Source organism: Sorangiineae bacterium MSr11954, assembly GCA_037157815.1.
Taxonomy (GTDB): domain Bacteria; phylum Myxococcota_A; class Polyangia; order Polyangiales; family Polyangiaceae; genus Pendulispora; species Pendulispora albinea.
On the sequence record CP089984.1, the window covers coordinates 10193916 to 10251204 of the forward strand.

General features: G+C 66.3%; 50 protein-coding genes (2 of these 50 only partly in view). 19 read left to right on the plus strand and 31 right to left on the minus strand.

From position 1 onward, the window contains the following. Window positions 1–1240, plus strand: partial view of a cobyric acid synthase gene (locus tag LZC94_39820; GenBank protein WXB13965.1) — the 3' portion only. It extends 209 nt beyond the left edge of the window; only the last 1240 of its 1449 coding nucleotides appear in the window; its start codon lies beyond the left edge, outside the window; the stop codon is at window positions 1238–1240. Window positions 1241–1391: 151 nt separating this feature from the next. Next, a complete protein-coding gene (locus tag LZC94_39825) occupies window positions 1392–2444 on the plus strand; it encodes a hypothetical protein (GenBank protein WXB13966.1) in 1053 nt (350 codons plus the stop codon). A gap of 16 nt (window positions 2445–2460) precedes the next feature. Here the strand turns inward: LZC94_39825 and LZC94_39830 are convergent, their stop codons facing one another. Further along, window positions 2461–3480: an adenosine deaminase gene (locus LZC94_39830; GenBank protein WXB13967.1), complete on the minus strand. Its 1020-nt coding sequence runs from the start codon at window positions 3478–3480 to the stop codon at window positions 2461–2463. A gap of 219 nt (window positions 3481–3699) precedes the next feature. Here LZC94_39830 and LZC94_39835 point away from each other — a divergent pair, with 219 nt between their 5' ends. Then, window positions 3700–4155, plus strand: a complete 456-nt coding sequence (locus tag LZC94_39835; protein WXB13968.1) for a hypothetical protein — start codon at window positions 3700–3702, stop codon at window positions 4153–4155. A 36-nt stretch (window positions 4156–4191) separates the two neighbouring features. Here LZC94_39835 and LZC94_39840 read toward each other — a convergent pair whose 3' ends face one another. From LZC94_39840 to LZC94_39865, 6 genes are all read right to left on the minus strand, one after another. Further along, window positions 4192–6069, minus strand: coding sequence for an L-histidine N(alpha)-methyltransferase (locus LZC94_39840; protein WXB13969.1), 1878 nt, complete (start codon window positions 6067–6069; stop codon window positions 4192–4194). Then, the gene (locus tag LZC94_39845; protein WXB13970.1) at window positions 6070–6429 is read right to left on the minus strand and encodes a hypothetical protein; all 360 of its coding nucleotides are present in this window, start codon (window positions 6427–6429) and stop codon (window positions 6070–6072) included. A 152-nt stretch (window positions 6430–6581) separates the two neighbouring features. Beyond that, window positions 6582–7352 carry a DUF1223 domain-containing protein gene (locus tag LZC94_39850; GenBank protein ID WXB13971.1) on the minus strand — a complete coding sequence of 257 codons (771 nt, stop codon included), beginning with the start codon at window positions 7350–7352 and terminating at the stop codon, window positions 6582–6584. Between the two features lie 109 nt (window positions 7353–7461). Next, the gene (gene mukB / locus LZC94_39855; protein WXB13972.1) at window positions 7462–11958 is read right to left on the minus strand and encodes a chromosome partition protein MukB; all 4497 of its coding nucleotides are present in this window, start codon (window positions 11956–11958) and stop codon (window positions 7462–7464) included. Then, window positions 11955–12986, minus strand: a complete 1032-nt coding sequence (locus LZC94_39860) for a chromosome partition protein MukE (GenBank protein WXB13973.1) — start codon at window positions 12984–12986, stop codon at window positions 11955–11957. Before LZC94_39860 ends, mukB begins: the two co-directional genes overlap by 4 nt. Continuing rightward, window positions 12983–14329, minus strand: coding sequence for a condensin subunit MukF (locus LZC94_39865; GenBank protein WXB13974.1), 1347 nt, complete (start codon window positions 14327–14329; stop codon window positions 12983–12985). The genes LZC94_39860 and LZC94_39865 overlap by 4 nt, the downstream gene beginning before the upstream one ends. 292 nt (window positions 14330–14621) lie before the next feature. Here LZC94_39865 and LZC94_39870 point away from each other — a divergent pair, with 292 nt between their 5' ends. Continuing rightward, window positions 14622–15215, plus strand: a complete 594-nt coding sequence (locus LZC94_39870) for a putative glycolipid-binding domain-containing protein (GenBank protein ID WXB13975.1) — start codon at window positions 14622–14624, stop codon at window positions 15213–15215. Between the two features lie 25 nt (window positions 15216–15240). Here the strand turns inward: LZC94_39870 and LZC94_39875 are convergent, their stop codons facing one another. The 3 genes from LZC94_39875 to LZC94_39885 form a co-directional block, all read right to left on the minus strand. Beyond that, on the minus strand, window positions 15241–16692 hold the full coding sequence (locus LZC94_39875; GenBank protein WXB13976.1) for a GMC family oxidoreductase: 1452 nt from the start codon (window positions 16690–16692) through the stop codon (window positions 15241–15243). Between the two features lie 97 nt (window positions 16693–16789). Further along, window positions 16790–17782: a hypothetical protein gene (locus tag LZC94_39880; protein ID WXB13977.1), complete on the minus strand. Its 993-nt coding sequence runs from the start codon at window positions 17780–17782 to the stop codon at window positions 16790–16792. A 95-nt stretch (window positions 17783–17877) separates the two neighbouring features. After that, entirely contained in the window at window positions 17878–18546 is a 669-nt protein-coding gene (locus LZC94_39885) for a pyridoxamine 5'-phosphate oxidase family protein (GenBank protein ID WXB13978.1), read from the minus strand. 71 nt (window positions 18547–18617) lie between these two features. On the opposite strand from LZC94_39885, the gene LZC94_39890 reads away from it, so the two are divergent. Next, window positions 18618–20090 carry a PLP-dependent aminotransferase family protein gene (locus LZC94_39890; protein WXB13979.1) on the plus strand — a complete coding sequence of 491 codons (1473 nt, stop codon included), beginning with the start codon at window positions 18618–18620 and terminating at the stop codon, window positions 20088–20090. A 49-nt stretch (window positions 20091–20139) separates the two neighbouring features. Here the strand turns inward: LZC94_39890 and LZC94_39895 are convergent, their stop codons facing one another. The 6 genes from LZC94_39895 to LZC94_39920 form a co-directional block, all read right to left on the minus strand. Next, window positions 20140–21870 (minus strand): VCBS repeat-containing protein, encoded by a 1731-nt coding sequence (locus LZC94_39895; protein ID WXB13980.1) that lies wholly within the window; start codon window positions 21868–21870, stop codon window positions 20140–20142. A gap of 323 nt (window positions 21871–22193) precedes the next feature. Further along, window positions 22194–24053 (minus strand): DUF885 family protein, encoded by a 1860-nt coding sequence (locus tag LZC94_39900; GenBank protein WXB13981.1) that lies wholly within the window; start codon window positions 24051–24053, stop codon window positions 22194–22196. 97 nt (window positions 24054–24150) lie between these two features. Further along, window positions 24151–24765 carry a LysE family translocator gene (locus tag LZC94_39905; GenBank protein ID WXB13982.1) on the minus strand — a complete coding sequence of 205 codons (615 nt, stop codon included), beginning with the start codon at window positions 24763–24765 and terminating at the stop codon, window positions 24151–24153. Between the two features lie 377 nt (window positions 24766–25142). Further along, the gene (locus LZC94_39910; protein WXB13983.1) at window positions 25143–25664 is read right to left on the minus strand and encodes a gluconokinase; all 522 of its coding nucleotides are present in this window, start codon (window positions 25662–25664) and stop codon (window positions 25143–25145) included. Then, complete coding sequence (gene sthA / locus LZC94_39915; protein ID WXB13984.1) at window positions 25661–27082, minus strand: Si-specific NAD(P)(+) transhydrogenase; 1422 nt, start codon at window positions 27080–27082, stop codon at window positions 25661–25663. The genes LZC94_39910 and sthA overlap by 4 nt, the downstream gene beginning before the upstream one ends. Before the next feature lie 72 nt (window positions 27083–27154). Beyond that, on the minus strand, window positions 27155–27589 hold the full coding sequence (locus LZC94_39920; protein ID WXB13985.1) for a GatB/YqeY domain-containing protein: 435 nt from the start codon (window positions 27587–27589) through the stop codon (window positions 27155–27157). 166 nt (window positions 27590–27755) lie between these two features. On the opposite strand from LZC94_39920, the gene LZC94_39925 reads away from it, so the two are divergent. Continuing rightward, entirely contained in the window at window positions 27756–27947 is a 192-nt protein-coding gene (locus tag LZC94_39925; GenBank protein ID WXB13986.1) for a hypothetical protein, read from the plus strand. 125 nt (window positions 27948–28072) lie between these two features. Here the strand turns inward: LZC94_39925 and LZC94_39930 are convergent, their stop codons facing one another. Together LZC94_39930 and LZC94_39935 are read right to left on the minus strand one after the other, a co-directional pair. Next, complete coding sequence (locus LZC94_39930) at window positions 28073–30058, minus strand: glycoside hydrolase family 97 protein (protein ID WXB13987.1); 1986 nt, start codon at window positions 30056–30058, stop codon at window positions 28073–28075. A gap of 51 nt (window positions 30059–30109) precedes the next feature. Beyond that, entirely contained in the window at window positions 30110–31324 is a 1215-nt protein-coding gene (locus LZC94_39935; GenBank protein ID WXB13988.1) for an NADH:flavin oxidoreductase, read from the minus strand. 99 nt (window positions 31325–31423) lie between these two features. On the opposite strand from LZC94_39935, the gene LZC94_39940 reads away from it, so the two are divergent. The 4 genes from LZC94_39940 to LZC94_39955 all read left to right on the plus strand — a co-directional run bounded on the left by LZC94_39940 (window position 31424) and on the right by LZC94_39955 (window position 35245). Then, entirely contained in the window at window positions 31424–32320 is an 897-nt protein-coding gene (locus tag LZC94_39940) for a LysR family transcriptional regulator (GenBank protein ID WXB13989.1), read from the plus strand. Window positions 32321–32354: 34 nt separating this feature from the next. Next, window positions 32355–33104, plus strand: coding sequence for a metallophosphatase family protein (locus tag LZC94_39945; protein ID WXB13990.1), 750 nt, complete (start codon window positions 32355–32357; stop codon window positions 33102–33104). Window positions 33105–33139: 35 nt separating this feature from the next. Then, window positions 33140–34378: a saccharopine dehydrogenase NADP-binding domain-containing protein gene (locus tag LZC94_39950; protein ID WXB13991.1), complete on the plus strand. Its 1239-nt coding sequence runs from the start codon at window positions 33140–33142 to the stop codon at window positions 34376–34378. A 114-nt stretch (window positions 34379–34492) separates the two neighbouring features. After that, complete coding sequence (locus tag LZC94_39955) at window positions 34493–35245, plus strand: antibiotic biosynthesis monooxygenase (GenBank protein WXB13992.1); 753 nt, start codon at window positions 34493–34495, stop codon at window positions 35243–35245. A gap of 333 nt (window positions 35246–35578) precedes the next feature. Here LZC94_39955 and LZC94_39960 read toward each other — a convergent pair whose 3' ends face one another. Beyond that, entirely contained in the window at window positions 35579–36370 is a 792-nt protein-coding gene (locus tag LZC94_39960) for a GNAT family N-acetyltransferase (GenBank protein WXB13993.1), read from the minus strand. Between the two features lie 24 nt (window positions 36371–36394). Between LZC94_39960 and LZC94_39965 the strand changes: the two genes are divergently transcribed. Beyond that, entirely contained in the window at window positions 36395–37375 is a 981-nt protein-coding gene (locus LZC94_39965; protein ID WXB13994.1) for an alpha/beta fold hydrolase, read from the plus strand. Window positions 37376–37484: 109 nt separating this feature from the next. Further along, window positions 37485–38300, plus strand: coding sequence for a PhnD/SsuA/transferrin family substrate-binding protein (locus LZC94_39970; GenBank protein WXB13995.1), 816 nt, complete (start codon window positions 37485–37487; stop codon window positions 38298–38300). A gap of 6 nt (window positions 38301–38306) precedes the next feature. Here LZC94_39970 and LZC94_39975 read toward each other — a convergent pair whose 3' ends face one another. The 6 genes from LZC94_39975 to LZC94_40000 all read right to left on the minus strand — a co-directional run bounded on the left by LZC94_39975 (window position 38307) and on the right by LZC94_40000 (window position 43456). Further along, window positions 38307–39440 carry an STAS domain-containing protein gene (locus LZC94_39975; GenBank protein ID WXB13996.1) on the minus strand — a complete coding sequence of 378 codons (1134 nt, stop codon included), beginning with the start codon at window positions 39438–39440 and terminating at the stop codon, window positions 38307–38309. Continuing rightward, a complete protein-coding gene (locus LZC94_39980) occupies window positions 39437–39958 on the minus strand; it encodes an STAS domain-containing protein (GenBank protein ID WXB13997.1) in 522 nt (173 codons plus the stop codon). Before LZC94_39980 ends, LZC94_39975 begins: the two co-directional genes overlap by 4 nt. Continuing rightward, on the minus strand, window positions 39958–40533 hold the full coding sequence (locus LZC94_39985) for a serine/threonine-protein phosphatase (protein ID WXB13998.1): 576 nt from the start codon (window positions 40531–40533) through the stop codon (window positions 39958–39960). Before LZC94_39985 ends, LZC94_39980 begins: the two co-directional genes overlap by 1 nt. Then, window positions 40530–41102 carry an ATP-binding protein gene (locus LZC94_39990; GenBank protein ID WXB13999.1) on the minus strand — a complete coding sequence of 191 codons (573 nt, stop codon included), beginning with the start codon at window positions 41100–41102 and terminating at the stop codon, window positions 40530–40532. Before LZC94_39990 ends, LZC94_39985 begins: the two co-directional genes overlap by 4 nt. Before the next feature lie 469 nt (window positions 41103–41571). Continuing rightward, window positions 41572–41931: a hypothetical protein gene (locus tag LZC94_39995; protein WXB14000.1), complete on the minus strand. Its 360-nt coding sequence runs from the start codon at window positions 41929–41931 to the stop codon at window positions 41572–41574. 229 nt (window positions 41932–42160) lie between these two features. After that, window positions 42161–43456, minus strand: a complete 1296-nt coding sequence (locus LZC94_40000; protein ID WXB14001.1) for a hypothetical protein — start codon at window positions 43454–43456, stop codon at window positions 42161–42163. A gap of 7 nt (window positions 43457–43463) precedes the next feature. Between LZC94_40000 and LZC94_40005 the strand changes: the two genes are divergently transcribed. Beyond that, complete coding sequence (locus LZC94_40005) at window positions 43464–43709, plus strand: hypothetical protein (GenBank protein WXB14002.1); 246 nt, start codon at window positions 43464–43466, stop codon at window positions 43707–43709. A gap of 109 nt (window positions 43710–43818) precedes the next feature. Here the strand turns inward: LZC94_40005 and LZC94_40010 are convergent, their stop codons facing one another. From LZC94_40010 to LZC94_40020, 3 genes are all read right to left on the minus strand, one after another. Further along, complete coding sequence (locus LZC94_40010; protein ID WXB14003.1) at window positions 43819–44961, minus strand: DUF5050 domain-containing protein; 1143 nt, start codon at window positions 44959–44961, stop codon at window positions 43819–43821. Window positions 44962–45005: 44 nt separating this feature from the next. Then, window positions 45006–45485 carry a MarR family transcriptional regulator gene (locus LZC94_40015; protein WXB14004.1) on the minus strand — a complete coding sequence of 160 codons (480 nt, stop codon included), beginning with the start codon at window positions 45483–45485 and terminating at the stop codon, window positions 45006–45008. Between the two features lie 117 nt (window positions 45486–45602). Continuing rightward, window positions 45603–46397, minus strand: a complete 795-nt coding sequence (locus LZC94_40020) for a chlorite dismutase family protein (protein ID WXB14005.1) — start codon at window positions 46395–46397, stop codon at window positions 45603–45605. A gap of 104 nt (window positions 46398–46501) precedes the next feature. Here LZC94_40020 and LZC94_40025 point away from each other — a divergent pair, with 104 nt between their 5' ends. From LZC94_40025 to LZC94_40040, 4 genes are all read left to right on the plus strand, one after another. Continuing rightward, window positions 46502–46825 (plus strand): DUF962 domain-containing protein, encoded by a 324-nt coding sequence (locus LZC94_40025; GenBank protein ID WXB14006.1) that lies wholly within the window; start codon window positions 46502–46504, stop codon window positions 46823–46825. Window positions 46826–46942: 117 nt separating this feature from the next. Then, complete coding sequence (locus LZC94_40030; protein ID WXB14007.1) at window positions 46943–47800, plus strand: SPFH domain-containing protein; 858 nt, start codon at window positions 46943–46945, stop codon at window positions 47798–47800. A gap of 28 nt (window positions 47801–47828) precedes the next feature. Beyond that, window positions 47829–48455, plus strand: coding sequence for a hypothetical protein (locus LZC94_40035; protein WXB14008.1), 627 nt, complete (start codon window positions 47829–47831; stop codon window positions 48453–48455). A gap of 331 nt (window positions 48456–48786) precedes the next feature. Next, window positions 48787–49596 carry a hypothetical protein gene (locus LZC94_40040; protein ID WXB14009.1) on the plus strand — a complete coding sequence of 270 codons (810 nt, stop codon included), beginning with the start codon at window positions 48787–48789 and terminating at the stop codon, window positions 49594–49596. Window positions 49597–49858: 262 nt separating this feature from the next. Here the strand turns inward: LZC94_40040 and LZC94_40045 are convergent, their stop codons facing one another. Both LZC94_40045 and LZC94_40050 read right to left on the minus strand, forming a co-directional pair. Beyond that, a complete protein-coding gene (locus LZC94_40045) occupies window positions 49859–50335 on the minus strand; it encodes a type II toxin-antitoxin system HicB family antitoxin (protein ID WXB14010.1) in 477 nt (158 codons plus the stop codon). Between the two features lie 540 nt (window positions 50336–50875). Beyond that, a complete protein-coding gene (locus LZC94_40050) occupies window positions 50876–54154 on the minus strand; it encodes an acetoacetate--CoA ligase (protein WXB14011.1) in 3279 nt (1092 codons plus the stop codon). Between the two features lie 105 nt (window positions 54155–54259). On the opposite strand from LZC94_40050, the gene LZC94_40055 reads away from it, so the two are divergent. Further along, window positions 54260–55213, plus strand: a complete 954-nt coding sequence (locus LZC94_40055) for an SDR family oxidoreductase (protein ID WXB14012.1) — start codon at window positions 54260–54262, stop codon at window positions 55211–55213. Window positions 55214–55339: 126 nt separating this feature from the next. Beyond that, a complete protein-coding gene (locus LZC94_40060) occupies window positions 55340–56215 on the plus strand; it encodes a GNAT family N-acetyltransferase (GenBank protein ID WXB14013.1) in 876 nt (291 codons plus the stop codon). A gap of 14 nt (window positions 56216–56229) precedes the next feature. On the opposite strand, the gene LZC94_40065 is transcribed toward LZC94_40060, so the two are convergent. Beyond that, window positions 56230–57289, minus strand: the 3' portion of a protein-coding gene (locus tag LZC94_40065; GenBank protein WXB14014.1) for a hypothetical protein. 1355 nt of this gene lie beyond the right edge of the window; 1060 of the gene's 2415 nt are visible here — the last part of the coding sequence; the start codon falls outside the window, past its right edge; it ends in the stop codon at window positions 56230–56232.

Consider the following 57289-nt stretch of genomic DNA (forward strand, 5'->3'; position numbering starts at 1 on the left):
CCCTCTCCTCCTCAAGCCCAAGTCGGACGATGTGGCTCAGCTCATCGTGCATGGCAAGGCGCGCATGGATGTGAGCGCGCGAGACTATTTCCTCGAGGATGGATTGCAGGGATTGAAGATTGGAGCCATCGAAGAATCCATTGCCCATCTGAAATCGCGCTTCGATCTCATCGTGGCCGAGGGCGCGGGGAGCTGCGCGGAGCCCAACCTTCGCCGGCTCGATGTCGTCAACATGGGCCTGGCGCGGATGCTCGAGGCCAGGGTCTTCGTGGTCGTGGACATCGATAAAGGAGGAGCGTTCGCGGATATCCTCGGAACGCTCGAGGTGATGCGGCTCACGGAGCCGAAGGACCTGGAGCTCATCGAAGGATTCATTCTCAACAAATTCCGTGGTGACCGGACCGTGTTGCAGCCGGCCATCGATTTTTCATTCGCGCATACGAAAATTCCCATCGTGGGCGTGCTCCCGTATCTCCACGATTTGAGGCTGGAAGAAGAAGATCGGGTCCGCGAGCGACCGTGCAACGACCCGGAGGTCGACATTGCGGTGATTCTCCTACCGCACATTTCGAACGCGACCGACTTCGAGTTTCTCGACGAGGAGCCGGGTGTTCAGGTTCGGTATGTCAAATCGGCCGAGAGCTTGGGCCTGCCCGACGCCATCATCCTCCCCGGTACCAAGAACACCACGTGGGACCTCGATTACATCCGGCGGACCGGTTTGGAGCAAGCGATCGTCGCGCTCGCGGGACGCACCCCGCTCATCGGTGTCTGCGGAGGCTTTCAAATGTTGGGCCGCACCTTGTGCGATCCCCATCGCTTCGAGTCCTCGCTCGGCACCATTCCCGGAATGGGCCTCCTCGCAATCGATGTCGAGTTCTCATCGACCAAAACCGTTACGCGGCGCGACTACGCGCCATCGGCGGACAATCCATTTCGCGATGCGGGCGATGTGCGCGGATACGAGATTCACGCGGGGCATGTTCACTATGGAAGCTCGCGCCCCGCTTATGCGTATGCAGGAGGCCGCGACGGGGCCGTCGACCCGGAGCGGCGCATCTTCGGCACGTTCATCCACGATTTGTTTCGAAATCCTGCGGTTGCGCGCTCCTTCGTCAACGCGCTGCGCCGCTCCAAAGGGCTCCCCGAGCTCACCACCCAGCTCCCCCAGGTGCACGATCGCATCGATGCGAGCTACCAGCGCCTGGCGTCTCTGCTGGAAGAACATTGCGGATTCTGAGTCGCAAACGTCAAAACAACATCGCGCGCAAATAAAAATGTCCGGTGCGCGCGCATTTGACAATTGAATTTAACGTGCGAAATGTGGAATCGCTGAAGTCGTGCACGCACATGCACGATTGACTAGACCCATCGAGCTGGGGGTGATTTCAATGAGCCGATCGTTCCTCCGCGGCAGCGTCCGGGGCTGCCTGCACATCGTTCTATTGATGGCCATCGTCTGCGGCGTGCTGATCGAGCCCTCCGTCGCCTCGGCGTCGCACGATCTCGATCTGGATCCCGGTGCCCATCGGCTACGAATCGCGGCCCGGCGCGCGCTCGCGTACTTGTCATCGCAGTTGCTTCCGGATGGATCGCTCGATCATCGCGCCTCCGAGACGGAGGACTTCATTCTCGCGACGGTGGCGGCGGGCCGAGATCCGAACGATCTCGTGGCGCCGTCGGGCAAGTCGGTATTCGACTTTCTCGCGGCCAACATCGCCGACGCGACCTCCGACGTGAACCGCACGGGGAAGCTGGTGCAGGCGGTGGTGGCGGCGGGTCGAAACCCCAGGAATTTCGCGGGGCAGAACCTTTTGGCCAAGATCGAAGGGCCCCACGCCACCGCGGGCGGCTTTTACGATCCGGTGACGGGTGCGTTCAACAACGGGATCAACGCGACGTTCCATCAATCGAACGCGATTTTGGGGCTGGTGGCCGCCGACGACGACCGCTTCCCCGTCACCGCCAAAGCCGTGAGCTTCCTCAAGAGCCTTCAGGTCACCAGCGGGCCGGGGGCCGGGGGCTGGCCGGCCGACACCACCGCCAATACCAACTCCACCGCCATGGCGCTCATGGCGCTGGCCGCTCGGCGCGATCATAGCGCCGACCCGGCCGCGCTGGCGTTTTTGCATACGCAACAGGACCCTGCAACGGGCGGATTCGCCTTTACCACCTTGGGCCCATGGGGTTCGACCGATAGCGATCCCGACTCGGACGCGTTGGTCGTTCAAGGCCTGGTGGCCGCACGCCAGAACCCCCGAGGCCGCGTCTGGACGAATGCCCATGGAAATGCGCTGACGGATGTTCTGCGATTTCAAGATCCGGCAACGGGAGGTTTCTTCTTTTTGCCGGGCTCTCCCCCGGACGCTTTTACGACCAGCTTTATCCCGGCCGGGCTTTTGAGGAGCCCCTTCCCCATTTTGCCGGACGATCGCGACGACTGAAGGATCCGGGCGTGAATCAGCCGAGCGCGGTCGCGGTATATGCGTCGATCTCGGCACACAGCGCGGCCTTGGCGCTCGAATCCGTGAAGGATGCTCGAACGGCGTTCTTGGCCAGGGCCGCGATTCCGGCAGGGTCGAGGTTCAGGAGCCGCGCGGCGATGGCATATTCGGTATTCAAATCCGTACCGAACATGGGCGGGTCGTCGCTGTTGATGGTGACCCACACGCCTTGCGCGACCATCTCCTTGATGGGGTGCTCGTCGAGGGACTTCACGGAGCGGGTGGCGACGTTCGAGGTGGGGCAGACCTCCAGCGGAATGCTGTGCTCGACCAGGTGCCGCACCAAGGCCGGATCGCGGGTGCAGCTGGTGCCATGGCCAATGCGTTCGGCGCGTAGATGAAGGAGTGAGTCCCATATCGTCTCGGGGCCGGTGCTCTCGCCGGCGTGCGGGACGCTGTGGAGCCCGACCGCGATGGCGCGCTGGAAATACGGCGCAAATTGCGGGCGCGGAACGCCGATTTCGGGGCCGCCGAGGCCAAAGGAGACGAGCCCGTTGGGGTGCAGATCGAGCGCGACGTCGAGGGTGACCTGCGCCGCCTCCAATCCGGCCTCACCCGGAATATCGAAGCACCATTGCAATGCCACGCCGAGCTCCGAGCTCGCAGCTTTGCGCGCGTCCTCGATGGCCTCGATGAACGCGCCCGCGGAGATGCCGCGCCGGATGGAGCTGTAAGGCGTGATGGTCAGCTCGGCGTAACGAATGTTCTGCCGGGCCATGTCGCGGGCGATCTCGTAGGTGAGCAGCCGCACGTCCTCCGCGTCGCGAACGAGGTCGACGACGGAGAGGTAGATTTCCACGAAGTGCGCGAAATCGCGAAAGGTGAAATAGCTCGCGAGCGCGTCCGGATCGGCCGGAACTTTGGAGTCCGGATGCCGGGCAGCAAGCTGAGAGACGATGCGCGGTGATGCCGAGCCGATGTGGTGGACGTGGAGCTCCGCCTTCGGCAATCCCTCGATGAACGCCTTAATATTCATACATGCGTATTCTTGCATGAAATAACGGACGCGGCGAGGCGATTCGCCCAAGGCGGTGCGATTTGCCACACTTGCCCACCTTGGCGGACGGGCAAAACTATAGCAATTTCAATTATTTACTGACTTCGCCGTGCGCACCGAAGCGGGTCCGTTCGATGCAGCATCGAAGGCCCCCGGCTCGTTCGTGGTTTGCGAGCGCGTCGTTTCGTGAGGTGACTCATGATCCGCAGCAGAACCCCCATCATTGTGGTTGGCGTCCTGGCAGCCTCGGCGATCTTGTTCGCCGGCGGGTGTAAACAGAAGGAGCGCACCGACGCAACATCGACCACGTACATCACGTCCGAGACAATCGTGCGCGGCGACGTAAGCGGCGCCGCGACCGATCCACGAAATGAGTACGTCCGCATCGCGCGCAGCGACTTGGACAACCTCGATCACCGGATTGCGATGCTCGAGTCGCGCGTACCGCAGGCCTACCCGGCGGAGCGCGCGAGGCTCGCAGCCGATCTTCGCGACGCGCGCTCCAAGCTTCACAATCTGCGCTTGCGCGTCGACGCCGTCCCCGCGATGCGCTTGGTCGCCTGGACGGAGGAGCAGCCGCACCTGCAGGTCGATTGGGATGCGCTGGTCGAGCGGGTCGACACCATCGGCGCGCGCTTGTCGGATAAGCCGTAGCCGGCTCGCGGTGCGCCGGACGACCCCGTAGCCGGCTCAGAGATCGCGCGCGAGCAGAAACGCGACGGTCTGCACCTCGTTCGGTGCGAGCGACGCAGGGACGCGCGCGACGACGTGAAGGTCCATCGTGTGCGCGAGCCACGAGACGAAGTTGGTATCGCGGTACACGTTGGACCAAGAGAGCGCGAGCGATTCGACCTCGCGCTCGCGCTTGAGGCCGACCCCCGAGGGGCTCAAGGTGTGCTGCCAGCTCGGGTCGAGCGCGAGCTCGGTGACGATGGCGTGGGTGCCTCGCACGACGGAGAAAGGCCGGCTCCGGTCGTGCACGCGCACGGCGGTGCGGGAGTCGCCACGGTGCCCGAACTTGGAGAGCGGCCCGAGCGCGAACTCCACGTTCCGTTTGTGTTTGAACTGCGGCATGAGGAGCTCGGCCTGCTCCTCCGTCAAGGTGGGGCCGCCGTAGCATCGGGCGTCGAGCAACAGGAGATCCTCCGCCCGCATGGCCTCCGCGATGGGCGCGAGGACGCGCTCCTCGTTTCGAAAGTTGCCGATCGTGCAGCCCAGGAGCGAATAGATTTCCACGTTGGGGCTGGAGCGCCACATGCGCACCACGTTCCCGAGGTTCTGCAGCTCGGCCACGATGGGGAGGATCGCGACCTGTTGGAGATCACCGCTGTCGGCCACCTCGCGCGCGGCCATCTGCAGCAGGGGCATCGAGAGATCGACCGGAAAATAGGCGAGCCCTTGGGAGACGTTCACCGCTTCGCATAGGATCTGGAGGAGCTCGCGGTCGACCTGACCATCGCCGCACCCGAGGCCCACCAGCGAGACGGGGGAGGGCTTTCGCTGGTTCAAACGCTCGCATACGAAACGCTGCAACGCTTGGAGCGACGGCTGGGCGGTGCGCACGTACGCGGGGCTGGAGACGAGGTCGAGCCAGCGCCGGGCGCCTTGTTCGCCCAGGTAATGGTATTTCAGATCTTCGAAGCTGCCTTTCTCCAATTCGGAGTTCATACGCTCGGAGAGCTTCAAGTAATTGAGCTCGCGATCGATGGCCGACACGAAGAGGGTGCGCTGGAGGGTGCGGGCGTGATCGGCGACCGTGCGGGGGGTCGACGGCGGGGATGCGCGAGAGACGGCGCGCGCGGCGTTGCGGACGAAGGGCATCTCCTTTTCGCCGCCGCTGCTCGAGATGCGCGGGCGCGGGGCATTCCCGGGGAGCCCACCGCGCACGGCGATGCCGGCGACCCGATCGCGCGCGGCGATGAAAATGTCGTAAACCGTGAGCTCGGCGTCACCCTCCGGGACGCCGTGCTCGAGGCTTTCGACCAGCGCTTGGGTGAACACCGTCATATGGAGGCCGCGCATCGCGGGCTGATACTCGCCCGCCGCCGCCATGATGGTCGTACGCTTCTCCGTCACCTCGCCGACCGCAGCCGCGAGGATGCTGCTCGTGTCCGAGAGCACGTGGGTTATCGCCTGCCCAGCGTAACAGCAGTCGAGGATGAGGATACGCGTAAGGGCAGACGTGCTCGGAGAAACGACCGACCTCATATCCGTGAATCGGAGGCTGGTGTGCTCCTTGAGCTCTTCTGTGGTATCGGTCACCGTGAGCAACAGGCCGAGTCCATCGTCGGGGATGACGCCATGACCGCAGTAATATACGAGCAGCGTGTCGTCTTGTTTCGCATGCGCGGCCGCGCGGCGGAGCTCACGAAGCAATGTGCTTCGGTCGCGGTCGATCAAAACATGAATGTTCTCGGAGGGCACCCCCAGAACCTCTTCACGCATGAGCGCCTGCTTCAAGCGCACGAGGTTCGTGTACACCTCCGGGATCGGCGCGAGCCCCGGGTTATGCGGAAAAACCCCGGTCCCTACGAGGATGGCGGTAACGCGCTTTCCGTCGACCGGCATTTACTTCTTCGCGCGCTCGAGCAGTTTCTTCCCCAACTGGGCGAGCGTTTCTTCGCCGACATTGGATACTTCGAATTCGAGGCCATCGATCTTGACCTTGAGCGCTCTTCGCTTCTGTTCGTTGAGACCTTCGACCCACACCCGAAGAACCTTCACGAGCTCCAGGACCGCAGGCGCCGCGAGGACCGCCGTCACCACCGTAGGATCGATGCCCGAGAGATGGTCTTTCGAGGGCGGCGACTGCGACGCCCCGCTCTCGGCGAGCCTTGCACCCGGGATTGCCGCCACCAGGCGGCGCAGGGGTCCTAGGGCGGGAATGGCGATATGGGGCTCGCCCAGGACCTGGATGCTGACGTCCATCGATGTCTCCTTCGTGCGTGGCTCGCGCAGAAATCTGGGGCTCTACTTAATCACAATAGCGGGCCCTTGCACGTGCCGTCGAAAGAATGGTCGACGAACGGAGAAATGGCTGTGCTGGTGTCGTTTTGCACGTATTGCCCAATGTGGGTCAATCACGGTGCCGGCGTGCGCGCTGCCGCGGTGATGGGCACTCCGCGACCCTCCGTGCGCGGCGCGGATTGTACATAGCCAATCACCTCGGCGCGGCGCCGATCGACGGAGCTGGGGACGGGGAGGACGGCCGTGCCCTCGGCGGCGTGGATGGGGACGGTCACGAAGGAGCGGACGACATTTTCGTGCGCCAAGGTTCTTCCGGCATTTTCGCCGCGCGGGACGCGGGTGACCAGGCCGCGCTCCACCAGCGCGAGGCGCAGCACGCCATCCTTCGGCGCGGGGTCGAACCGGTAGTGCACGCGCAGGCTCTGGGCATCGGCGCGCTCGGCGGTCACCGTGAGGCGGGTGCTGGGCGCTCGCGCGAGCGCGCGGGTGATGGCGTCGCGCGCGTGCGAGGCGTCGGAGCCGACGAAGGCCTCGGTGCCATCGACGATCATCTGCGGGGTGAATACGGAGGACGTGCCGAAGGACGCCGCATACTCGCGTTGTCGGGCCGTGGCCTGGGCGCTCGCGAAGGGATCGGCCCACCCGAGGTCGTCCCAATAGTCGACGTGGAACGCCAATGGGAATACGCGGCCGTCGCCCTTTCGAACCAAATCCGACAGGACCTCGTCGGCCGGCGGGCAGCTGCTGCACCCTTCCGACGAAAAGAGCTCGACCACGGCCACCCCCGGGCCCGACGCGGGCGGGGACGAGGGGAGCGCCTCGGCGGTCTTGCACGACGCAACGAGGGGTAGAACCGACGCGAAAAGCAGTGAGAGATAGCGCATGTCGCTCGGGATTACGGGCCGAGGGTGCTTTGGTTTCGAGGTACGCCGGCGCGCCTTCGATTTCGGGCGCGCGCGGCGCGAAGAACCTTGGTTTCGCGTCGGCCGCGACTCAGTTCGCGGGCGCTTCGGGGCTCGCCTCGGCCTTGACCCGGCGGCCGCTGACGACGACCTCTTCGCGACCGGCATCGTCGATGCGGCGGACGAGACGGTAGGTGGTGTTGCCCTCGGCGCGGGCTACCTCGGGGGCGGCGATGAGGAGCTGTAGGTCGAGGTTCTGACAGAGATCGAAGAGGACGCCGAGGTTGTCTTGCGACAAGCGGTTGGCTTCGTCGAGGAAGAGAAAGCGAAGGGAGCCCGTCTCGCGCTTTTGGTGGAGGAGGTTGGCGTCGCGCTCCCACTCGGTGAGGATCACCATCATCAGGGCCGCGCCCACGCCGATGGCCTCGCCCGTCGAGAGGCGGGTCGGGGAGGCGGGCTCCCAGTTGCCGGGGGCGCCGTCGGCCCCGCCGCTCTTTCGTTGGATTTCGACCATCAGCTCGATGTACTCGCGGTAGTCGAGGATGCGCTGCCCGCCGGTGCGGCCGCCGCCGCCGTAGCGGCGAAAGATTTCGTCCAAGGCTTCTTCGATGGGCAGGGTGGTTTGAAAGAGCAGCTCTTGCACCTCGCCTTCGCGCAGCGCCCGAAGGATTTGCTCCATCTTGTCGATGCGCTTCATCTCCACGCGGATGCCCACGACATTCCCGAAATGGATGCCGTCCAGGCTCTGATTGAGCCTCCGCACTTGGCTCTTCGCGCGGCGAAGGCGCACGTCGATCCCGCGCGCCACGTCCTCCGACGCGCCGCGGAGATCGGTCTCTTGCCGCACCAGGCGATCCTCCAAGAGCGAGAGATGGTCGCGCAGACGCTGCAGCGCCTCGAGCGGATCCTCGACGTCCGCCACCTGCGCGGGGAGGCAGCGCTTGAGGACGTCCCGAACCGCCAGCCATGCCTCGAGGTAGACGTGGCCCGAGCGCTCGGAGCCCTCGGGGCCCTTGGAGCCCGTCAGGGTGGCCTGGATGTGCGCGGCGCTCTCCGCGTTGCCGCGGGAGGTGCGAAGGCGGTCGACCAGCAGCTCGCCCTTGCTGCGCGCTTCGGCCCATAGGTCGATGCTCCCGCGACCGCGGTAGGCGACGGCTGCGCGCGAGGTGAGCGCGTGCTGCAGGAGGCCGGAGCTTTGCGCGTCGCGCTCCAGGCGGCTCCAGTCCTCGCGCGCCGGCGAGGCTTCGCGCTCCACGCTCGCGAGGTGGGCGCGGGCGGCGGTGACCGCGCGGTTCGATTGGATGCGGCGCTCCTCGAGCAGCGCGATTTCCGTGGAGAGCCTGCGCTCCTCGCGTTCGAAGGCTTTGCGCTCGGCGCCTTGCTCGACGATGCGGCGGTTGGCCTCGAGGACCGCCTCCTCCGAGACGTCGGCGATCCCTTCGGCCAGAAGCTCGCCGGTGGCGCGCTCGTGGTGTGCACGAACGGCCATGGCCTCGGCGTCGGCTCTTTGCTGCGCGCTCGCGGCGAGCTCCCACGCCTCGTCGGCGCCTCGGAGCGCGCGCTCTTCGGCCTCCCACGCCGTGCGGGCGTTGGCGCGCTGCTCTTCGAGGGCGGGGACGATGGTTCGCTGCTCGGCGAGGGCGCGCTCCGCGTCGGAGAAGCGGAGCGCGTGGCGGTTGTCGACCACCTCCGTGAGCGCCGATACGGCGGCGAAGTGCCGATCGCGCTCCACGTCCAGCTCGCGCCGGCGCGCCTCGAGGGCCGTGCGCTCCTCGCCGCGCACGGGTGGGTTGCGGAGCGCGTCGAGCAGCTCCGCCAGCACGCGCCGGTCGCCCTCGGTGCGGCGAAGCTCGTCGCGGCTTCGCTCGAGGCTCTCGCGGGCGGCCGCGAGCTCGGCGGCGCGCGCGGCGTAGTCGGGTGGGCCGAGGAGGTACGCGTCGCCCAAAAGAGCGCGAAGCGACGCGATGCGGGCGCGCAGGGTGTCGGCGCGCTCGCGGGCGCTCCGCGCGCGGGCGCGGCTCGTGTGCTCGATCTCGCCCTGCTCGATCGCCTCGCGCTCGGCGCGTTCCAGCTCCGCGCGCGGATCGCCGGCCTCGATGATCGCCCACTCGAGCGCGAGATCGTCGGCGTCGCGCTTGGATTCGTCCAGCGCGCGCACGCGCCCCAGCGCCGCCTCGCACTCCGCCTCGAGGCGCGCGGCCTCCTCGCGGAGCTCTTGGGCGCGGCGCTCGCGGGCGCGGCGGCCGAGCGAGGGGTGCGCGGGGACGCGCGTGACCCGGATGCCGAACGGCTCCTCGACGAAGACGTCGTCGCCCTGGCGCACGGGCTTCTTCTCGTCGAGCCCCAACGCGACGTGGGCGCCGACCAAGAAGACGCTGCGCGCGGCGCGCGGGTACTTCGCGAGCTTGGCGGCGGCGGCCTGGGGATCGTCGACGATCAGCGCGTTCTCCAGCGATCCCAGCCGCGCCTGCAAGGCCGCGGCGTCTTCGGGGTCGACCTCTTCGAACCGGCTCGCGAGCAGCTCGGCGTCGAGCTCGTCGCGGAGGTTCATGAGCTCCGCGTCGAACGAGCCGCCCGCCGCCTCGAGCGCGCTCGCCTCGCGCAGTCGCGCCGCGTGGCGCTCTTTCAGCTCCGAGAGCGCGGCGCGCTCGCGGTCGCCGTCTTGCGCGAGGCGCACGCGCGCGCCCGCGATGGCCTCGCCCGAGCGAAGCGGCACGCCCAGCCGCTTCTCGAGCGCCTCGAGCCGCGGCACGCAGTCGCGCCATTTTTCGGCGCGCGCGGTGAGCTCCGCGGACCTCGCCTGAAGGCTCGCCCGCGTGCGCTGCGCCTCCGAGATCCGGGCCGTCTCCGCGCGCAGGTCGTCCTCCGCCGAGCGGAGCTCGGCCTCCGCCTCGTCCAAGCGCCGCTGCACGAGCGCCGAAGGCGCCTCCGCGTCCCCCGCGATCTCCACCTCGAGTTCGAGGGCGCGCGCCTTCGCCTTGGCTTGCCGCTCGGCGAGCTGGCCCGCGCGCGCGGCCTCGGCCTGCGAATCCGCCGCGCGCTCGACCGACGCCTTCCGCTCGCCGAAGTACGACAGCACGGCGCGGGCGCGATCGTGGTCGCTCGCCTCGGCCGGGAGGCGGCCCGCGGCATGGCCCGCGCCGGTCGACGCGAGCGCCGAGAGGGCGCGCAGGGCGCGATCGTACTCGCCTTGACGGACCTCGATCGTCTCGAAGTCGCGATCGATGCGCGAGCGCTCGTGATCGATCGCGTTGATGCGCGCCTTGGTCCGCTCCAGCGCCGGGGCGACCGTGTCCTCGTCGAGCGACGGCTCCGCGAGCGCGGTGCGGGCCTCTTCGAGGAGGCTCCGCACGCGGCGGTGGGCGTGGGCGTTTCGATGAAGCTCTTCGAGCCCCTTCTCGAGATCGCCCACCCCGGTGGCGGCGCGATCGTAGGCGTCCCGCGCGCGATCGCGCTCGAGCCTCCGCACCGCGCGCGCTTCGGTGGCAAGGTCGTAGCGCGCGCGAGTCGTGCGCGCTTGCTCCTCTTTGCGGGCGAGCTCGGTGGTCAGCTCGGCGAGGCGGCGGCTCACGCTCTGCGCGCGCACGATCTTGCTCGCGTGAAGCTCCGCTTCTTCGGCGACCCGCTTCATCTCGGCCAGCCGCGCCGCGAGGAGCTCGTGCTTCTGCTTTCCCTCGGCGATCTCCAGGTCGAGCGCGCGAAGGTGGCCGAGGGCGTCCGCCTCTTGCGCGCGCGCCTCGTTGGCGCGGCCGAGCGCCTCTTTTTCGCGCTCGCGGGTCGCGAACAGGGCGGCGGCGAACATGGCCTGGCCCGCGTCGTAGATGCTGCTGATCTCGCCCTCGAGGTGGCGCGCTTCGCTCACCTCGGTGCGCGTTCGATGGCATGCATCGAGGTTGCCGCGCATGCGCGACAGGGTGTCCGAGAGGCCCGTCTCCTCTTTGAGCAAGAAGGAACGAAGCTCGCTGGTGAGCGCGCGCGAGATGCCTCCGGTCATGCTCGTCTTGAGCATCTCGTTCAGCTTGTTGCGGTCTTCGTCGGTCGCCAGGCGCAGCGGGGTGATTCCGTGCTCGAAGAGGGCGGCGAAGTACTCCTTGGCGGTGGAGAAGACGTCGATTTTGCCGGAGAGGCGGCCCACCTTGGCGCGCACCTCCTGGATCTCGGGCACCTCGTCGTGCTCGTCGCGCGTGAGCAGGAGCAGCTCCTTGAGGCTCCCCTGCAGATCGAGATCCTTGATCAAGAAGGGCGTGAGGACGATGGTCGGCTCGGCCTTTCGCTCCAGGTGGACCCCGGCGATGAACTTGCGCGGGCCGACCTCGATCTCGAGCGCCGCGTACGATGGGCGCCCCAGCTCACCGAGGCGCCCCCAAATGCCGCGGTCACCGCCGGTGGCGCTGCTCTCGCCCAAATTGGTGAAGCGCAGCCGCGCAAGGTCCGGAAGAAGCACCACGTACGCCGCGATCATCACCGTGGTCTTGCCGGCGCCGTTCGCCCCCTCGAGCGCCGTCACGTGCCGGTCGAAGAGGTACCGCTCGTAAAAGACGCCTTTCCAATTCACCAGGGCGAGCGCGGTCGCCCGCGCGCGCATCATGAGGGATCCTCGTGGCTCTCTTCGGGGTTCGCGGGATCGCTCGCGCCGTCGTCGCTCGCGCCGGTGGTCGCGGGATCGCCCGCGTCGTCGCTCGCGCCGGTGGTTGCGGGATCGCCCGCGTCGTCGCTCGCGACCGATTCGATGGCATCGTCGTCCGGCACCGTCTCCACCGCATCTTCGTCCGCGACCGACTCGGCATCGTCGTCGTCCGGCACCGTCTCGACCGCGTCGTCATCGGCAATCGATTCGACCGCGTCGTCGTCCATCGCCGACTCGAGCTCGTCGTCCGACACCGTCTGGACGGCGTCGTCGTCCGCCGCCGACGCCTCCTCCTCGGACCTAGGCGTCTCGTCCTCCGACTCCGCCCCTCCATCGCCCGCGGCGTCATCCTCGGCGAGAACGAGCTCTCCCTCGGCCACGAGGCGCGCGAGGGTCGCCTCGGGCGCCTTCGTCCCGCGCACCGGTTCGGCGAAGCGCATGAGGGACGGGCGCAGCCGCACCCGATCGTCCTCGAGCACCTCCACGAACCCGAGGGTCGACAGACGGCGCAGCGCCTCGGTCACCTTGTTGCGCACCGTCTCTTGCGCGATCCGCTCGTCGTGGCGGCGGCGCTTTGGGTTCATCGCGCGCATCAGCGAGTCGGCCCCCACCACCCCCGCCAAGTGCCCGAGCACCTGCTCGCGGGTCACGGCGCCGCCGTGCTCCAAGGTCGCCGGCTCCAGATAAAGTAGGGTCAGCGCCTGCCCCACCAACATTTCGCCCGACGACAGATGCCTCCGCCCGAGCGCATCGGAGGTGGGCAGCAAATAGAAGTACCCATCGCTTCGATGGATCAACTCGCAGCCAAAGCGACGGTACAAAGGCTCCAGGTGGTCCTCGGCGTCGACCAAAAACGTGTACCACGCCGCGTCGTCGCGATCGATATGCCGCCCGCGGCGCAGCGCCAGGTCGACCTCCGGGTACAGCTCGTCGAGGATCACGTCCTCGAGCCGCGCGAAGCGCCCGCTGTTTCCCACGCCCTCGCTCACGATGCCTCTGCCTTCGGAGGGCGCACGGCCCAATCCTCGATCATCAGCCCGTCTTGCATCGACACCCACGCCCGCTCCGCCTTCGCGAGCGGATAGCCGATGCTCGCCACCGCGTGCGCCACCCGCCCCGTGGTGACGAAGCGCTCCTCCGGCGCCACCTCGGCGATCACCTGCTCGGTCACCGCCCCCAGCGCCCGCGCCCCCTCCGCGAGGGCATCGCGCACCCGCGCCTCGAGCCGCGACTGCGGGTTCTCGGCCGGCGCGTCCGCCAAGCCCTGCTCACGCTCCTTGCGCGGACGGCGCACCGGGGGCTTCTCGCCCGGCGGGATCTCCACGTCGCGCAAGAGCCGGATGGGCGCCGCGCTGGCGATGGTCAGCGAAAATGCCTTCCCCGATTTACCGGCCAGGAGCTCGCGCAAGCGATGGGTCAACGTGCGCGCAGGATCGAGGCGCACCACGTCGCGCAGATAACGGTGCACGTATTGGTAATACTCCGACCAAGCCCGCTGCCGGGCCGAGCCCCACGCCGCGATGCGGTCCACTTGGTCCATCACCGCCCGCGCCGCGGTCTCCGCGTCGGCCACCCCCGCTGCCGCGGCCAAGTCTTGCACGTCTTGCAGGAGCGATTGCAATTGATGCGTATCGCGCAAAAGGACCACGTTCAGCTCGTGCAAGGTCGTGCTGGTCGACTCGAGGAGCTCCTGGCACCGCTCCACCGCGCCGAACCAGTCCGCGTGCAAGAGCGCCGCGATCTCGCGCTGAAACTCCTCCTGCTGCAGATCGAAGCCCGATTGCCGGCGCTCGATGCCGCTCGCGAGATCGCCCATGGTGATCCGCAGCGGCCCGATGACCCCCATGCGCCAATCGTCCTCGCGGCTCGCCGCCTTGGCGGAGGCCAGCACGTCGCTCAGCCCCGCGAGCAGGCTGCGCGTGAGCACCGTCAAGCTCTCGCGCGTGAGCGAATCCTCTTCGAGGAAGAACTCGATGATGCCGTTCGCCAGCCGGGTCAGCGCATATTCGCCCGCGCGAACGATGCCTGCGCCGTCCACCCGCGCGATCATCCGCTGCTCGCGCAGCCTGCGGATCGCGTGGGTCGCGCGCCGCTTGGGCGCTTCGCCGGCGGCGGCCAGGACGCTCTCCACCTGATCGAAGACGTCCACCAGCTGCTCCTCGGTGAACGACGTGAGCGCCGCGCGCTCCGCGCGAAGGTAGAGCGCCGACAGAAAGCAGAGATCGAGCGTCTGCAGCTCCAGCGCCGGACCGCGCTGGGCCAGCGACGCAAGAACGCGGTTTGGATCGCGGGAAGAACGCGAGCTTGGCGGAGAGGAGCGGCTGTCGGACACGGTACGCGCGAAACGTTGGGAGGATGACTGATAGCGTAGTTTCTCGTGGGCGGCGATTAACGTGACACCCGCGCGCGACCCGTCCCCCAGCAGCACCGTGGAGTCCGCCTGATCCAGCCAAATTTCCGCCTTTTCAGCGATACGTGAGCGCATGTCCAGCTCCCGCGCGCGCGTCGTCGGGTGGACCCGAGCGCGGCGCGCGGGGCCTTGCGCGAAAGCTCTGCGTCTGCCGCGACGTACGCGAAACCTCTTCGCCTGCCGCGAGTAAACGAGAGCAGGAGGATCGGAGTCGATGCATATTGCACGCGTTTGGACCAAGGAAGAAGGCCTCGGCACGGAGCTCGGCGAGATCGAGCTCGGCCATGGAACCCTGACCGCGACCGGGTTCGCCATCGGCACCGATCCCGAGCCCTACCGGCTCGAGTACCACCTCACGACCGGCGACGCGTATGTCACCGCTAAGCTGTCGGTGCGCGCGATGGGGCATGGCTTTCGGCGCGCGCTCGAGCTCGTACGCGCCCCCTCGGGACGATGGTCGTGCACGACCGAGAGCGAGGGCTACCCCACCCTCGGCGCGCCAGGCGGCGATCTCGCGGGCCTCGACGGAGCGCTCGACTGCGATCTCGGCTTGTCGCCCGTCACCAACTCGATGCCCGTCCTCCGCCACCGCTTGCACGAGACCGAAGGTGCCGTCGATTTCGTCATGGCGTGGGTGTCCGTGCCCGATCTGGCGGTCATCCCGGCGCGGCAACGCTACACGTTCGTCGCGCGCCAGGGCACGTCGCGGATCGTGCGCTACGAGCAGAGCGACTTCCGCTCCGACATCGAGTTCGACGAGCACGGCGTCGTCCGGAACTACCCGCAGCTCGCCCGCACCCTCCGCTGAAGCGCGCGCGACCTGGGCGCGTCCCTCAGGGCGGCGGCGCCTCGAGGAGAAACTCGGCCGCGCGGTGGCCGATCATCATGGCCCCCAGGTTGGTCTGGCCGCGCGGAAGGGAGGGCATCACCGAGGCGTCGGCCACCATCAGCCGCTCCACGCCGCGCACCCGCAGCGCCTCGTCGACGACGCTCGCGGTGTCGCTCCCCATACGGCAGGTGCCCACCGGGTGATGGTACGTCACCACCTCCCGCCGGCACGCGGCGGGAAGATCGTCCGCGTGCCACCAAGGATCCGCGGGCAGCCGCAGCGCGCCCTCGGAGGCGAGATCGGCCACCACGTCCGCCACGCGCGCCACGATCTCCGCCATGCGCCGCGCGTCCACGTCCGAGGACAGGTGATTCAAGCGCACCCGTGCTCGCCCCGTTCCCAGCTCCAACCGGCCGCGGCTCTCGGGCGTGAGCAGGGCGCAGGTGACGGCCGCGCTGCACGGGTCCGCGCTGGGATCGACCGCGCGGGTTCGATAGGCGAACGCGTGCGCCTGCAGGTGCCCGGGTCCGTCGAGCTCGAAGGTGAGCAGCGCGCCCTTGCCCGGTGGGGCCGCGGGCTTCGCCGGGTCCGAGACCTCGATGCCCATTTGCACGTACGGATGGTCGACGAGGTTCGCGCCGACCTCGGGCGCGTCCACGTGCACCGGCAGGCCCGCCGTCCTCAGCCCATCGGCAGGCCCGATGCCGGACGCAAAGAGCATCTCCGGGCTCCCGAAGGTGCCCCCGGAGAGCACGACGCGGTCGGCCTCGAGGAGCTGCTCGTCGCCTTGCGCGGTCCGGACCAGCACCCCGCGCGCCTCCCCGTGCGCCATGACCACCCGAACGGCCTCCGTCTGCGGCCGCAAGGTCACATTGGGCCGGCCTCGCAGCTCCGGGAGGAGCGTGCGCAAGGTGCTCGCGCGATCGTCGCCGATTCGGTTGGTTGGAAATGGCCCGAAGCCCAGATGCCCCGGCGCGTTGTGATCGGCGATCCGCGCCAGGCCTCGGCGCACGTACGCATCGCCGAGGGCGTGATCGAACCCACCGAGCTCGCACCGCGTTATGGGCACGGGACCCGCATGGCCGTGGTAAGGCTCGGCGCCAAATTGCATATCGGCCTCGATGGCGCGAAACGAGGGGAGGCATCGTTCCCAACGCCACGACGGCGAGCCCCACGCGTCGTAACACCATGGATGTCCACGGACCGCGGCGGTGGCGTTCACGGCCGACGTGCCGCCGAAGAGCTTGCCCCGGGGTAGGAAATACCCCCGATCGAACTCGGCGTAATCCCAATAGAATGGGGGCGGAAGCACCATATCGCGCAGCAAAAAGCTCGGCACGTCCGGGCCGGGATCGACGCCGGCGTCGATCAGGACGACCTCCGTGCTCGGCTCCCGCGCGAGGCGCCACGCACACGTCAGCCCGGCGGAACCAGCTCCAACGATCAGAACACGCATGTGTACCTCGATCGAATGAATGTACGACTCGACCCGATTAGTCGAATTCAAAACATCATTTCAATCGAAATGCGAATTCGACGATCGAGGAGCCGCTTCAATCGAACAACACGCGCGCCACCTTGCCGAGTTTGACCTTGATCGAGCGCTCCCGGCGCTTTTCGCCGGTTTCGGCCACCACCACGTGATGGCCCGGATCGAGCTCGATGAGATCCCCCTCTTCATAGCCCTCCGGGAGCGGCTCTTGATCGACCAAGATGCGCGCCCCTTGAGCCTCGACCAAGATACCACCGAGCTTCTTGCGCGCCTCGGCCAGGCGCTTCGAGGCCATCTTCTTCTTGTCGTCGGTGACGGTGGGATCTTTGCTTGCCACGTACGCGTGGAGGTGACGCGCGGCGTCCAAGTTCTTTCCCGAGTCCAGCTCGGCCATCGCCAAATTCCAGAGGATCTTGGGGCTCGGATAAATCGTATACGCTTGTTTGAACGCCATCCATGCGCCGGCCACATTGCCGAGGGCGTGCTGCCGAACGCCTTCGAGCTGGCGCGCCTCCGCCTCCGCGCGGAAGCTCTCGAGGATCCCATCGCCGTGGGGGCTGCATTGAATGCCGATGTGCCCCGCCGCGCTGGGGGAGAACGTCTTCAGCACTTGCAAACGGCCGCCCAGCCGTGAAAGGCCCTCGATGGAGGCGAGCAACACCTCGCTGTCCTCGTTGTCACGCGCCAGGCCCACCGCCGCGATGTAGTCGTTGAGCGCTTCGCAGGGGAACTTGAGCTGCTCTTCGCACAGACCCGTGTGGTAGCGGATGCTCGCGGTCATTTTGACGGCCCCCGCCTGCTTCAACTTGTCGCGCGCGGCCGCCCAGTCCTGCGCCTCCTCGTCCTTCATCGCGTCGATGAACAGCGCGCGCGCCGTCTCGAGCTCCGCCTCCGTGGGACCGGCCGGTGCAGCAGGCGCGGGCGCTGCGGGCGGCGCCGAGGGCGCGCACCCCACGCTCATGGTCGCGCACGACAGCGTCGCCGCAAGGACGAACGAAGGAACGAGCGGACGGATGTTCTGCATCGAGTCTTGTTTGGACATCTTGCGGCTCACCCCGTTCATTGTAGTGACGAAGGTAAACTGAGCAGCAAATTTTGATGAGAACGGTCTTTTATGCGTACAGTGTGCGTGGACAAGCGGCGCCGTGTTCAACGGCGCTTGCGCGAATAGGCGTCGAGCACGGCAGGCCGCGGCACCTTCGGCGGAAACTGCGCATCGTCGATGGGCGCGCGCGCCTGGAGAGCCAACGGCACATCGCCAGCCCAGCAGGCCAAATCCATGTCCTCCTCGTCGTCGATGGGCCCGCCCGCGCGCACTTTGACCGAGGCTTCCTCGATGGGGAGCGCCAGCACGCGGGTCGCGGCGAGCTCTTTGTCGTTGCCCGGACGCACGTCGCGCGAGCGACCGGGCAGCACGTGCTCGACCAGGGCGTCGAGCGCGCGGGCCTTGGCGAGCGGATCCGTGATCTCCACGGCCTGCCCCAGCACCACCACCGAGCGATAATTCATCGAGTGATGAAAGGCCGAGCGCGCGAACACCAGGCCGTCGAGCAAGGTGACGGTCACGCACACGGCCAAGCTCGAACCCGCGGTCTTCAGCAGGCGGCTGGCGGAGGCGCCGTGCAGAATGAGCTCGTCCTCCACGCGCGCATAGGCCATGGGCATCACGAACGGCCGGCCATCGCTCACGATCCCCACCGAGCAGTGCAGCCCTTCGTCGAGGATGGCATACGCAAGGGCCCGATCGTACGAGCCGCGGGCCGGGATGCGATGCAAGGTGGTGTTCGAGGTGGCGGCGAACGAAGAAGCTTTTGCCATCCCTCGAGGGTGCTCGAAAAGTGGTATCCCGTACACGTCCAGTTCCAACAATTCAGACCTACCAGTACACCATGCGCTCTTGGACCTTCCCCATCGCCCTCGACGCCACCAGCCACACGCCAATCTTCGCGCAGATCGCGCTGGCCATCGCCAACGACATCGCGCGGGGCCGGCTGAAAAAGGGGGATTCGCTCCCGGGGACGCGCACCCTGGCCGAGACCTTGGGCGTCCACCGCACCACGGTGACGGCGGCCTATGCGGAGCTCGATGCGCAGGGCTGGGTGGCCACCCGGCGCGGCTCGTCCACCTTCGTGGCCACCGATTCTCCCGACATGCGCCCGCGCCGCTTCTCGAAGAAAGAGGCGTTGCAGCAGGGCGGGGTGGCCGCGCGCACCGGCTTCGCGCTCGAGCCCACGTCCTTTCCCTTGCGACGCGTTCCCAATCCGCCGCCGGGCGCCCTGGCCATGTGGGGCGGCACCCCGGATCTGCGGCTGGTGCCCGTGGAGCTGCTCGCGCGCGCCTATCGCCGCGCCGCGCGCGATCGCGGTGGAAAGCTCCTCGGCTACTGCGAGCACGGCCGCGGCCACGATCGACTGCGCGACGCGCTGGCCACCATGGTCTCGACCGCGCGCGGGATCACCGCCGAGCGAGAGAACGTGATGGTCACGCGCGGCAGCCAAATGGCGCTGGATCTGGTGACCCGCGTGCTCGTGCGCCCGGGGGACGTGGTGGCCGTCGAGTCGCCCGGCTACCAGTTCGCGTTCGCCCTTTTCAGCCGCGCCGGCGCCCGGGTCTTGCCCATTCGGGTCGATGAGCACGGGCTCGACGTCGACGAGCTCGCGCGCCACGCGGCGCAGTCGCGCGTTCGCTTCGTCTACGTCACGCCGCACCATCAATTTCCGACCACCACCGTGCTCTCCCCCACGCGCCGCCTCGCGCTCCTCGAGCTGGCGCGGAAACACGGCATGGCCATCGTCGAAGACGACTACGATCAGGAGTTCCACTACGACGGCCGCCCGGTGCTGCCGCTGGCCAGCGCCGACGCGCACGGGCACGTCATCTACTTGGGGACCCTGTCGAAAATTTTGGCCCCCGGCCTCCGGCTCGGTTTCGTGGTCGCCCCCGAGCCCTTGGTCGCGCGCTTGGCCGAGGAGCGCGAGATCATCGACCGCCAAGGCGATATGGTCCTCGAGTCGGCGGTGGCGGAGCTGCTCGAGGAGGGCGAGGTGCAAAGGCACGTGCGCCGCATGCGCCGCGCGTACCGTGCCCGCCGCGACGCGCTCTGCGAGGCGGTCGACAAGCACCTTTCGAGCGTCGTTCGCTACGAGCGGCCCCGCGGAGGTTTGGCGCTCTGGTGCACCGTTTCCCCGGACGTCGACGCCGACCAGTGGCTCGAGCGCGCCCGCGCGAAAGGCGTTCACTTCCAAACGGGGCGAGAGTTCACCCTCGACGCATCACCGGCGCCCCACGTTCGATTCGGCTACGCCATGCTCCACGAGCGCGAGCTCACCACCGCCGTGCGCCGTATGGCGCAAGCGCTCTGACGTCGGCACACCGGACCTCCCGGCGCCCGCTCGACGACGATGAGCGACGTCAGAACGACGAGCTCGATCCCGAGGCCTCGATGCGCAGCCGCTGTCCGCCGGTGAGGTTGGTCACGTCGACCGTCGTCTGCTCCGGCCAAAACTGCACGCGCGCGTCGTAGCGCGCGCCCGGTTGCACCGCGATGTGCTGCTCGAGCGGCGCGCGGTGGCTGTACGAGAGTAGCACCTCGCGGTACGCGATCCGGTAAGCGGGATCGCCCAAGTGCCCGGCCTGATACACGTGGACCTTGCTCCCGGCCGCGGTCTTGACCTTGGAGCCCTCGAGCGCGAGATCGATCCAGTTCGCCCCCCGCAAATCGTTCCGCAGGAGCGACACCTTGGGCACCTGCGTCCCCACCATGGCCGCGATGTCCAGCGCTCCATCGCGATTGAAGTCCGCGATGGCAAATCGCGGCACGTCGTTGCGAAAGGCGTCGAGCCCCGCGGCGGCCGTCGCGTCCCTGAAGACCCCTCCGCCCATGTTCTGAAAGAGATGAATGCCGCCGGGCTCCGGCTCGATCCACATCACATCGAGCCTCCCGTCATTGTCGAAATCGGCAAACGCCGATTGCGCATAGAGGACGCGGTACTCGTTCACCGGCTTGTCACCCATGGGAAGACCGGCGGCCGCCGTCACGTCGGTGAAGCTGCCGTTGCCTTGATTTCGAAAGAGCCGCACGCGAAACGTCTTGCGCGGCTCCGGCACCCCCGACCCTGCCGATCCTGCGCAAAACAGGTCGAGATCCCCGTCGAGATCGTAGTCGCCCAGGGCGAGCGCCGGGCCGGGGCACCCCTCGAGGCCGCCGGTCACCGCGGGCTCGAACCCCGCCCCCGCGCCGGCGATGCCTTTGTTGAAGAGAATTTGCGTGGTGTGCTGGACGCCCGGCGCGAAGATGCCCGCGCCCACCTTGGCGTTGGTGGGTTGAATCACGATATCGGGGAACCGGTCGTCGTCGAGATCGGCGAAATAAAGGGACGCCTGCGAGTAGCCGCTGGGGATGGCGGAGACCTGGGCGGTGACGTTCGAATACCCCGAGCTTCGACCGAGGTAGATGCGATTGCCGAAGAACCCGCTCACCATGTAGTCCGGATAGCCGTCGGCGTTCCAATCGCCCCACGCCATTCCATTGGCCTGGCTCTCGTACGATCCCCCGGCCGCCACGGGGGTGAACGTTCGGTTGCCGTCGTTGCGGTAAACCTTGATCGACGCCGAATCCCAATTGGTGGAGATATCGAGCCGCCCGTCGTTGTTGAAGTCGGTCGCCATCATCGACCAGACCTGCGCGTCCGACGCAGGCAGCGGATAATTGACGAAGTCCCCTTGGCGGTCATTGAGCGCGAGGCGATGGTTGTTTCGATGATCGGAAATAAAAATATCCGCCCACCCATCGCCATCGTAATCCTCGGCGTGGATGTCCCAAAAATTGGCGACCTCCCTGCGCACGGCGGCGAGCCCGGTGGCATCCGCCACGTCGGTGAAGTGCAGCGCGCGCGGCGCGGCGACCGCCAGGCCCGGGATCTCCGCGCCCCCGCGCGCCTCGAAGCCATCGCCGGCCGTGGTGGCGTCGCCCGGATCGTGGCCCGAGCCCGGGGGCGCGCCCGCGGCGTGCGACCCGTTCGAAGGCCCCCCGCACGCGAACGAGGCGGCGATGGCGACCAGAGAAGCTACGAGGGGAGCTACCAGGGGCACCACCCGGGTGAGCGAGCGAGCTGCGTTCGGTACCGCGTTCGTTGCTGCCATCGCGGCGTGAAGGATAGTGATCGAAATTTGGTGTGCAAACTACACGTATAGGCCATGTAGGGCCAAGCTTCGTCCTTCAGCTTCGATACGGGATCGTGCCAATTCACCAAAAGCGATGGCTTGCGTCCATCGCTGCAGTGTTTTTCGAGACGGCAGCATAGCGAAGATATGGATTCCTGGTCGCACGTACAACACGCCCGATCGGGGCCCTCGTGGGAGCCTCGCCCCGGCGCGCATGTCGTCGAAACAGCGAGCAAAAGAACATCGACGTCCCCTACTGCCCGGAAAGATGGGTCTCCGCAGGCGCCGCAGACGCCGCAAGCTCAGGAGCTCGCGAGGTCGCGCACCCAGTCGTGGATCACGCGCTCCAGCACCTCGAGCGGCATCGCCCCCGGGAGGAGCGCTGCATCGTGGAAGCGGCGGATATCGAACTTCGCGCCGAGCTTCTCCTTGGCATATTGGCGCAGCGCCAGCCAGCGGGTGTGCCCAATTTCGTACGAGCACGCTTGCCCCGGCCACACGGTGTAGCGCTCCACCTCCGTCGCGACCTTGCCCTCCGGATCGCCCAAGGTCTCGCGCATGTACCGAATGGCCTGCTCACGGCCCCAGCGCTTGGCGTGCAGACCGCTGTCGACCACCAGCCGCACCGCCCGGAACAAGAGCGACTGCAGCATCCCGATCCGGCCCAGCGGATCGCGATCGTAGACGCCCATTTCGTCGGCGAGCTGCTCGGCGTAGAGCGCCCAGCCTTCGCTGTACGCGTCGAAGGACAGGGTCTTGCGCAGCATGGGCGTGTCCGGCGCCTCGAGGGCCAAGGTCATTTGCAAATGGTGCCCCGGGATCCCTTCGTGGTACGCGAAGGTCGGCAAATACCACTTGGCCCACTCGCTGGTGTCGCGCAGGTTGATGGAATAGACGCCAGGGCGCGAGCCATCGATGGCCCCCACGTCGTAGCGGCCGCGCGGCTGGCCCGCCTCGATGTCCGGCGGCACCCGCTTGACCTCGAGCCGTGCCTTGGGGAGCGCCCCGAAGTAGTCGGGCAGCTTCGCCTCCAGCGCGCGCACCTTGCCGCGCAAATCCTGTAAGAGCTCGGCTTTTCCGGCGTCCGTGTTCGGGTGAACGAACCGCGCATCCTTCGCGAGCGCCGCGAATCGCTCGCCCACCGTGCCGGTGCTCATCCCTTGGCCGCGCATGAGCGCATCGACGCGCCCCGCGATCTCCGCCACGCGCTCGAGGCCCAGCGCGTGAATTTCGTCGGCGCGCAGGGCGGTGGTCGTATGAAGCTTGGCACCAAACGCGTAATACGCGTCCCCGCGCGGCAAGCGCCATACCCCCGCGTCGTGCACGGCCTTGGTGCGCCAGCGCTGGAGAAGCGCGATCTGCCGATCGAGGGCCGCGCGCACCGGTCCCTCCACCAGGCGGGTCGCGCGGGCCTCCCACTCGCCGGCGATCTGCTTTTCGCGCGCGCGGCGGGCCACGGAGCCGACCAGCGATGTCTCGGCGGCGGGCGCGGCGCGAAGCTTTTCGAGCTGGATCAGGGCCTTGGCGACGATGAAATCGGGCGGGAGGATGCCGCGGTCGCCCTCGCGCGTGGCGCGCTCCGTTTCTTGGTCGAGCACCTTGGAGAACGCATCGAGGCGGGCGATGTACGCTTCGGCGTCGGCCTTCTGCTCGATTCGGTGCTGGCTATCCAGAAAGTCGGGGATGAATTGGTAGGCGCCATGGAGCTGGCTGATCACATAGGGAGCGGAGTCCGATTTATCGCCATAGTCGAATTGCTCGGTGGCGCGCACCAACGTGTCGAACGCGTAAACGACGGTGTCGTAGTGGAGGGCATCGGCCTTGGAGAGCCGCGCTCGATCGATGGCGCGAAGGTCCGCGAGGAAGCCCTTTTGCCTTTGCACGCGGCGCTCGTCGGAGGCGATGGATCGCTCATCGAGCTGGCTCTTTGCCCGCGCGCCATCGCCTCGATCGAAGCCGAGCGCGGTTACGCTCTCGGGCGAGGCGCGCAGCTGCTCGCGAAAGATGCGCTCGAGGAGCGCGCGGAGGCGCGGTCCATCGGAGCTGCCCGCGGCGGCTTGCATGGGCTTTGGGGTCTCGGGGGCGGGCGTCGGACCGCAGCCCAAGCCGAGGGCGCTCGTGCTGCTGGCGAGGCCGAGGATCAAGAATTCACGGCGGTGCATCGTCGTAAAGGCTCCTAAGTCGCGGGGTACAAAAAAGTCGCGGGGTGCGAAAAGACGCGGGATGCGAAAAAGACGTGGGCACGTAAAAGCGCGAAGGTCAGCGAAGGGCAATCACGCACGCGGCGGCGGCCATCACCACGGCGCTCACGCGGTCGACGGCGCGCAGGGCGGAGGCCGAGCGAAAGAAGCGCCGCGCGTGGCCGGCCAAGACCACATAGGTGCCGGTCACCGCAGCCACGACCATCATGGTGACGGAGGCAAGGGTCGCCAGATCGAGGAATGTCAGCTTGGAGAGATCGACGATGCTCGGCAGCAGCGCCAGGTAGAAGAGCATGGTCTTCGGGTTGCTGAGCGACATGGAAATGCCCGTGAAGAGCAGGCGCACGCCCTCGCCCGGCACGGTCTTGCCGGCGGGCTCGCCGCCCTCGCGGCGCGTCGCCCAAAGCTTGTACGCCAGGTAAAGCAAGTAAACGACGCCGGCGTATTTGATGCCGAGGAACAGCGGCTGGAACCGCTCCGCCAGGGCCGCCGCCCCCAGCGCCGCGAAGGTCAGCCAACAAACGTCACCGAACATCAGCCCCAGGCAAAGCATCGGCGTGCCGCGGGAGCCGCGCCCCAGCACGCGCGCGACGAGGGCCATCGACGAGGGTCCGGGCGAGGCCGCCGCAACTCCAAGGGTGGCCGCAAAAAGAAAAATGGACGAGCCGCTCATGACGAGACCTTCCCAAGGACCAAGGGAAAACCCCTCGCGCGGCGCCCTGCCGGCAAGCCTGCTTCGTGTAAGCAGCCCTTGGCCTCGAGGCGGAGAATGCAGCGCAATTGCACAGCGAACAACGAAGAAATCGGGACCTACACATAAGCTCCGCTTATGCACCAAGACCCGTCCCGGGAGGTCTGGGAAAGGGGGCCGCCCCTGAGAGAACAACCGCAAGGACGCAAGGAGCGCTAGGGTTTTAGAGGAATTTAGTTCTTCTCTCTTTCGCGGCCCTTGCGCCCTTGCGGTTTCCTGCCCTCCGACGGCCGAGCGACGCTGGGGAAATCTGGGAAGGAGAGCCGCCCTGAGAGAGCAGCCGCAAGCGCAGAGGGAGGTTACGTCGGCGGGCCGGAACCGACCCCGCCCACCGAAAGCCCCGCCACAATCTCCCGTACAATCTCCTCCGCCGTCCCCGAAATAGGCACGGTGAGCACACCTTCGTCGGGCTCCGGCGGTTCCAGATCGCGGAACTGGCTATCGAGCAGCCGCTCCGGAAAGAAATGTCCTTTTCGCGCAGTGAGCCGGCGCGCGATGACCTCGCGGCTCCCCTCCAGGTACACGATGCGTAACTCCGGACGACCCCGCCGCAGGCCATCGCGGTAGCTCCGCTTCAACGCCGAACACGTCACCACCGCCGACTCCCCGCGCGCCATGCGCGCATCGGCAAACGCACCAATGGCCGCCAGCCACGGAGCGCGATCGGCATCGGTCAACGGCGTGCCGGCCGCCATTTTGGCGATGTTCTCCGGCGGGTGAAAATCGTCCGCCTCGGCGTACGCCACCCCCAGGTGCCGGGCCAAGAGCTGCCCCACCGTGGTCTTCCCGCTCCCGGATACACCCGCGACGATGACGATCATGCGACCGGCCCCTGCTCGAGCGCCGCCGCGCCCTCGCTGCGCCCGACTTTGTTGTAGCCGTCCAGCGCCGCGACTTTGTAGCACTCGGCGAAGGTCGGGTAGTTGAAGACGTTGCCGATGAAGTAGTCGATGGTACCGCCGAACGCGATGACCGCCTGCCCGATGTGCACCAGCTCCGTGGCGCCGGTGCCGATGATGTGCACGCCCAAGAGCTGCCGCGTCTCGCGGTGGAAGAGCAGCTTGAGCAAACCGGAGTCGTCGCCCATCATCACCCCGCGCACGATCTCGCGGTAGCGCGCGATCCCCGTTTCGTAGGGGACCCCGGCCGCGGTGAGCTCCTCTTCGTGGCGCCCGACCATGCTGATCTCGGGCACCGAATAGATACCGTACGGCAAGAGCTCCGGCATGGCGGCCGCGGTGAGGCCAAACGCATGGCACGCGGCCAAGCGCCCTTGCTCGGACGACGTGGACGCGAGCGCGGGAAATCCGATGAGATCGCCCACCGCGTAGATGTGCGGCACCTTGGTTCGAAAGTGGCTATCGACCGCGATGCGGCCGCGGCCATCGGCTTCGAGCCCGGCTTTGTCGAGCTGGAGCGAGTCGCTCGTCCCCACCCTCCCCACGGAGTAGAGGAGCACGTCGCTCGCGATCTTCTTCCCCGACTTGAGGGTCGCCACCGCGCGCGACGCCTCGACCTGCACCTTGGCGACCTCTTCTCCCAGCCGCAAGGTGGCCCCCATATCCCGCAATTGATAGGAGAGCGATTCGGCAATCTCCGAATCCACGAAGTCGAGCAGGCGGTGGCGTTTGTCGACCAAGGTCACCTTCACCCCCAGCGCCGCGAACATCGACGCATACTCCACGCCGATGACCCCGGCGCCCACCACCGTCATGGTGCGGGGCAGCGCGTGGAGGCCGAACATGTTGTCGCTGGTGATCACGATTTGCCCGTCGACCTCGACGTCGGGCGGATGGGCGGCGGTGGTGCCGGTCGCCAGGACGATGAAGGAGGCGCTCACGAGGGAATCGCCGCCCTCGCCCTGCACCTGCACCTCGTTCGGCCCCGTAAAGCGGCCGAGACCGCGCAGCACGGTGATACCGTTGCGGCGAAGTTGGTCGCGAACCACCTCGCCTTGGGTCTTCAGCACGTGGTCGCAGTGCTGAATCAGGTCGGCGATGGTGACGTTCTCCTTCACATGGTACGACTGCCCATAAAACTGGCGCTGCCGAAGGCCGGTCAGGTGCAGCACCGCCTCGCGAAACGTCTTCGAGGGAATGGTGCCGGTGTTCATGCACACACCGCCCAAGCGGGCGTTGTTCTCGCAGAGCGCCACCCTCTTCCCGAGCTTCGCGGCCTGAACGGCCGCGCGCTGACCACTTGGACCGCTACCGATGACGAGCAGATCGAAATCGAACATCGGGGCCCATTCTCGATGCCCGAACCGCGCGGATCAACCTCGACGAAGCGCGCGGCCCCGCGAGGAGGCGAATCACGCGCGAAGCTGTTGGATCGCCTTGGCCACGTCGGGCCCTTGAACATTGGCGCCCGTGGACTTCAGGTGCTTCATGGCGACGCCCGTGGCCTGGCCCTCGCTTTTCGCGCCGCGGATGGCCTCCACGACGGGACCGAGCGCGAGGACGATGGCCTCCACGCTCAAGGATGCCGGCAAGAACGAGCGGAGGAGCGCGATTTCCTTCTCGAGAACGCTGCGCTGCTCGCCTTCTTGCGCGAGCGACAGGGTCTCCTCGTTGGACTTGATGAGCTTTCGTACCACGGCGACCGCTTCATCCTCGGTCGGCTCACGGCTGCTTCGCGCGCCGGCCGTTTGAATTTCACCGAGCGCCAGACGAAGAATGTTGGAGGCCACGGCATCCTTTGCCTTCATGGCTTCGAGCGCACGCGCCTTCAGGGTGTCCACGAGCATGTGGGTTTCCATAGCATGCCAGCCCCCCCGAGCTCGATAGAACATTCAAGCCCGCGTCCGCTTCTGCAAGGAACGAAAACATGCGTTATCGTGCGGGTGATACCGCCTCGCTGCGGTTAGGCCGCTCCCTCCCGAACACATGGAGCGGCCGGGAAGGGCCAAACCTATGGCCTCGAGCACCACATTCCAGAAGCGCCAAAAAGAGCAGAATCGGCAGAACAAACGGCAGGAGAAGGACGCCCGGCGCAAGCAGCGCCGGGAAGAGCTCGATCGAGGCCGCTCCTCGGCCGAGCCGGGCGTGGATCCGGACATCGCAGGAATCGTTCCCGGGCCCCAGCCCGTGGCAGAAGACTTGTAGGGCAGGAGCCCGATTTCCAGGACACGAGCCGAAACGCAACGTCGACGCCCCGCGCGCCGACGTCGCTTGGCCATCGGTCGCGGCAGGATCAAGGTCGACCCGCGCGCGCCGACGTCGCGGGGCCATCAGTCGCGGCGGCTGCGAAGGGTGGCCACGAAACCGCCGCGGGCGAGAAGATCGATGCCAATCTTGTCCGCGGAGCTCACCTGCCGCGTGGCGCTCGCGAGCTTCCGAGGCACATCCCCGTCTTGAACGGTGGTCAAGGTGTAGGCGCCCGGCTTCTTCACGAACGACAAATCGAGCTCGAACCTTTGCGGTGTATCGAGCCCGCTGATGCCGCCGATGTACCAGCCGTCCTGGCCGCGGCGAGCCACCACCACCAGCTTGCCAGGCTCGCCGCCGAGCAAACGCGTCTCCTCCCAGGTGGCAGGCACCGCCGCGAGGAAGTCTTTGGCCGGCGCAGGGAGCGCCCGATAGGCCGCCACGGAGTCGGCGAAGTGCTGCAGCGCGGACTCGAAGACGACCGAGAGCGCCAGCTCGTGCCCGTCGGTGGTGATGCGCGGGTATTTGTGATCGGTGAAGGTCACCGGCGTGTAATCCATGGCGCCGACCGCGTTGCGGGTAAAGGCCAATACGGTGTTGTGCCAGGCCGCCTTACCGGGATATTCAGGATTGAATTTGTATTGCTCGGCGCCCGGCACGCCCTCCATCGTCATCAATTGTGGATACGTGCGCTCCCAGCCGCGCGGCAAGGTGGAGCCATGAAAGTCGACCATCAGCTTGAAGTCGGCGGCGTCGCGGAGGAGGTCGAGGTATTGCTGCATGCGATCCGGCTTGTCGCTTTGCCAGAAGTCGACCTTGACCCCTTTCACCCCCCACTGCTGCAACTTCGCGAACTCGGCGCGGCGCACGTCGCGGAGGTGCATGCGATCGCGCGGCTGCTCGGTGACGTCGTTGTGGGGGCCGCCCGAGTTGTACCAGAGGATGATCCCGATGCGCTTGTCGCGCGCGTAGGCGAGGATTCGCTGGAGCGCCGCCGGATCCATCAGGTTCCAGTTGGCGTCGATGAGCGAATATTCCCAGCCCATTTCGGCCGATAAGTCGATGAACGACTTCAACGCCGCTTCGTTGCGCGGGCTGTCGTCGTCGGACCACCAGCTCCAAGAGACCCGGCCCGCCTTGATCCAGCTGGGATCGGCCACGGTCGACGGCGGCGCCACGTCTTCGATCAAGGTGGACTCGACGATGGTCGAGGTCGACGCCCCGGTCACCAGCACGCGCCACGGCAAGGTCCAGGGCAGCTTGGACTCGGGCGTGGTGGCGCCCACGCCCCTCCCCTCGCCCGCCTCCGGCAAGCGAATCCGATATTGCCCATCGGGCGCCTCCGCCTCGAGCCGCGTGCCCGCGTTGCCATCGGTCATCCCGGACTCGCTCACGAGCAACCACTCGCTCCCAACGTGGAACAGCGCAGGAAACGCCCACCCGGACGGCGTTTTGGCGGTCGTCCCCGCGGGCTGCTCGACATACAAATCTTCGTACGCGGGGGTGTAGCGGCCCGGCGGCTGCTGCGGGGTGATCCACGAGCTCGAGCCCGCGGGCACGTGAAACCCCGTGATCTCCTCGAGCACCTTGCGCGGCGTCTCGTCCTGCTCGGGAAAGCGGTAGCGGAACGCGACGCCGTCGTTGGCCACGTGCACCAAAAGCTCGATGCGCGCGCCCGCCGCGTTGGCGAAGGTAAAGACGCGCTCGCGTGCCGGCTGGCGGATGGTGCGGCGCTTTCCGTGAACGAGGTCGTAGCTCCCCGCCGCGTCGGTCGCCGGCCCCGCGTGGACGAAGCGCAGACCGTCGACGAAGCTCTGATCGTCGCGCCGCACGCCGAGGGGCGAAGGGAGCAGCACGTCGTGGCTCTTGCCGTCGTGCTCGCGATGGACCGTGTAGGTGAGCGCTCCCGAGTCGCGCCCGTCGAGGGCGGGCCCGAGCCGCAGATCGAAGGTCAGCTCGTCGTTCGGAGATGAAACCGTCCATTGGTTTGGACGTCCCGTGCACGACGCGATGGCCCCCACGAGCAAAAATGAGAGAGACGTGACACCGGTTACCGTTAGCGATTTCATACGCGCATGGTACGAGACCCCATGCGCGTATCCACCTTAATCATCCGACCTTTAGGGTACGATACCGTCGCGCAAGGTGCTCGGCACCTCGATGCCGGTGTTCATATTTACGACAGAAACGCTATTTGCCTGTAGCTTCTGCGCTTCTCGCCACGCTGCAGCATTCGCCAATGACGCAGATGGTTGGATGATCCGAAAATCGTACGGCTCGAACGGGATACCTCGCGCAAGGCGCGACGGCCAATCGGGGTTGGCCAGGGCCGAGCGCCCCAGGGCAACCACATCGGCGTGGCCCTCTTCGAGGACGCGCTCCGCGTTCGGGAGGTGCCCCATGCTGCCGTTCGCGATCACCGGCACCTGGGCGACCTCACGAAGGATCTGCGTGAGCGATCCACCTTGGTGGAGCTTGGTCGGAAAGTGGAAGTCGGGCCCGCCGCCCGCAAAGTGCAAATACGATGCACCCGCGTCGCGCAATGCTCGACCGATGATGCGCGCATCGTCTCCGCCGCCTGGCCACGCATAATGTTTGTCGTTGACCTTGGCCTCCGAGAGGCGCACCCCCACCACGAACCCGGGCTCCACCGCCTCCACCACCGCGCGGAGCACCTCGGCCGTGAATCGAATGCGGTTCTCCACCCCCCCGCCGTAGTCGTCGGTGCGGAGGTTGGTGTACGTGGTCAGGAATTGATCGAAGAGGTAGCCGTTGGCGCCGTGGAGCTCGACCCCGTCGAAGCCCGCGTCGCGCGCACGGAGCGCGGCGCTGCAAAAGGCCTCGGTGATGGCTCGAAAATCGTCTTCGTTCATGGCGCGTGGCACGTGGTAAAGGCCGCTGCCCCCGTAGGCCGGCATCTGTTCGCCCTTGGGGAGGATCGCCGAGGGCCCCACCGGCTCGGCGCGGTATTCATTGCCTTGTACGAGCGCGCCGGCGTGCATCAACTGCGCAAAGAACTTGGCGCCGCCTCGGTGCACGGCCTCCACGATGGGGCGCCAGGCGGCCGTGTGCGCGTCGGTCGCCAGACCGGGTTGGTTCGTGTAGCCCTGGCTGTGCGCGCGATCGACGTAGGTGCCCTCCGTGATCACCAGGCCGAACCCGCCCTCGGCGAAGGCCTGGTAGTAGCGGTGCATGGCCTCGGTGGCGCGCCCATCGCGCGCCGCGCTCACGCGGGTCATGGGCGCAACGGCGATGCGGTTGCGCAGGGTGAGCCCCGGCTTCGAGGCCGAGAGCGGTGCGAGTGCAACGTGCGGGTGAGCGAGAACCTCTGACATGGAACTTCCTCCGATGCACCCGAAGTTGCGACTCCCCTCGTGCATTGACAATCACCGCCCTCGTTGACGAATCGTTCACGAAGTGGAAACAGTGGACGGATGGACCGATTTCGTGCGCTCGCCTGGTATTGCAAGGTCGTCGAGCTCGAGGGCATCTCCGACGCGGCCCGCGCGCTGCGCGTCTCCAAGGCGGCGGTCAGCAAGTCGCTGGCGCTGCTGGAGTCGGAGCTGGGGGTGCACTTGCTCCATCGCACCACGCGCACCGTGAAGCCGACCCCCACCGGCCGCATCGTCTACCAACGCGCGCGCAACGTGCTCGAGCAAATGCGGGAGCTCGAGGCGGCCGCCAACGCCGAGAAGGCGGAGCCCGCGGGCATTCTGCGGGTGACGGCGTCGGTCGCCTTCGGGCTCTTGCACCTGCGCGAGCACATCGCGGCGTTTCTTCAAGCGTACCCCGCGGTGCGCATCGAGCTGGTGCTCACCGATCGCTACACGCGGCTCGCCGAGGAGGGCTTCGACGTGGCCATCCGGGTCACCCGCGCCTTGGACAACGAGGACGTGGTCGCCATCCCGCTGGCCACCACGCGGATGATCGCGTGCGCCTCGCCCGATTACTTGAAACGCGCGGGCCGCCCCCGTTCGCCGCGCGATTTGGTCCGCCATACATGTATGAGCTACGGCGCCCCCGGAACGACGGGTCGTGTGGCCTGGCGCTTCGACGACGAGGCGGTGCTGGTCGATCCGGTGGTGCGGGTGGACAGCAGCGTGCTGCTGCGCGATCTCACGCGCTCGGGCGCCGGCATTTCGTTCCTTCTGTCGTTCGTGTGCGGAAGTGATCTCCAAAGCGGCGCGCTCGTTCCGCTCTTTCCCAAGGCTAAGACGGAGGAGAGCACCGTGTTTGCCATCTACCCGTCACCCGGCCACGCGACCGCCAAGATCCGCGCCTTCATCCGCTTTTTGCAAGACGCTTATCGAAACACGGGCGACTGGACCTGAGCGCCATTTCGCTCTATCGATTCCAACGACGCCAATGGCTCGATATGCGGTGATCTCCGATGTGCACGGTAACCGATGGGCGCTGGAAGCGGTCCTCGCCGACCTGCGCCGCCGGCAGGTCGATGCGCTCCTCCAACTCGGCGACGCCGTGTATGGCCCGCTCGATCCCCATGGCACCGCGGCGATTTTACGCGCCCCCGGGCTCCCCGTGCATCACATTGGCGGCAACCAGGACCGCATCGTCTACGAAGAAGACGCGGACACCCGCGCGAATTCGTCGCTGGCATTCACCCGCCAGGCGCTCGATGAAGCCGACCTCGCATGGCTTCGCGATCTGCCGGGCGGCGCGGTCGTCGGCGATGTGCGACTCTGTCATGGCACCCCGGGGAGCGATGAGAAATACCTGCTCGAGCGGGTGACCGAACATGGGGTGGGGCTGCGGGACATCGAAGGCATCGAGCGTTTGGTCGGCGCCGTCCAGGAGCGCGTGCTCCTCTGCGGGCACACGCACGTTCCGAGGCTGGTATCGCTCGCATCGGGGCTGGTGATCGTGAACCCCGGGAGCGTCGGTTTGCCGGCGTACACCGACCAAATGCCGTATCCTCACCGCATGGAAAGCGGGAGCACACACGCGCGGTACGCCGTGGTGGATGTGGGCGACAGCGTGACCGTGGACTTGATTGGCGTGGCATACGATGGGGAGACGGCCGCCACCACAGCCTTGCGAAATGGGCGTCCCGACTGGGCCGTTGCATTGCGTACGGGCCGTGCCGGTTCAATGTGAACTTCGTCGGCCGCCTTCGTGCGATAACGATTCGCATGACTCAGAACCGACGCTTCGATCTCGTCCTTTTTGGCGCCACGGGGTTCACGGGCAAGCTCGTGGCCGAATACCTCGCGCGGAGCGCCCCCGACTCGCTCCGATGGGCCATCGCCGGGCGCGATTCGAAGAAGCTCGAAGGGGTCAAAGAGGAGCTCGCGCGCATCCAGCCGAAGCTCGGTAGCATCGACGTGCTGGTGGCCGACTCCAACGATCGGCCCTCGCTCGATGCCGTCGCCCGCGAAGCGCGCGTGATCGCCACCACCGTGGGCCCTTACGTGCGCTACGGGCGCGAGCTCGCGTCGTCGTGCGCGGAGCACGGCACCCACTATGCCGATTTGACGGGCGAGGTCCCCTTCATCCGCGAGAGCATCGATCGCAACCACGAGCGCGCCCAAAAGAGCGGCGCCCGCATCGTGCACAGCTCGGGGTTCGACTCGATCCCCTCCGATCTCGGGGTGTTCACGTTGCACGAGCACTTTGCGGCCAAGAAGCGGAAGCTCACGCGCGCGTCCTTCTTTTGCGAGGCGGTCAAGGGGGGGATGAGCGGGGGCACCATCGCGTCGATGACCACGCTCATGGAGGCCGCGTCGCGCGATCGCGCCTTGCGCCGGCTCATGGCCGACCCGTACGGGCTCGTGCCCGATGCGGAGCGGGGGCCGGACAAAGATCGCCACACCGTTCGCTTCGAGCCGCGCATCGGTAAATGGGTTTGCCCGTTTTTGATGGCCGCCATCAATACGCGGGTGGTGCACCGCTCCAATGCGCTCTTGGGTTATCCCTATGGGCAAGCTTTCCGCTACTCCGAGGAGATGAGCACCGGGAGCGGGCCGGCCGGGTTTGCGCGCGCGACCGCGGTGGCCGGGGGCCTCTTGACCATGATGACCTTCGCCTCCACGCGCATCGGCCGGACCGTGATCAAGCCGTTTCACCCCTCGCCGGGTGAGGGCCCCTCGGCGGAGCAGCGGGAGGCGGGCTTCTTCAAAATCCGCATCATCGGGGAGAGCGACGCGCCCAATGGGAGCCCTCCTCTTCTGGCGGATGCGGAGGTGCACGGGCAGCACGATCCGGGCTACGGCGAAACGGCGATCATGCTCTCCGAGGCCGCCCTCTGCTTGGCCCTCGATCCGCTCGACTCGCCGCGCGGTGTTTTGACGCCGGCCGTGGCCATGGGTACGCGATTGATCGATCGGCTGCGGCGCGCGGGCATGACGTTTCGCGTTACCCCGCGCACGTGAGCGGCGCGCGCCGTTTCATGGAGCCGATGGGGGTCGATCGTGCGAGGCTATGGGATTATGCGAAACGCATGGGCAGCGACCCGACGAGGGTTCCTTTCACTGGCCGCCACGGCCATGGCGACTTCCTTTCTGGGCATGGGCTGCGCGAGCGACCCTCCGCCCGCGGCGACGACGCCGTCCACCTCGGCGTCGAGCGGCAACACCAGCATCACGAAAGCCATGGTGGCCCGCGTCTGGCACGGCCGGACACCGGGCGCCAAATCCGAGGAGTACACGCGCTACCTCGATGAAAACGGGGTGCGCAAAATCCTGGGCATCCCGAACAACCGCGGCTGTCAAATGCTCCGCCGCATCGACGGCGACAACAACGCGGAATTTTTCGTCGTCTCCTATTGGGACAACCGCGAGGACATCAAAAAATTCGCAGGCGACGATATCGAAAAAACGCACAACCTGCCGCGCGATCCCGAGTTCTTGATCGAGCTCGAGCCCAAGGTCCGGCACTTCGACCTCATCGTCGACCAGCTCCCCAAAGGCCAGCCGCGCATCGCGCGCATGTGGCACGGACGAACCCCCGCCGCCAAGGCCGAGGAGTACACGCGCTACACCAAGGAGCAGGGGCTCGCAAAGATCCAATCCATCGAAGGAAACCGCGGAGTCCAACTCTTCCGCCGCCCCGACGGCGAGACCACCGAATACATGGTCGTCTCCTATTGGGACTCGCGCGACGACATCAAAAAATACGCCGGCGCCGACATCGAAAAGGTCCACAGCTTACCGCGCGATCCCGAGTTCTTGATCGAGCTCGAGCCCAAAGTGCGCAACCTCGATCTGGTCGTGCACGAGCGGCGGGCGAGCATGCCTTGACGGGGTGACTCGGAGGTTGAACGAAGAAGAGTCGACCGCCAGGGCGCGAGGAGCCCTGGTGCGCTCGCGGTTTGATCCTCAGAGGTCGGCGCGAAGAAGAGTCAACCGCCAGGGCGCTAGGACCACCAGGGGTTTGGTGATTTTTGATTCTCTCTCTTGGCGCTCTTGGGAGCCCTGGTGCGCTCGCGGTTTGATTCTCAGAGGTCGGCGCGAAGAAGAGTCAACCGCCAGGGCGCTAGGACCACCAGGGGTTTGGTGATCTTTGATTCTCTCTCTTGGCGCTCTTGGTGTCCTGGCGGTTTGATTTCTTCGAGCGTCCTGGCGGTTCGATTTTTAGCCGTAATACGTCGCATAACGAAATGCCGTGTGGAAACCGAGGCGCTCGAGGATGGGGGCCGAGGTTTCCTCGCGGGCGTAGGTGGTGGCGAAGGTGATGTTGCGGGTGCGTGCGTCGTGGAGGCGGGCGGCGATGAGGGCGCGGTACAAGCCGCGGCGGCGAAAGGGGGGGAGGACGATGGCGCCGAGGAGGACCGCGGAGAGGGGGGAGGCGATGTAGCTCGCGGCGCCGGCGGCTCGGCCGTGGTGGCGCGCGAGGAAGAGGCGGTGCGTGCGGTCCGGGTTCGAGAGGAGGGTGCGGTGAAGGTGCTGCAGCGGCCCTTCCTCCACGTTCCAGCCCGTGGCCATCACGCGCGTAAAGGCTTCGATGGTCCGCGGGCCGACCTCCTCGACCGTGGTGCCTTCGTCGTATGCGAAGGTTTCGGCCTCGAAAGGGACGTCGGGATGGCGCGTGCCGGTGAACATGGCGCGGGAAGGCGATTTGACCAGGCCGCGGCGCTCGAGGCGCTCGCCGAGATCGGCCGGCTCGGCGTTGGGGTAGACGGCCCATCGGAATTTGATGCCCAATTGGCGGTATTCGGACACCGCGGTGTCGATGATGGAGTCGGCTTCGGATATTGGGAGCGATGAGCAAATGACTTCGTTGAAGCCACCTTGCCGGAAGGAGGGGGTCACCAGCTGAAACCAACCGGGACGCTCGATGAGACGCAAATCCGGCAGCCGAACCACGCCGCGGCGCGGGCCCTCGAGAATCTCGCGCTGAAGGGACTCCTCCAAAGCATCGAACATCGCGCCTAGTCTATCATGCGCGCCATGTCCCTCTCCGGCCACTACTGGACCATCGCCCCCGTCGTGCATCACGTGGTTCGCCGCCCGAGCGCCCCGCCCGGCAGCGCGCGATGGAGCACGGTCGTCGCCAACGAGGCGTTTGGCGAAGTTCGATTGAGCGGACTTTTGTCGCAGCCCGAGGGCGGGGCCTCGCGCGATCGCGCGCTGCTCATCGTGATTCATGGATTGGGCGGCACCAACGAGAGCCATTACGTGATCCCCGCCGCCCGCGCGGCCCACGCGATCGGCCTCCCGTGCCTGCGCATCAACCTCCGCGGCGTGGCCGGAGGGGCCGACGATTTTTACCACGCCGGTTTGTGGCAAGACGTCGCCGCCGTCGTCGCCAGCCCATCGCTTGCAGAATACACGAATATCTACATCCTCGGTTACTCCATGGGGGGCCATGTGACCCTCCGCTATGCTGCGGCAGAGGTCGACCCGCGGGTGCGCGCGGTGGCTGCGATCTGTGCGCCGCTCGACTTGGACAGCTCGGCGGCGGCCATCGATCGACCCGCGCGCGCGTTGTACCGACACCATGTGCTCGCCGGGCTCAAGGGCATGGTGGCCGGTGTGCTGCGACGAAGGCGGCAGGCGCTGCCCATCTCCTTTACCTCGCTCCTGAGGATAACGACCTTGCGCGAATGGGATCGGCAGGTGGTCGCGCCCCGTCATGGGTTCGCGAGCGCCGAGGACTACTATGCCCGAGTGAGCGCCGGACCGAAGCTCGGGCTGCTCCAACGACCGACCCTGCTCGTGCAATCCGAAGCCGATCCCATGGTGATCCCGGGCACCGTGCGACCCGCGCTCGTGGGCAGCCCCGCGCAGCTCGATGTGCGGTGGATCGATCGCGGAGGACACGTCGGCTTTCCGAGCACCCTCGACCTGGGCGAACGTGCTCCGCGCGGCCTCGAGCGCCAAGTGCTCGCCTGGCTCGTTCGCCATGGGAGCGCGGCGAACGCGACGTAGTCGAACGCTTCCGGTCCGCTCGGTCTGCCTTCGCCGAGGGCCTCGCGACGAGCGGCTCGAAGCGTAGAGGGGAGTAGATCCGATTCGGGACTTCGAGCACCATAGGCGCATGGGCTCCCCGCAACCGAAGCGACTGGTGTTCGCGCTCGCGTGGCAGGGGGGCTCGGAGCCGGTGGCCGAGCGGTTCGGTGAGCTGACCGCGTGGCTCAGCGAGAAGACCGGCTTCTCGATCACGCCGCGCATGGCGCTGTCGTACGTGGAGCTCGAACGCATGGTGCGCTCGGGGCAAGCGCATATCGCGTGGCTGCCGCCGCTCATCTTTTTGCGCCTGGAGCGCGAAGGGCAGATCGTGCACTTGGTCAAGAGCGAGCGCGCTGGTCACGCGTCGTTTCATGCGGCCATGATCGTGCGGACCGACTCGCCGATCCGCTCCTTGGAGATGCTGCGCGGCTCGCGCGCGGCGTGGGTCGATCGATGGAGCGCGTCGGGGTACGTCATCCCGCGCGCCATCTTGATCGCCAAAGGGCTCACCCCGAAGGATCTCTTTCGCGAGGAGCGCTTCTACGGCTCGCACGAGGCCGTGGTCGGCGCCGTGCTCTCGGGGCGCGCGAACCTCGGCGGCACCTACGCGCAGCTGACGGAGAAAGGCACGCTCCTGCGCGGCGCGTGGTCGAACGTCCGCGGCGGCGAGTCGAATGTCCGCGTGCTGATGACGGTGGGGAGCATCCCCGGCGATCTGCTGGCGGCGCACGTCGCGTTGAACGAAGAGGAGCGCCAGGTCCTCACCCAGGCGCTGCTCGCGGTGCCGAAAGATGCGCTGATGGGCAAAATCATGCGGCGCATCTTTGGCGCGGAGAGCTTCCGCGATGGGCCGCTCACCGGCTACGACGTGCTGCGCGGCGCGATCGACGATGGCCCGAAGTGAGCGCGCTCAGTACGCGCCGTCTTGCACCAGCGGGTGCTGCTGCGTGCGCAGCGCATAGCGAAGCGCCGACTCCAGGGTGCTGAAGGACGAGAGCTCCGCCAGATCCAGCTCCAGCCCCACGATGGTCTGCGCCATGTCCGGCGAGATGCCGGAGATCACGCACTGCGTGCCCAAGAGGCGCGCGGCGCGCACCACCTTGAGCAGGTGATCGGCGGCGCTCGTATCCATGGAGTCGACGCCGGTGAGGTCCAGGATCGTAAAGCGCGCCTGCGTCTTCACGATGGCCTCGAGCAAGCTCTCCATCATCTGGTTCGCGCGGGCGTTGTCGACCAAGCCGATGACGGGCAGCGCCAGCACGCCCTCCCAGAGCTGCAGGATCGGCGTGGACATGGCACGGATGGAGTCCTCCTGGCGGCGGATGATCTCCAGCTTGTCGAGCAGCGCCTGCTCGGCCACCTTGCGGTCGTGGACCTCTTGCTGCAGGCGCTCCTCGGCCTGCGTTCGCTCGTGGACCTCTTGCTTCAAGCGATCGACGGCCAGATCCAGATCCGCGCGGCTCGCCTTGTCGGCCGTGATCAGCGCCTCGAGCTGGCCATCGACGGTGCGGTCCGAGGGGCGCACCACGAAGGTGTCCCACTCGTCGCCGCGCGCGATGAACGACGTCTGCTCGGCCCAGCAATTCTCGCCGAAGATGCGCGCCGCGTAGCCGGCGAAGCGGCCGGCCAGCGAGCTCGTTCCCCAACAGACGCCGATCGCCTTTTGGTAGAGACCCTCCCAGCTGTTCTTGACCCGAAAGCGCAGCTCGCGCTTCTCGCGGTTGAGCGAGACGAGCTCCCACTGCCCATGGCCCAGATGCGGGGCGGCGGCGCACACCGCGCGAAGCCCGTCCTCGACATTGGCGGCCGGGGTGACGAAGCGCTCCCACTCGTCGGCGGTCGTGTCCTCGCCCGCGCCGTACAGGGCCAGGTTGAATCGGTCGGTTCCGACCATCTTGTGCAGGCCCGACATGAAGTAGGCCATGGTGGTCTCGGTCCACATGCACATGATGGGGTTGCCCATGATGAGGAAGAGCCCCTCATCGACATCCCACTCGAAATCGAGACCATTGCGAAGATACGTTGGATTCTCTCGATGATTCATGGGCGCGATGCCCCTCCTCGCTTGGCCCGCCCCGCCTGCCCGGACCTACCCGTTTGCCCGGCCAGCTCCGCGAGCGAGACGGGCTCCTCGACCCGGTCCGCGGATGGGAAGCTGCTCATGGCCAATGAAAGCTCGTCTGCGGGAGGACGCAAGGTAACCTTCACACCTAGCATTTCGAGCGCCACCTCCGCGCTCGGGGCCGTGCGCAACGTGCGAAAACGCACCCCCATGGTTTCCAAGGTCTGCGCCGTCTGCGCGTTCATGCCGGAGACCACCGTGGGCGTCCCCATCAAGCGGGCGGCCGATGCCAGGCGCGACAGAACGAAGCACAAATGGCTGTCCAGGGTGAAGACCCCGGTGATGTCGAGCACCAACCCTTCCGTTCGCTGACGGTGGATGATGTCGAGGACCTCGGAGGTGGCGCGTTCCGCCTTCTCATCCCCGATGTCGCCTTGAAAGGTCACGAGAAGCCGATTCCACACTTTCAGAATGGGAATTCCACTCGGTGTAGCAGGCATCAGTCCACCTCCCCTTCGGCGTCGACCACGACGACCGTGGCATCGTCGTGCGCGAGCCCATGACGCATGATGATCTCGCTGCAGGTCTCATTGGGCGAAAGATCGCGGAAGTCGGAGAGCGAAAAATTCTGGGCAACACCATCCGACGTCAAAACGATCCGGTCGGACCTGTTTAGCTTGGACGTGAAGGAACGCAAGCGTCGCAGTCGCACGCCGAGCACCCCCTCGCCGATCACCGAGGGTACCCGTGTCGGTCCACAGTGAAAGAATACGTTGCCGACACCACAGCCCTCGATGGAATCGCCTTCGAGCCGGCAGAGAATGGCGGCCGCACCGCGTGTGCCCGCGAGGCCTTGGTGAAGGACGCGCATCATCGATTCGATCCCATCTTCGAGCGGCGCCGACTCGAGGTTCTGCATGGAGAGGGCGGCCACCTTGGCCGCGCCGCCGCCATGCCCCAGCGCGTCGACGATGCCGATCCACGTGACGCGATCGGACGTGAGCACCACGGGGCTATCGCCGTTCTCCGCTTCCCCGGGGCGCGGCCGGGTGAGCGCGCCGATGGTCCATTTCAAAGCGAGACCTCCACCTCGACGCGCGTGCCGCTCGGCGTGGTCTGAATGTCGAAGGCATCGGAGAGCCGCTTGACCCCCGTGATCCCCTTTCCCAAACCTGTCCGGCTCCGATAACGTCCGGACAGGATCTCCTCCAAGTTGCCGATCCCCGAGCCGCGATCGGTCGCCCGGATCTTGACCTTGGCCCGGGGGACCCGCTCGCTGCTCATCTCGATCTGCCCGCCCGGGGTGTAATTGACGATGTTGCGCGCTAGCTCGCTCACGATGGTGACGATACGCTCCGTCAGCACGGGGCGGGCGCGCATTCGCTCGCACAATAGGCGCGCGTGACCGCGGGCTTCGGCGATATCGCGATCTTGGGAGATGGGGACGATGGTGGGCGTGTTGGGGTGATGGTCGGCGGCCAGCGCATCGAGCTCGCCCCACACCCGGTCCTGCAACGACGGCTCGACGAACAGCTTGATGCCCACTTCGAGCTTTGGATACAGCCCAATCAGGCTCGTTCCGTTGAGCGACTCGGACGTCAGCTTACATTCACGCAAGGCACGCGAGAGGACGCCCTGGGCCATGATGGGCGAAATGTAGCGCGTAAGTATGGCGACAACGCGGTCGTGGATAGTCGTTGAAGGAGGCTCGCGCACAACCATGTCCCGGAATGGAAACGGTGCTCAAGGAGATGAGCACCCGTCCCTCCCGCCGACCGAAAAGGGCAACCCGTCCAAACTTTTACTCTATCGACCCGAGCTTTGACGGATCAACTCTTCCTTCGCCGTCCGATGGATTTTGGTGTGATGCCGTCCGCATCCGCCCGCCATCGGCGCGCGCGCGCCCCATCCTCCCGGGCCCCCTGCCTTGCGCATCACCCCCCGGAACCGAGCACGACTTACATTTACCGACATACCGTCCGAACGGCTACGGCATGGCACCTGCGTTCCGACTGCGGCCCCCTAGCATCGATGTCGATGTCTCCCTGCCGCAGTTCCCGCAACGCCTCCGTACCTGCATGCGTTCCGTGCACCCCGATTGGGCCCCGATGGCTCAATTGGGATAGAGCGCCACCACTTCCTTCGGCGGACGCTCGATGGCACGGACGGGGCTGGTCAACACTTCTTCCTCGGGCTCTGGCTCCCCCGAAATAAAGCAAATCTGTTCGCCGACGTGGGGATCGCCCGGCTCTGAAATGGACGCGATGCCCCCCACCTCTGTAAATCGGATACCGGAGCTGACCCGCTTTCCTACGGCCATGTGCTCGGGGAGGAATCGTCCCGTGCGCAGATCCCGAACGGCGACGCAGATTCCATCACGACAATGGTATTCGCTGTTGTGCGTGACGAAGACGCGATGGCGACGTCGCTCGCGGCCGCTAAATTTCTCGTGTGTATCCGGCTGACTCAACATGCTCACCTCCGTTTCTCCCCCGCGTCCGGCTCGATCGGGGTCTGCCCGTCGAAACCGTTCGTGCCGCCCTCCGTAGGGTGATGAAGCAGATATCGATCCATGCGCAGGAGCTGCTGCGCGGCGCTCGTGCCCGTTCGAGGCCCGTGCAGGCTCGGTGAAGCTGGGTGAAGAACGAGGAACCCAGCTCACCCGTGACGATGTGCCGCGGTGGGGCGAGGGCGCGTGCGCTTCAGCGTCCGTTTGCCGAGGCGCATCGCATGGCGCACGCCAGATCGCTGCCGCAGTGGCATGGATCATTGGGCGCGGGCGCGGGCACCGGAGCCTGCGCCGCCTTGGATCGGCGCGAATGGTGCCGATGCTTGCGGCTCTTGGACTTCATCGCCTTCGAAATGGTCGCCTCGGTCGCCGCGTTGGCCGCGTTGATCTCGGCCTCCGCGGGCGGCGGAGGGACGAGCGGGTCCACGGTGGGAATGGGCTCCGACGCGGGCGCCGGCGGTGCGGGCGCCGCAGGTGGCGCGGCCGCGGGCGCGGCAGGCGCCGACGCGTGCTGCATCGCCATCATGCGCATCGCTTCCTTTTGCGCCGCCCACTTCCAGACGAAACGCAGGCCGATGATGGCGCCGATCGCCAAGACGGCGCCGAACAACGCAAACAGCGCGACCCGCCGCGGGTACGTCGATTTGCGCTGCACGTCGGTGGCCACGGCGACCGCCAACGGCGGATCGCTGTTGGTCCTCGGCTTGACGAGCTGCACGGAGAGCTTCGAGCCGCTCGGCATGAGGCGGTGAAGATCGATGACCCCCGAGTCGTCGTTGGCGTCGAGCACCGGGCCGCTGCCCAAGTCGGGATCCGTGGCGCCCAAGGTCTGTTGAAGCGCCCGCGTGGTCGCCTGCTGCTTGTCGCCCAGCGACTTCAAGGAGAAGAGAACCGACGTGGAGTTCCTCGCCCCCGTCGATGGCGTCGATTCCGGCGCCGAGGGCGCCGCGCGCATGGCCTGCGTGCTCGGCGTGGCCGGGGCGGCTGGGGTGCTCGCTGCAGCGGGCGCATCCTGTGTGCTGGGCGCTGCAGACGTGGTGTCGACTGCCGCCTCCATGCTCGGCGCGGCGGGCGATGGCGTCGCCGGCGCGGTCGTCTGCGCCATAGGCTTGGCCGCCGTGCAAACTCCGGATACGACGAGATCGGGCGATGCGCCCGGCGACATCGGGATCGTCGCCACCACGGCGCTGTTCGGACCGGCAGACTCGGACGATGCGTTCATCGCACCTGCGCCGCCCATCTTGTCGGCGGATCCTGCCGTGCCCGCCGGCATGGATGCGACCACCGCGCTGTTGGAGCGAGGCGCTTCCGGCGGCGCGCTCACGGCAGCTTCGAGGACGGCGTCCAGCGCGGGATCCCGCGGAAACATCGGCGCCGTGGTCTTGCTGTTGAAGGGCGGTTTGTCCGGCTGCACGCTCGGGCGCAGGGCATTCGCCACCTCACGAAGCTCACGGACATCGTGCATGGGCGCCGTATTCTCGAAGCTCATCGCACCCATGCGCGACGTGTCCGATGAAATACGTTCTTGTTTGTCGTTGTCTGCGGGTTCGCCCGACACGAGCAACGATTCGCCGCACATACGGCATCGGATGCGCGCCGAACGGCCGCGCATTCTGTCGTCGCGAATCGAGTACTTCTGCCGGCAGCTATGGCATCGGATGATCATGATCGCCCCGGCGCACACGCAGTGCAAAAAGCGTGTCCGGGTTCCCGACGTGATGAATCCCCGAAAAGAGCGCTGAGGCGGCAACGCCTGCGGCCAATTCGGTGGTACGGCTCCGATCCAAGCGGGAGCGCGAGCGCTCCATGCGCACCCACGCCCCTACCCCTCTTTCTACGTCGAACGCGGGATTACTTGTCCGCTTGGGACAGCGTCCCCTCACCTACATTAATCCAATAGACATGACGATCGTCCACCGCGATTCGCTTGGGGTGCTTCTGCCCGCGGATCAAGGTGACGGCGCTCCCTCCCGCCTTGGGCACCCGGTAGACGCCACCGTCTTCCGAATCGTAGTTGACGAAGAATACCGACTTATCGTCGAGCGCCAGCCCCACGGGGAACGAGAAGCCGCTGGTCAAGGTCTCGGCCTCACCGCCATCGATCTTGATCCGGCGGATGGTCCCCATGTTGTCGCCGGGGCTGTCGGACCAATAAAGGTGATTGCCGTCGCTGACGGCCGCCCACGCATAAACGACTTTGGCCACTTCGCTGCTGGCGCCGCCGCCCACGGGGGCCTTCATCAGCCGGCCGGCCTCCGGCCAATACACGTACTTCGAGTCCGCCGCCACGAAGAGCACCCGCGCCGAACGACCGCCCGACGCGACGCGCACGGGTTTGCCGCCCGCGAGCGGCACGCGCATCACGTCGAGCAACGTTTTGTCGTCGGCCGGTGCAAGATAAAACAGGCTCGCGCCGTCCGTCGCGCCGTTGGTTGCGCCATTCGACGCGCCATTCGACGCGACGGCAGGATCGGCGAGGGCGAGCGCTTTGGGTGCAACCTGCACGGGTGTCGATGGAGCCGAGGTGCCGGCCTTCATCAGCCGATCGCCCACCCCATTGGGCTTGTCGCCGCCCACGGCGAAGAACGACTCTCCTTTAATGACGAGCGGCGTGCCGGCCGCGCGCAGCTTCGACGCGAGGTGCACGGGCTCGGCGCCCGCTCCGGGGTTTGCCTGCGCAGAAAGGTTCACGCGGAGCAGATCGAGGACCTCGTTCTGTTCCTTATCGCCGGACACGGCATCCATAACGAAAGCGGATGATCCGTCCACCGCGAGCCCCTTGGGCTTCTTGAAGCGCGCGAGCACGGTGCGCGCATGCGGCTTTTCCGGTTCGGGCTGGGCCGACGCCGCCGGCCGCGCCGTGGCGGTCACGGAAGCGCTCGACTGCGTTGCCGCCGTGAGCTCTTGCTTCCGTTTCGCCTCGTCGCATCCCAACGCGCTGATCGAAGACAGCGCCACCAACGCGACCAGCGCGTTCGGAGCGACGGTTGCCACGGCTGCCCATGCGCTGGGCAAAGGAGAGCGGGTGCACTCTGGCATCAATCGAATTCCTCTACGTGGAGTGCGGCATCGGTCGCACGCCGGAGAAAGGTCAAAGCTGCATTGAACTCGCGATCACTGAAGGACCCTTCGATGGCTCTTTGTGCGTTCGACCACGCAGGATACGCCCGCGAGATAATACGCTCACCCTTGGGCGTCAGCACCACGGGCCTCACGCGGCCATCTCTACCGCGGCTTTGCCGCACGAAACCTTCTTTCATCAACCAAGCCACGTTGCGCGAGAGTGAGGATGCATCGAGAACCAATGTATCTGCAAGCACGCTCATTGACGCCGGTCCCAAATTCTTCAATGCGACCAGGATCGCCAATTGGGTGGCCTTGATGCCGAACGGTTGAAGCAATGCGTCGTAATGCGATGTTACCGCTCGCGCGGCGCGTCGCAGATTGAAGCAGGCGCAAAGCGTCTCCATTTCCTTGTACTGCTCTTGGCTCAGACCGAGATTATTCATAGCTGGCATGACGCGCAGCTTACCTGTCTACGACCTACGTGTCAGCGTGGTAAGGCGCTACATGTCGAGCTCACACCGTAGCGATTCGTGGTCGGAATCACGCGACCGACCGTGAGTGCGGCGGCGCTAACCTTCGCTCCGTTCGGTCGCATAACCGACGAAGAACGGACCCATCTTTGCGATGAACTCCGATGTTTGCCTCGTCTTCCGCATCGCTTGTACGAGATGCGAAAGGGGATGTAGCTCGGGGCCGACGAGCCCGATGACGAACTCGTTGTCTTGTGCGTCGAGACCGTGACAAGCGAGCCGGATATCGTGCGCGAGCTCCTGCGCGCCGTACGCCATACCGATCTGCGCGTGCTCGCGGAGGATGTGACTTTGATCGATCGGCTCGAGACGAGCAAAAGCCCCACTACGACGTAGCGGGTACCACACGTGCCAGGGATAGGCCTCGCTTAATACATTTTTAACGGGGCGCTCCAAGAGGGCAAAGGCGAGTTCGGGTTCGTGACCGGTGCTGTAGCTTCGCCCGATCATGGCCATATCGGATCGGAGCAACACGTTTTCCAACGGGCTTTCTGCAAATAGAGGACGTACTTCGCGTATGAACCTTTCGGGGTCCTCCCCCCATGAGAGGAGCCCGATCCCACGTGGGCTCATCGTGTCGGCGTAAACCACGCCGGGGATCTTTCGCGACCGGAGCAGCTTGCCAAGCTCGGCGATGGTTCGGTGGGCCTGGGCCGCCACCGGCACGTCGAAGACCAGCAGCTGCATGAAGAGGCGGCGGTTCATGCTCTGCCGCACCCCCTCCTTCTTACCGCCATACTCGTTGACGTCGATCCGGGGAAGTCCGGGCTGCTTGGCATCCTCGGAGGGCTTGGACTCCGTATTTTCGGCGGGCTTCGTGGTGCTCGTGCTCATGTCCGCGAAGAATGCTGTGCGCGCGCGCCGGCGGCAAGAGCCGGCGGCGAAGGGCGCGCCTTCTAGCGGATGAAAATGACCAAGGAAATTGATACGGTGCGCCCATGCAGCTCAATCGCGAATGGTCGGAGCTTTTGGAGAGCTACAAGGGCGATCACCAACACCCGAAAAATCAAGCGTGCCACGCCATCGGCATTCCGATGATCGCGGCATCCATCCCCATCGGCGCGACCGTGATCGGTCTCCCGCTGGCCGCCGGTTTGTTCACCGTGGGGTGGGGATTCCAGTTTGCCGGCCATGTGTTCGAGGGAAAGAAACCGTCGTTCGTCGACGACAAACGGAACTTGCTGGTGGGCCTCCTCTGGTGGTCGGAGAAGGTCGGGTTGCTCGAACTGCAGAGCACCCCAAACGCGCCTCGGGCTAGCTAAGCCGCAACCTTGCAGGCGTGGCGGGGTTCGCGGTGCCGGCGGACGGACGCGCGCCGGGGCCCCACGCAACCGCGTCGATTTCCCGTCGGTCCGAGGGAAAGAGCTCATACTTCCCGTATGGAGCTCATCGCCCTCCTGATGTTGGCACCGATCGTGGGCCTCTACCTCGTGTCCGGGCTCCGTCAGATTCACCAGTGGGAGGCGCCGCTCAAGTTCACGGTGGGCCGCTACGCGGGGCGGCTCGAGCCTGGGCTCACGTGGATCATTCCGGGCGTGCAGCGGATCATCCGCGTGGATACGCGCATTCGCAACAAGGACTTGTTCCAGCAGCAGGTCATCACGGCCGACAACGTGACGGCGTCGATCGACGCGGTGATTTACTACAAAGTCATCGACCCCGAAAAGGCGGTCCTCAACGTGCAGGACTACGATCACGCCGTGCGCGATCGCGCCAAGGTGGTGCTCCGCGATATCGTGGGCGAGACGCGGCTCGACGATCTGCTCGCGCACCGCGAGGAGATCGCCCTCAAGGTGCGCAAGGCGGTGGAGCAGTTCGTCTCGCAGTGGGGCCTGCACGTGGAGGCGATCGCGATGCAGGACATCCAGCTCCCGCAACAGATGCAGGAGGTGATCGCGCGGGTGGCCATCGCGGAGCGCGATCGGCAGTACGTGGTCATCAAGAGCCGCGCCGACGTGGAGAGCGCCAAGAACTTCGCGCAGGCCGCCGAGATCCTGGCGTCGTCGCCCGGAGCGATGGAGCTGCGCAGGCTGGAGGCATTGCAGAACATGTCGGGCCGCACGAGCCGCGTCATCTTCGATCTCGCGAAGCCGTACGAGACGTCGCGCACGCGCGTGGCGGCCACCGCGATGGCGCTGGGCGAGGGCCAGGCGCCCCACGGCGAAGAAGACGAGGCGGGCCAAGAAGAGGTCGCAGCTCCGAGCCACGAATCGCAAGCACGCCGCGCGGCGCGCTGATCGCGAATGGGGACCGGCCAAGACGGAAATGACGGCACCGCCCGCACCTCCTTCCTTTCCTTCCTCGATCGAAGCTCCGGAGCTGCGCCGGCTCGCGCTGGCCTCCGCGGCGGCCTTGGACGATGGAACGGTCGAGCAAGCGCTTCGAAGCGGGACGATTTGGATTCGTCACACCATCGCTACTTGGGAGTCGAGCGAAGGTACGACATTGGGCCACTTAGTAGGATTGTCCCTCGATGCTGCGCTTTTGGCCCGTATTGCTCCGGAGCCACCGGTGGTAGACGCACTTACCGTGGCTATCGCCGAGGCCATCGCGCAGAGGCCTCTCGAGAGCCTGCGGGAGCTTCGAATCCACTGGGATGGCGCCATCCGCAGCGAGGGTCCCTACCGGGGCGACGCGCTGCGCACGGGGCTCGCGGAAGCGCTCGACGCGTATCTGAAGGAGCGCGGAGAAGAAAATGCCGCTCGCGCCTTGGGCTCCGCAAAATTCGATATCGTATCCCGACTATCCGACATCGTCGCCACCGTCCACGTGCCGCGCGAGGTCGTTGCACGGGAGCATGATTTTCGCGAAATCACCGATGCTTTCCGCTTTCTTCTGGCGGGGCCCGAGGGGACGCGCGTGCGTACTCACATCCGCATTGGGCGCCCGTAGCGTTACGCGATCAGCAGACGATCTTTCGTAATCGAAACGGAGCCGCGGGGCGCGCCGGTGGTCACTCGCGGATCCTCCTCGTATCGATCGCGAGGGAAAAACAGGCTGGATCGCGCGGCGCGCGGGCTCAGTGTCATTTCGGCACATGGTCACTGAATCGCTCGTGCTCCCCTATAACAACTTTCAGAAACCCACCGAGGGGGGGTCGCATCGTAATGCCCGGGTGTCGCGCTTCGAGTGCTGCGACGCCGAGTGAAGTCATCAAGGGGGTTTGATAAATATGAATAAAGATCTCTCTTTCTCCGCGAAGCATGTTTTCTTCGCTGGATCCATGCTCGGTCTTCTTGCTGCCGGCTGCGCGGCAGGCCCCGATTCTTCGACCGGTGACGGCACGGACAACCTGACGGGCGACAGCGCGAACCACTGCGATCACTGCCCGCCGCCTCCTCCTCCGCCGCCCCCCGCGGGCTGCAAGTACGTCGGCAACTCGCGCGTGGTGGACGTGCACCTGCTCGCGGGCCTCCGTATCCCCTTGCTCGACGTGGGCAAGTTCCTCGAGCCGAACGGCATTCACGTTCCCTTCAGTGATGCCTCGATCGGTCCCTCCGGCGGTCACGCCAAAGCCGATCTGCTCGACCTCCAAATTCCGAACCTGCTGCGCGCACGCGTCCTCGAGGCCACGGCCGATGGGGCGGACTGCAAGGCGGCAGCGGTGGCCGAAGTCGCCAACGTCGAAGTGGGCCTCAGCAAGTTGAAGCTCCTCAACGGGACCTCCCTGGAAATCGTGAACCAGCTGCTCGCCGATCTGGGCGTGCAGGCCGATATCCAAGCCGACGTCCTCAAGGCCTCGGCGAGCGCGTCCTGCAAGGACGGCAAGCCCGTCCTCTCGGGCGACACCATCGTCGCGAAGCTGCGCATCGGCAACAACAACATTCTCAACATCGTTCCCGGTAAAGCGAATCAGAAGATCGAGCTGCTCGGCGAGGGCCTCGGTCACGGTATCTACATCGCCATCAACGAACAAATCGTGGAGAGCAAGGGCAACAGCGGTAAGATTCAGGTCAACGCGCTCCACGTGAACGTGCTCGACTTGGCCGACGTGGTGGTCTCGGCGGCCGAGGCGGGCATCACCTGCCAGTAAACACCGACTCGTCCCCGTCATAACGGACTTCATTCGCGGCGCTCGACGCGTGGCGGATGAAGTCCAAGTGGCGACTCGTTGCGTGCCGCGATCCGGAGGGGTTGCGGCACGTGGTGTTTTGTCTTTGTGCTCGGAGGGCCGACTCCGAAGGCCGAGTCCGAGCTTATGCCTAGCGATTTCGCGCCGCGCTGATCCTGATGCTCGAGATTCTTGAGACGCTCACAGTGATGGTTCCGCCACTTGTCCCCAGAGTCGTGCGACATCAGCGATGGGCGTGTGGAGCCACTTTCCGTCCGCGTGTGGAATATCCCGCCCGAGGCGAGCGAGTCGCGCGCGGCTCAGCACCCGTTTTCGCTGATGTAACCTGCCTGACTCGCTCGCGCGACAGCCCCAGAAGCTCGCCTGCGTCCCGCAGACTGAGCTTGACTTCCTTCGTGAGCATGAGCGCGGCTTCGCGCTGGGCCTGGCGTAGTCGTTCCTGCTCATTGAACGTTCGAACCACTTGCTCGGCTAGATCATCGAGCGCTTTCCTTGCCCGGACTGACAACGACACCTTATCGACGAGCTTTGCCGTATCGGCGTGTTCGTCGAAGAGGGATAGCGCTTCACGGATTCGCTCGCGTGCTTGCTCGATCGTTCGCCCCTGGGTGTGGCAGCCCGGAACGCCGACAACAGACGCCACCCACCATCCGCGTTCGTCTAAATCGTAGCGAACCTTGTACGTTTTGCTCTTCTTCATCTCAACGCCTCTCTTTCGAGCCATCCTTTACCGAAGCAAGCCTCGAGCTGCCGCTCAATCGCCCGGAGCAACCCAGGTCCAAGGTCCTCTCCCTTGTGTATGGGGACGACCGTAACGCACTTTCCACATTGGATTTTGAGATGCGACCCACGCTGACTCACTTCGACGCACTCGAGGCGACGTAGAATTCGGCGAAGCTCGCGCGCGGTCATGGCATTCAACGTATCGGCCTCCCGAAAAGTGTCAAGTCGACCTTGACAGATGACAATCCGATGGCCGGATGCTCGATGGTCACGCCAGCCTGCGCCAGGGGCCGTTCTTCGTGGCAGGCGCTCCGTCCTCGAGAAGTCGAGATGGGCCGATCAGCGTGCGGCGGCGTCAGGAGGGCTCACCGAGCCCCGGGCAGGCGCGAGCGATGCACGGTCGTTGTCGACGAACGGCAGTGCGCTTGCGCGTGCCTTCTCGTCGGTTATGACGGCTCGGTGGCCTGCTTGTCCGGTCCTCGACCGAGATGTTCTATGGATGACCTAGCGAAACCAATTACGACTGATCGGCGCGGGCGAGGCACTCGCGGAGGATCCGTGCAAGACCCTGGACGTGGGGTTGCTCGAGCATCGATAGGTGGCTGCCAGGTACTTTGTGCACGTCGGTGCCGCCGCGGGCGAGGTTGCGCCAGCCGAGACGGGCGTCGAGCTCGGGGGAGAGGCCGGACTGCGAGGTGCGCTCTGCCAGAAAAAGAGTGACGCGGCCGGGGTATGGGGCGTGCGGGCCTCGGCTGTAGGTGTCGATGATTGCGCGGTTCTTGCGGTCGACTTCGTCGAAGATGGAGCTGGGCTCGGCGGTCTCGGCCACGGGTTCGGTGGGGCGGGCGAGTTTGCGCTGGACCTTGTGGGCGACGACGTCGGCGGTGTCGTTGAGGTAGGAGACGATGCCGCCTACGGGGAGACCGCAGAGGTTGCGGAAATGGTGGCGGGCGCGTTGGGCGACTGCCGTGACCTGCTGGAGGCTCGAGAGGGTGCCCGGGACCGCCGTGTCGAAGATGCCGAGTAGGGCGACCTTTTCGCCTTGGCGGTGGAGCTGATTGGCAATTTCGTAGGCCATCCAGGAGCCGAGGGAGAATCCGAAAAGGATATAAGGGCCGTGCGGCTGCTTCTGGCGAATGGCCTCGATGTAGTCGCGGGCCATGCTCGGGAGATCGTCCTTCGAACCGTCGAGGCGGAGCTCGGCCTCGAGGCCGTAAACAGGTCGGTCTGGGCCGAGCAACAATGAAACTTCGCGGAAGGCGAGGACGCTCAGGCCGCCGCCGCCCGGGAGCCAATAGACGGGGCGCAGTCGGCCCTTTGGCTGAATGGCGATCAGGCTCGAGCGATGGGATGCGCCGCGCTGAAGGAGCGCCACCATGCCGCGCACCGTGCCGGCCTCGAGCAGGCTGGACATGGGGAGCCGGCGGCCGAACTCTTTTTCGACGCGCGCGAGCAGGGTTACGGCCATCAGCGAATGACCGCCCATTTCGAAGAAGTTGTCGTCGGGGCCCACGGGAGCACCCAACACGGTCGCCCAGATATCGCTCAGACGCGCTTGCAGCGCTTCGGCCGGCTCGCCGAAGACGTAACGGGAGACGACGATTTCGCTCGGAGTCAAAAGAGGGGACGCGGCCTCGGCCGCCGTTTCGAGGTGAACGGCGGGGTGATCGTGCAGCGCTCGGAGGCACTCGGGGTTGCGCAGCGCCGAGACGTTGATGACCGGGCGGCCGTTGATGGCGTCGCGCACCGCGCGGTCCGAGCGCTTTCCGCTGTGGGTCGTGGGGAGCTCGTCCACTTCGGCGATGACCGATGGGGCGTGCGCCGTGGAGCATTGCTCGGAGAGCTGCTTGCGAATGTGCCGGACCAGCGATGAGTCGAGACGGTGGCCCTCGCGAAGCACCACGACCAGGACCAGACGGCTCCCGCCTGGCTCGCTCGGCGCGGCTTGTTCGACGGCCACCGCGTCGGCGACTTCGGGGATGCTCGCGAGCACATGGTAAATTTCGGCAGGTCCGATGCGAATGCCGCGAATGTTCATGACCCCGTCCGAGCGACCGTGGATGCGTCCCGTACCCCGAGCGGTCAATTCGAGCAGATCTCCGTGCGTCCATACACCCGGATTTTGACGGAAATACGCGTCGTGGAAGCGGGTGCCGTCGCCGTCGCCGAAGAGCCCCAGCGGGCGCGATGGAAACGGATTTTGGCATATCAGCTCGCCGAATGTGGTGCAATCTTCCGCCTTGCCGGCCGCGGCGCGCATTCCGATGGCGCGCACGTCGAGGCCCAGGCTCTTGGACTGCAGCTCCCCTTCGTAGACGGGGAGGTGCGGGTGCCCGAGTAGAAAGCAACCGATGATATCGGTGCCACCCGATATCGACTGAAGCGGGACCGCCTTGATCGCGTCGTGGGCCCAGCGGAAGAAGGAGTCGGGGAGGACGGAGCCGGTCGACAGGATGGCCCGCAAAGCCCGAAGATCGTAGGCGCCGCGCGGGACGATGCCGGCGTCGCGCGTGTATTGCAAATATCCCGGGCTGGTGCCGAAGACGGTGACCCGCTCGCGCTCCACCAATTGCCAGATGGAGTCGGCCTCCGGATAGGATACGGAGCCGTCGTAAACGACGATATGCGCTCCGCTGGCCAGCGCGGACAATTGCCAGTTGTACATCATCCATCCACACGTGGTGTGGAAGTACAGGGTGTCGCCCGGCCTCAAGTCGGTGTGCAGCCTGTGCTCTTTGACGTGCTCGACCAAGGTGCCGCCCGCGCCGTGGACGATGCACTTGGGCCTGCCGGTGGTGCCGGAGGAGAAGAGGATGTAGAGCGGATGGTTGAAGGGGAATCGCGGCAGCTCGTCGAGGGTGGTAAACGCTTGCTCGCGGCCTCCCTCGTCGAAGAGCGCTCGGAGCGAGAGCGCCGCCACGTCGCGGCCGGCAGGGATGGGCGGGTTCTCTTTGCCGCGCAGACGAACCACGTTCTCGAGGGTCGGCAGCTCCCGAACGAGCTCGCCGATTTTGTCGAGCACGACGCGCTCGTAGCCGTGGTGCACATAGCTTCCGTGAAAGAAGAGCCACGTGGGTGACAACTGATTGAAGCGCTCCACCATCGAAGGCAGACCCAAATCGGGCGCGATGGACGACCAAACCGCCCCCAGGGCCGCGGTCGCCAGGCAGGCCACGGCGGCTTCGGCGGTGTTCGAGACGACCGCCACCACCCGATCGCCGCTGCGAAGACCTCGGCGGTGAAGGGCCGATGCCAGCCGGAGCACGCGCTCGGTGAGCTCCCCGCGCGACCATGAAATGCGCTCACCGCGCTCGTTGCATGCGGTGAGCGCCGGCTGCGCGAGCTCTTCTTCGGTGTGCGCCGCCAGGAGGTTCTGCACGAAGCTCAAACGCAACTTGGGAAAGAACACGGCGGTCTCGCACACGTTCCCGGCGCAGACGGGCTCGTAGGAGCCCTCGACCTCGAGCCCCGACCACTCGAGGAAGAGGCGCCAGAAGAGCCGGTAGTCCTCCACGGAAAATTGGTGGAACGCGGCTGCGTCATCGAAGGCGAAGCCGGTGGTCTCCTCGCAAAAGCAAACGAAGTCCGTCATTTGCGACTGGGCCACCGCCACCGTCTTGGGGACGAAGATCGGTGTAGGCCCGTGCACGACCTCGTCGCCAGCGGGCGGCTCGGGGGAGCGGTTGCCCCAGTGACGGCGCGCGCGTGTGGTCGCGGTACCCGACTTCGGCTGGTAATCGAGGATACCAAGAGGAAACGTCGCGCTCGCGTAGGCTCCGCCGTCGTCGGGCTTCATATCGTTCTTCGATGCTGCACCGGCTTTGGAGTTTGTGTGCAGACCTCGAGTTTGTCCGTAGTGGACCCGGCGGGCGTGTTAGTCGTGGAGTGCGGAGGTCTCGAAATGATTGCGCTAGTCACCGGAGGCGCAGGTTTCATCGGTTCACATATCGCAGAGCACCTCGTGGCCGCGGGGCACCGCGTGCGGGTGTTCGATAATTTTTCAGCAGGCAAGCGCGCGAACTTGAGCGGCATAGCCGGAGGACAGCTCGAAGTCATCGAGGCCGACGTTCGCGATGCGCCGCGGCTCGAGTACCATATGGCCGGCTGCGACGTGGTGTTTCATCAGGCGGCCGTGGTCTCCGTCCCCTACTCGGTCGAGCACCCGCAGGAGACGCACGATGTGAATTTGCAAGGGACGATGAACGTGCTCTTCGCGGCCAAGCGCCAGGGGGTCAAGCGCATCGTCTTCGCGGGATCGGCCGCGGTCTACGGGGAAGATCCCGAGCTCCCCAAGCGCGAGACCATGCGCGAAAGTCCCATATCGCCTTATGGCGTCGAGAAGCTCGCCAGTGAGTTGTACCTTCGCACGTACGAAAAGCTCCATGGCGTGGAGTCGGTCACCCTTCGCTACTTCAATGTCTTCGGCCCCCGGCAAGATCCGCGCTCACCTTACAGCGGTGTGATCAGCATTCTCGTCGATCGCGCACTGCGCAACGAAGCCCCGACCCTCTTCGGGGACGGCAACCAGTCGCGCGACTTCGTCTTCGTGCGCGACGTGGTGCAGGCGAACCTGCTGGCGGCCACCGTGCCCGGGGTTTCAGGCCGCGTTTACAACGTGGGGGGCGGACGGCGCACCACCCTCAACGAGTTGGTCGCCATGCTGGGGCGCGTCGTGGGCCGCACCATCACCCCCCATCACGGTCCGCCGCGCGCGGGCGATATTCGCGACTCGCTGGCCGATATCGGCCGGGCCCGCACGGAGCTCGGATACGAGCCGCGGGTGACGGTCGAAGAAGGTCTGGCCGAGCTCGTTGCGCACGTGCAAAGCACACGGGAAACCGAAGGTAAACCCTAATGTTCCGACATCGGACCCGGGTTTTTCCGACCTCTTGTAAGCTTGAGGTACGGTTTGGGACGGATTTGGCCTATCCTTCATGAGCCTCGGGCCAAGCCCGGGAGGCGCAACAGGACGCGATTGTGAATGGCATCTGTAGGTCCACGAAGCGAGCTGGTTGAACGGCTGGACAACGGAGAGGTCGCGCGGCGCGCGGCCCTAGGCATCTTGCCACCTCGTTGGAAGATGCTCGTCTCCGAAGAGGGGGTGCTCACCCTCGGCGCCGAGGAGCTCCTCATCGAAAAGGGAGAACCGCAGGTGGGACAAGCCGTTTGCCTGCTCTCGGGGCACCGGATCGCGTTCCGCCGGCTGCTCTCGCGCGACGACCGCGGGATGCTGCTTCGCGCCGACGTCGCCCCCTTCGAGGATCACTGGAGGGACGGCGTCGTGGGGTGCGTCCACCCGCGGGCCATCGATCGCGCGGCGGCCATCAATCCCGTGCATTTTACACGTACCAGCTGGGTCGCGGCGGTGGCTTCGGCGCACCTTCGCTCGGTGCGCCGGAGGCTCAAGAAGCAGCCCCGCCAGCCGTCTCTGACCACGCGCTTGCTCGCGGAGTCGGATTGGCCGCGGGTGCGCGAGTTCTGGAACGAGTCGTGCGGGCGCGAGCTGCCCGTGCAGGCGAACCCGAATCAACACGTGGTCGGGCTCTTCGATGGCAGCACCCTGGCGGGCGTCAACATTCACCTGGGGTTCGGCTCGACCGCGTACTCCGCCTTCACCCTCGTGCACCGGAGCTACCGCGGGTGCGGCGGGGGAAAGCAGATGATCGAGCACGCGGTGGCCATCTCGCGCGAGCGCAAGTTCGACAGCATCTACGTGAACATCAACGTGCGCAACCTGCCCTCGATCGCCGCCTACCGCAGCGCAGGCTTTCGCCCGACCCGCTGGTGGTCGGACGACGCGGATCCTCTCGCGTCGGCCGAGCGTCAGCAGATGGTGTTCGAGCTCGACCTCAGGTAGGCGCCGGCGCGCGCTCACGGCACCGCCCCAGCGAGCGGGATGCGCGCGACGCCGACCGAAGGTCGAAGCTTCTCGCCTTCGCCTACCTCGGCGATGGTTCCGGCGACGAAGAGAGCATCGGCGCCAAGCGCGACCGACTCGACGCTGATGGCGGATACGCCACCGGCGATGGCGGAGAACTTGGCTCCGTCGAAGTAGAAAGCATTGCGTCCGCCCGTCTCCGGCCAGACGCTGCCCGTCGCGACGAGACGGCCGCCGTCCAGCGCGAGCAGCGAGGTGAAGGTGTGCACGGTCTTGTCGAACGGCGCAGGAAGGCCGTTGTCGGGAGTAGCCAGCTCCGTCCAGCGCGTTCCATCCCAACGCGCGAGGAGCTTGCGATTGGGTTGGCGCTCGTTGGGCGTGGCAACGTACACGGCATCTTTGGTGGCCGCGAGCGCCACGACCGTGCCGCCGGCGCCCTCGCCGAGCGCGCTCCATGCGGTGCCGTTCCAGCGCGCGATGCGGTCGGCGGCGAGGGTGCCGATGTTCTTGAAGAAGCCGCCGGCGAGGACGTCGTAGCCCGAATCGTTCGCATGCGGTGCAAATGCGATGCGGTAGATACCGCCATCGAACGCATCGGTTCCTGCCTGCGGCACCAGCTTTGCGCCCTCCCAATGCGCGAGAAAAGCCTTTTTGCCATCGCCGCCAGCGACCCACAAGGTCCCGTCGGGTGCATATCCGATGTCGTGGATCTTGGGTAGCTCCTCGGTCACCAGTGGCGACCATGCGCCATCGTTCCGAACGAGGATCAGGCTCGGGTGATCCGCCGCCGCCCGGCTCTCGCACGCGAGCGCGATGGCGTCGCCTTTGCCGGCGGCCATGCGGTTGCAGCGCGTCTTCTCGGGCAGCGGCGGGGCGGCCGCCTTCCACGCGCCATCGTCATAGCGAACGAGCAGCGACGAAAGAGGCGCCCCGCCCGCATGGGTGCCCACCGCGAGACCGTAAACGGTGCAGGACTCGGGCGCCGATGCCACCGCGGCGATTTTCCCGGAGATGCCCTGCCCAGCCGTGCCGGCGGGCTTCCACGCGCGGCCA

Bases quoted from the DNA above. Each gene is read 5' to 3' on its own strand.
- LZC94_39825 (WXB13966.1), top strand. From the start codon at position 1,392: ATGAGCCGATCGTTCCTCCGCGGCAGCGTCCGGGGCTGCCTGCACATC.
- LZC94_39830 (WXB13967.1), bottom strand. From the start codon at position 3,480: ATGAATATTAAGGCGTTCATCGAGGGATTGCCGAAGGCGGAGCTCCAC.
- LZC94_39835 (WXB13968.1), top strand. From the start codon at position 3,700: ATGATCCGCAGCAGAACCCCCATCATTGTGGTTGGCGTCCTGGCAGCC.
- LZC94_39840 (WXB13969.1), bottom strand. From the start codon at position 6,069: ATGCCGGTCGACGGAAAGCGCGTTACCGCCATCCTCGTAGGGACCGGG.
- LZC94_39845 (WXB13970.1), bottom strand. From the start codon at position 6,429: ATGGACGTCAGCATCCAGGTCCTGGGCGAGCCCCATATCGCCATTCCC.
- LZC94_39850 (WXB13971.1), bottom strand. From the start codon at position 7,352: ATGCGCTATCTCTCACTGCTTTTCGCGTCGGTTCTACCCCTCGTTGCG.
- mukB (WXB13972.1), bottom strand. From the start codon at position 11,958: ATGATGCGCGCGCGGGCGACCGCGCTCGCCCTGGTGAATTGGAAAGGC.
- LZC94_39870 (WXB13975.1), top strand. From the start codon at position 14,622: ATGCATATTGCACGCGTTTGGACCAAGGAAGAAGGCCTCGGCACGGAG.
- LZC94_39875 (WXB13976.1), bottom strand. From the start codon at position 16,692: ATGCGTGTTCTGATCGTTGGAGCTGGTTCCGCCGGGCTGACGTGTGCG.
- LZC94_39885 (WXB13978.1), bottom strand. From the start codon at position 18,546: ATGGCAAAAGCTTCTTCGTTCGCCGCCACCTCGAACACCACCTTGCAT.
- LZC94_39890 (WXB13979.1), top strand. From the start codon at position 18,618: ATGCGCTCTTGGACCTTCCCCATCGCCCTCGACGCCACCAGCCACACG.
- LZC94_39895 (WXB13980.1), bottom strand. From the start codon at position 21,870: ATGGCAGCAACGAACGCGGTACCGAACGCAGCTCGCTCGCTCACCCGG.
- LZC94_39900 (WXB13981.1), bottom strand. From the start codon at position 24,053: ATGCACCGCCGTGAATTCTTGATCCTCGGCCTCGCCAGCAGCACGAGC.
- LZC94_39905 (WXB13982.1), bottom strand. From the start codon at position 24,765: ATGAGCGGCTCGTCCATTTTTCTTTTTGCGGCCACCCTTGGAGTTGCG.
- LZC94_39910 (WXB13983.1), bottom strand. From the start codon at position 25,664: ATGATCGTCATCGTCGCGGGTGTATCCGGGAGCGGGAAGACCACGGTG.
- sthA (WXB13984.1), bottom strand. From the start codon at position 27,082: ATGTTCGATTTCGATCTGCTCGTCATCGGTAGCGGTCCAAGTGGTCAG.
- LZC94_39920 (WXB13985.1), bottom strand. From the start codon at position 27,589: ATGCTCGTGGACACCCTGAAGGCGCGTGCGCTCGAAGCCATGAAGGCA.
- LZC94_39925 (WXB13986.1), top strand. From the start codon at position 27,756: ATGGCCTCGAGCACCACATTCCAGAAGCGCCAAAAAGAGCAGAATCGG.
- LZC94_39930 (WXB13987.1), bottom strand. From the start codon at position 30,058: ATGAAATCGCTAACGGTAACCGGTGTCACGTCTCTCTCATTTTTGCTC.
- LZC94_39935 (WXB13988.1), bottom strand. From the start codon at position 31,324: ATGTCAGAGGTTCTCGCTCACCCGCACGTTGCACTCGCACCGCTCTCG.
- LZC94_39940 (WXB13989.1), top strand. From the start codon at position 31,424: ATGGACCGATTTCGTGCGCTCGCCTGGTATTGCAAGGTCGTCGAGCTC.
- LZC94_39945 (WXB13990.1), top strand. From the start codon at position 32,355: ATGGCTCGATATGCGGTGATCTCCGATGTGCACGGTAACCGATGGGCG.
- LZC94_39950 (WXB13991.1), top strand. From the start codon at position 33,140: ATGACTCAGAACCGACGCTTCGATCTCGTCCTTTTTGGCGCCACGGGG.
- LZC94_39955 (WXB13992.1), top strand. From the start codon at position 34,493: ATGGCGACTTCCTTTCTGGGCATGGGCTGCGCGAGCGACCCTCCGCCC.
- LZC94_39960 (WXB13993.1), bottom strand. From the start codon at position 36,370: ATGTTCGATGCTTTGGAGGAGTCCCTTCAGCGCGAGATTCTCGAGGGC.
- LZC94_39965 (WXB13994.1), top strand. From the start codon at position 36,395: ATGTCCCTCTCCGGCCACTACTGGACCATCGCCCCCGTCGTGCATCAC.
- LZC94_39970 (WXB13995.1), top strand. From the start codon at position 37,485: ATGGGCTCCCCGCAACCGAAGCGACTGGTGTTCGCGCTCGCGTGGCAG.
- LZC94_39975 (WXB13996.1), bottom strand. From the start codon at position 39,440: ATGAATCATCGAGAGAATCCAACGTATCTTCGCAATGGTCTCGATTTC.
- LZC94_39980 (WXB13997.1), bottom strand. From the start codon at position 39,958: ATGCCTGCTACACCGAGTGGAATTCCCATTCTGAAAGTGTGGAATCGG.
- LZC94_39990 (WXB13999.1), bottom strand. From the start codon at position 41,102: ATGGCCCAGGGCGTCCTCTCGCGTGCCTTGCGTGAATGTAAGCTGACG.
- LZC94_39995 (WXB14000.1), bottom strand. From the start codon at position 41,931: ATGTTGAGTCAGCCGGATACACACGAGAAATTTAGCGGCCGCGAGCGA.
- LZC94_40000 (WXB14001.1), bottom strand. From the start codon at position 43,456: ATGAGCTTCGAGAATACGGCGCCCATGCACGATGTCCGTGAGCTTCGT.
- LZC94_40005 (WXB14002.1), top strand. From the start codon at position 43,464: ATGCGCGACGTGTCCGATGAAATACGTTCTTGTTTGTCGTTGTCTGCG.
- LZC94_40015 (WXB14004.1), bottom strand. From the start codon at position 45,485: ATGCCAGCTATGAATAATCTCGGTCTGAGCCAAGAGCAGTACAAGGAA.
- LZC94_40020 (WXB14005.1), bottom strand. From the start codon at position 46,397: ATGAGCACGAGCACCACGAAGCCCGCCGAAAATACGGAGTCCAAGCCC.
- LZC94_40025 (WXB14006.1), top strand. From the start codon at position 46,502: ATGCAGCTCAATCGCGAATGGTCGGAGCTTTTGGAGAGCTACAAGGGC.
- LZC94_40030 (WXB14007.1), top strand. From the start codon at position 46,943: ATGGAGCTCATCGCCCTCCTGATGTTGGCACCGATCGTGGGCCTCTAC.
- LZC94_40035 (WXB14008.1), top strand. From the start codon at position 47,829: ATGACGGCACCGCCCGCACCTCCTTCCTTTCCTTCCTCGATCGAAGCT.
- LZC94_40040 (WXB14009.1), top strand. From the start codon at position 48,787: ATGCTCGGTCTTCTTGCTGCCGGCTGCGCGGCAGGCCCCGATTCTTCG.
- LZC94_40045 (WXB14010.1), bottom strand. From the start codon at position 50,335: ATGAAGAAGAGCAAAACGTACAAGGTTCGCTACGATTTAGACGAACGC.
- LZC94_40050 (WXB14011.1), bottom strand. From the start codon at position 54,154: ATGAAGCCCGACGACGGCGGAGCCTACGCGAGCGCGACGTTTCCTCTT.
- LZC94_40055 (WXB14012.1), top strand. From the start codon at position 54,260: ATGATTGCGCTAGTCACCGGAGGCGCAGGTTTCATCGGTTCACATATC.
- LZC94_40060 (WXB14013.1), top strand. From the start codon at position 55,340: ATGGCATCTGTAGGTCCACGAAGCGAGCTGGTTGAACGGCTGGACAAC.